Below are 55782 nucleotides of genomic sequence, written 5' to 3'. Positions count from 1 at the left end.
CGTCCGCCGCTAAGATATTTAAAAGCAAGCTTTCAAATATCTCCGCTCGACTTGCATGTGTTAAGCACGCCGCCAGCGTTCATCCTGAGCCAGGATCAAACTCTTATGTTAAAATCCTTTGTCAGTTAACTCTGACTTTTTTGTTTCCATTTATTACTTGGTAGTTTATCTCAATCTCAATAAACTCGTTATTGACTTGGGTTTAATTTTTATACGCTGTTTAATTTTCAAAGTTCACAGTGCATTATTGATTTTATCAAAGGGTATACTATTTGTCAAGCATTTTTTAAAACTTTTTTAAATATTTTATTTCTTCCCTTAATATCATTATAAATCCAGCACTTCTTTAAACACCTGTCCGATATTTTCTCTTATTATCAGATTAGCTCTTCTGTCATATGGTGTTGTACTCTTATTTATAAGAACAAGCTTATTGCCTCTGTAATAATCTATAAGTCCGGCAGCCGGATAAACATTGAGCGATGTTCCTCCGACAATGAGCACATCTGCTTTTCTGATTGCATTTACCGCATTATAAACAGTTGTGTCATCAAGTCCTTCTTCATAAAGAACTACATCAGGTCTTACTATTCCTCCGCATTTATCGCAATGAGGTATTCCTTCGCTGTTCATTATATAATCAATATCAAACTGCTTATGGCACTTTACACAGTAATTTCTGTAAAGTGTTCCGTGAAGCTCATAAACAGTTTTGCTTCCGGCCATCTGATGAAGATTATCTATGTTCTGTGTTACAACAGCCTTAAGCTTTCCCATCTTTTCAAGCTTGGCAAGACCGATATGTGCATTGTTCGGCTTTGCATCAGGATATATCAATGTTTTCCTGAGATAATCAAAAAATATATCAGGATGTATCTTAAAAAATGTATGACTAAGCATTGTTTCCGGTGGGTATCCATACTGATTTACCGCATTATATATACCGTTTTCACTTCTGAAATCCGGTATATTGCTTTCGGTAGAAACGCCGGCTCCTCCGAAGAAAACAATATTATCGCTGTCTTCTATAATTTGTTTCAATTCAGCTATTTCATTATTCATATGAATACCTCCCATCGCAATATATTCTTATTATAATCATCACATTTTATTTTTTCAATCAAATATTATTTTCCTTCCGCAAAAATCTTTTATATGTAAAATCAATGCCTATTGCCCCGAGCGGTGCCGTTATAAGAATGGCAACAACCGCGACCGAAAGAACTATCTGTCCGCATGAAAGTCCCATTGCCATAGGAACAGAACCTATAGCCGCCTGTACGGTTGCTTTAGGAAGATATGCTATCACACAAAAAATTCTTTCCTTAATATTCAGCTTTGTTCCGACAAGGCAAAGCCACACTCCGACAGAGCGGAAAATGAGTGCCAAAAATATCATTCCTACTGCGGCAATACCGGCATTCATTGTATAGCTTATATCAACCGCAGCTCCGACAAGCACAAACAGCATTATTTCAGCCGCAATCCATAGCTTGCCGAATTTTTCGGAAAGTCTTTTGGTAACAACCTCATTGCTTTTCATTTTCAAAACACATGCCATACTTACAACCGCAAGAAGACCCGAAACGGAAATAATATTTTCAAGCCACGTTTCGACCGTTATAAGCAAAAATGAAATTCCGAGTATTATTATCAGCTTAACACTGTTGCGTATGTACTTTTTATTTTTATAGGCTGTTTCAAAGAATATGCTCAGAACCAAACCTACAACCGCTCCCAGTGCAATTCCAAGCACAATAGACACAGGAATATCAATAAGTCCTCTTAAGTCTGCTTTTCCACTCTGTGCCATTCCCGTAAATGTTGAAAACAAAACTATGACAAAAATATCATCGCAGGAAGCGCCGGCCATAATTAACTGGGGAATACTTTTTTCTGTTCCGTATCTGGTTTCCATAAGATGGACCATTCTCGGTACGACAACCGCCGGAGAAACTGCTCCGAGAACAGCGCCCATAACAGCTGCCTCTGTTCGTGTTATGCCAAATACCATTGGTGCAAAAACAATATATCCGAGTATTTCAAAAGCCGCCGGAACACAGGACATCATTATTGCCGGACGCCCTACCTTTTTAAGATCGGCTATATTCAACGAAAGACCGGCTTTAAGCAATATTATTATCAAAGCAATTTTTCTCAGGTCCGACGATATTGATAATATCGAACCATCCAACAAATTAAGCACATAAGGTCCGAGAACTATGCCTGTTATCAGCATACCGATAATGCCGGGGAGTTTAAGCTTTTTAAAAAGCTCAGACATAAGAAGTCCAAAAAGAAAAATGTACGCAAGTGATGCAATCATAAAAAATCCTCCTTGTTTACGCAAAAAAGCTGATGCTTTCTGCGATAATAAATTCAATCACAGAAGTCATCAGCTTAATAAGCGGTTTAGGATAATCCAAGGGAGAACTTCATTCCCTTTTGGTATTATACAACCTGATATTCACTTTGTAAACCATTCTTTAAATTTTTGCCGATAATTTAAAGCCTGCAAAACAGAACTTATGCAATAGCTTCAAGAGATACGTTGCAATATTCTGCACTTCTTGCTGCTAAGCTTGTCATTTCAGCATTAGCGTAGATTGCAAAGATTGTGTCAGGATAGTTATAAACTACCTCTGAGAATAAATTATATGCCTTATCGTAGTTACCCTTCATATTTTCTTCACAAGCTTTGTTAAACATTTTTTCACATTTCATAATTAATCCCCCTCAATTCTTATACTATATTTATATGTTTACTTTTAAAATTATTGATAAATCCGAGGTTTTTATTTTCTTTTACCTCTTTCCTTATCTTGATTATATTGTATATTAATTAACGAAGATTGTCAATAAAAAAACAATACAAATTCAAACAAAAAACCTCTCTGTTTTTTAGAGAGGTTTTACATCATTACATTACAATATTATTTTAATGTCAATGAACTATATTACATATCAATATATATATCTGCATCTGAATACAGCACAGCCTTGCCGCAAACAGTAACATATCCGGGAGTTACATTTTTACAGTACACAAGTCCGCCTCTTTTGGAAACATGCTTTGCCGCAAGAACATTTTTTCCAAGCTTTTCAAACCAGTAAGGTGCCATAAGACAGTATGATGCTCCGCTTATGGGATCTTCCGCAACTTTAAACTTCGGTGCAAAGCATCTTGAAACAAAATCATATTTATCCGAATCTGCTTTAGCCGTTACATTAATAAATGTACCGTCAAGCTGCATCATCTTTTTTACTTTCGGTTTCATCTTTGCTATTGCCTGCTCATTTTCAAACACACAAAGCATGTCCTTGCCCCAATATGCCTCTATCGGTCTTACACCGAATGCCTCTTCCATAAGGTCGGTAACCGGTATACGTTCAAATCCATATACAGGCAGTGCAATTTCATAAACATTATCATTCTTAACTACATTAATAACTCCGCTCAATGTATCGAAGTCAATGCTGTCACGCTTTTTCTCATAAAGATTTAAAACAACATGTGCCGCCGCAAGCGTTGCATGACCGCATATATCCGTTTCACCGCCGGGAGTAAAAAGTCTAAGGCTGTAATGCTCGCCTTTTTTGACCGCAAAGCATGTATTTGTCAGCCTTGTTTCTATTGTTATTTTCTGCATAAGCTCATCGGAAAGCTCCTCCTGTACAACACAGACTGCGGCAGGATTTCCGCTGAAAATTCTGTCTGTAAAGGTGTGCACGATATACTGCTTAAGCTTTCTGTATTTTTTTGCATCTATATTCTTTTTAAGAAGAGTTTCCTCATCAAAATCTTTTCCTGTAATAGCTCTGTATTCATCAGATGTAATCATTCCTTTGGAAACTGCGTCCAAAACCTGATTCGGTGACCAGAGTCCATGCTCAAAATAGCATTTAACCATTGCATATTTGTTAGCCATTTAATTTCTCCTTTAATAAATTTATTCAACAAGCTGAAGTATATTTATCAAAAGTATCCAAACTATTCCGTAATAGGATACAACCGCAACAAGGTCGTTTACCGTTGTGATAAGCGGACCGGAAGCAACCGCCGGGTCGATGTTTATTTTCTTAAAGAACAGCGGTACAACTGTTCCGACAAGGCTTGATACAACCATAGCGAACAAAAGTGAAATTCCTATACAACCCGATACCGAGAACGAGAACGGAACCGATTTTCCCTTGAACACAAGTATATATACTCCTATTGCCACAAAAGCAAGCACGCCTAAAATCATACCGTTTGTAAAGCCGACGCGCATTTCCTTGAATATAAGCTTGCGTTCGTCTTTTTTTGAAAGTGCCTCGTCCATAATAACTCGGATAGTAACAGCCAGCGACTGTGTTCCGACATTACCTGCCATGTCAAGTATAAGTGACTGGAAAGCAACAACGAGAGTTATCTGCTGAACAACACCTTCAAATATACTTACAACCGATGATACCACCAAACCGAGAACAAGCAGAAGCAGCAGCCAAGGCAGACGTTTTTTCACGCTGTCCTTAAAAGGCTCGTTTAAATCTTCCTCTGCGGTCAAGCCGGCTAATTTAGCATAATCGTCGCCCATTTCTTCGTCAACGGCTTCAACGAGATCCTGAGCGGTAATTACACCGAGTATTTTATTATCGTTACTCAATACGGGAATTGAGTCCTCGGAATAGTCCTTCAATTCTTCGATACATTCGCCTGTTTTTTCTTCTGCATATACATAAGGATATGAAGTAGAGATAAGAGTTTCAAAATCCTGATAATCTCTTGCTATAATCAAATCCTTAAGGTCTACCGCACCATAAAACGTATCATCATCGTTTACAACATAAATCGTTGATATATTATCATTTTCGGCCGCCTGATTAATAAGGGATTTCATTGCCTGTCTTACGGTTGAATTCTTTTTGACAGCAATAAAATTCGTTGTCATTCGGCTACCGATCTGGTCATCATCATAAGAAAGGATAAGGTCGATGTCCTGTCTTGCATCCTCATCCATGAGCTTTTTAATCTCATCACTCTTATCGTCTTCCAGTTCGTCAAGTATATCAACAGCATCATCGGCGTCCATTGATTCGATAATATCTGCCGCCTTTTCCGAATCGAGCTCGTTTATATATTTTCCTACCTCGTCCTCAAGGTATGCGAATATTTCCGAAACGCTTTCAACGCCAAGTATTCTGTAAAGCTTTTGTCTTTCTTCCTCTGTAAGATCCTCGAGAACATCGGCAATATCGTTTTCATGGTAATCGCTGAGTTTTTCTCTTATTTCATCATCGGATAAATTGCTTTTGATGATTGCTTCCAGTTCTTTTTCATAATCCGGTCTTTCCGGAATTTCGGAATTCGGATCATTTTTCTTTTTTTCATCCTCCAGCACCTTTATGCACCTCCACTGATAGTTTTTAATTCATATTAAAAAGGGCATAAAAAAACACCACTTTTATTTTATCCCCACAATATGAATATATCCGCTTTCATTGTGAGCAAAGTGATGGGCACATTAAACCGCAGGCCGAAAACAGCCTTAGCTTTTTATCTATAATCCAAACGAAGAAACTACACCAAAAGTGTATGCAGCTTCAATCTCAGAATATGCCTATCACTCTTACATCGCCCGCAACTGCCACAACTTTCCATGTAATTCCTCACCTCTCAAATAACATATTTTAATTTAATTATTTTAGCATTAAAAGCATTAAAATGTCAACGGTAATATGCACCTAAATGTCTTAAATTTGTTTATAAAGCCTTGTTTAAATCAAAATTTGTTATTTTACAGATATAATAATAGGATTTAACTTTATTTAGCTGATTTAATCTCATTTTATCTCGATAATTCTCACTTTTTATAATAAATACGTTTTAGCTACAATAATGTTATGTTTACATAATCAAAAAGTTAAAATATAATGAAATAAACATTCTTTATAAAAGAGGCTAATTATGAAAAAAATTAATTTTGCAATTATTTTTATATTGATTATTGTTTTACTTATTCCAGGTCCGTATAAATATCTTTTACGCAGTATTTCGGTAATGTCTGTATACAGCAATCTTCACGAAAGTCAAAGTAATGCGGCTTTTCATATAAAAATTCCCGGAGGTTTGATAACTCCGGAAAAGGACTGGTATCCGTTCGTTATGACCTTCAATGCCGACAAAAGCTTTCAATACTACACAGGCAGAGAAAACATAAATCTGTCCATAATGTATAACTTTCCGGAATTTTCTCCCGAAGCCGGTTACAGTATGCTTTATGATAAAAGCTCCGAATATTACAACAGCTTTTACGGTGCATATATAGTTGATGATCCGGAAAAAATTTACGGTTTTGAAAAAACGGAAAACGGCTTAAAAATAAATCCCGATGAGGTCGCTGATGTTGCCGCATTTGATTTCAGCCGTCTTGCTTTGGGCGATTTCGGCTTAAAATACAAGGATTTCGTATTTGAAACGGATATAGCCGATATTGAGGAAAACATAACTTATATGGATTCGGAAGGCTGGATAAAATCCGACATAAATCTGACCGTCAGCGGAGCCGAGCACAATCCAAACGGATTTGTTGCGTCATATATTCAATACGGAACCCCGAAAATATCCACAGAAACACCCTTCGAGCCTGTGGATATGTATGGACGGATATATGCAAAATATCTGCCTGAATATAATCAGAGCATATTCATGTATATTGTCGCATCGGATAAAAACGTACTTGAGGAATGTGATAAAAATATATTGTCAAAAAGTATTATGTATTAAAACGGCGGTATTCGATTTATCAAATACCGCCGCTTAGCTTTATCTCATTTCCTGTGTATATATCTGGTATACCTCATCTCTTGCATTTACTTCCTGTATACGCTCCTTATCACCTACAAACGCAAATCCGTAAACCATAAGACCGTTTTTCTCGACATAATCTGCCGCACTTGAATATACATCAGCCTCTTCATCCATAAGCTTAAGGAACTGCTTCTGGTCTGCCATATATCTGAGCAGGCTCACAAAATGTGTTTTCATATATTCCGTATCCTTAATATTTTCATCAACAGAAGAAACATCATTATAGCCTCCGGAATTTTCGTCAAACGGACAATTCCAGACTATCAGATTAGGATATTTTTCTTCGTCCCATACCATACTGCTTGATATAGACAAAGCACAATTAAAGCCAAGATTTTCAACCGTAAAATATTCTGTTCCGTCATTAATGCCGTTTCTTGTGCATACGGCACACCACTGTGCATATGTATATCCATCACTGTCGGTAAAGCTCATAAGCTCATCATAGGTCATCATTTTATCCAATGTAACATACGCCAGATAATTCGTATTTTCAGACAAATTGTTTATTCTCTCATCTGCCGTTTCTTTATCTCCGGCTGAAGAAACCGGTTCCCAGCCTGTTTTCTCAATCTCCGAAAGCGATTTTGTGCTGTCGCAGGTTGCCTGAAACCATGCAAAAACATTTCCCGAAGGTTTTCGCAATGTATTTACATCATAAAGCTTAAGCTTACCCTTTTCCACCTTACCGGAAACATTTGTAAAATTGCCTGTATAGCTCATATTCTGAATTATATTTATGTAATAATCTCCGTAGCCTTCATCTGAAACCATAACATTATTTCTGTAATATCCCGGAATTCTAAGCTCCGTATAAGCCGACATATCAAGGCTCATCCGGTTTGTTTCACTTCCGATGTCCCTGCCCGGATTATAATAGAACTGCGAAACAACATTAGGCAGTGCAAAAACAACAAACAGCATAACCGCAACAGCTATCACCAGAATAGTCATACCCATTTTAACAAAGGCTTTACGTATGGAGCTGTTTATCATTTTCACGAAATCATTTTCACTTTCGGCATCGTCCAAATTCTTATCATCGGAAAAAATATCATTATCCACAGCATCTCTGTCAAAAAGATAATCGCTTATTGCCTCCTGCCTTTCAATGTCACTTTCAACCTCATGCTTTTTATTTTCTTCAAGCTTGCCATGTTTGTAAAGCTCAAGCAATTCTCTGTATGTCATAAATCTTCCTCCTCAAGATACCGTCTAAGCTCATTTTTTGCCCTATGGTTAAGTACACGCACATTTTCTCTCGATAATTTCAATATTCCGGCTATTTCATTGAGCTGTAATCCGCCGAAATAATGCAGACTTATTATTTCTCGTTTTGTATACGACAGTCTGCCGAGTACCTTATACAACGCTGCTTTACGTTCATTTTCAATCAGCGTATGCACAAAATCATTTTCTGTCGTTTTATCATTATCCACAGATGTTTCCCGTCCGACTTTTTTCAAATAATTTATACACAAGTTTCTCGCAACCATATACAGCCATGCACGCATATTGCTGTGCCTTTCGTCCAACGCAAGTATTGCCTTAAGAAATGTTTCCTGTATTATATCCTCGGCAACAGCTCTGTTTCTGCACATTGAAAGGATATAAAGATACAATTCTTTTCCATACTGCTCATATAAACGCTTTAGAATTTCATTGTCCACACTTATCCTCCTTCCAATCTATATATAAAACAAATCCGTTAAGATAATGTTACACCAATATTGAAATTTTTGGTATAAAAAAATCCCGATACAAATGTATCGGGATTGTATAAGCAACTCTGATTATCTCTTTGAGAACTGAGGTGCACGTCTTGCGGCTTTGAGACCGTATTTCTTTCTTTCTTTCATACGAGGGTCTCTTGTAAGGAAACCTGCTTTTTTAAGTACAGGTCTGTAATCGCCTTCAACTTCAAGTAATGCTCTTGAAATACCGTGTCTGATTGCACCTGCCTGACCTGTGAAGCCACCGCCTCTAACATTAACAAGTACATCAAACTTGTCTAATGTTTCAGTTGCTTCAAGGGGCTGACGAACGATTAACTTAAGTGTTTCAAGTCCGAAATACTCGTCGATGTCTCTCTTGTTTATAGTAATTTTTCCGTTACCGGGTACAAGATATACTCTAGCAACTGAAGATTTTCTTCTGCCTGTTCCGTAATATCTGGCTGCTACCATTTTGCGTCCTCCTTCCAAATCTCAATTAAAACTTAAACTCTAATACTTCAGGTTTCTGAGCTGCATGCGGGTGCTCGGGTGAAGCATAAACATAAAGTTTTCTCATCATAGCTCTGCCAAGTGCGTTTTTGGGAAGCATGCCCTTAACAGCGTGTTTGAGTACTTCTTCAGGTTTTGTTTCAAGCATTTTCTTAAGACTTGTCTCTTTTAAGCCGCCAATCCAGCCTGAGTTACGTCTGTAGATTTTCTGATCCATTTTCTTGCCTGTTACTTTGATTTTGTCTGCATTAACTACGATTACGTAATCACCTGTATCTATATGTGGGGTATAGATAGCTTTGTTCTTACCACGTAATACTGATGCTATTTCTGATGCAAGACGTCCCAATGTTTTATCGGTAGCGTCTACAACATACCATTTCTTTTCGATATCGGCGGGTTTTGCCATGTATGTTGTTCTCATTGTTAAACCTCCCTTAAAATTCAAAAAAACAAAAATAAATATATATAGTCAAACTCGGGGCTAACGAGTTTAAAAGTGGCATTGCAACAGTTTTTATTATATTACACAGTCCCACGGGTGTCAAGGAAAACTTAAAAATTGGCATACATAATTTTTACCAATGTTAAACCCGACGGACCGGCTGTTTTTCCGGCTTTTTGCCTATCTCCGCTTTCTATTATTTCTGCCATATCCTCCGGTTTTATCTTTCCGTTTCCGCAGTAAATAAGCGTTCCTGCCAGAATTCTGACCATATTGTACAAAAAGCCGTTTCCCGTAACTCTTATCACAATAAAATCATCTTTTCTCGTTACGGATATGTCATAAATCGTTCTTACAGTCGTTTTGGAGCTATTTCCCGATGAACAGAAGCCTTTAAAATCATGCTCACCGACAAACGCCTCTGCCGCTGTCTGCATTTTTTCCACATCAAGCGGTTCCCTTACATATTCGCTGTAATTTCTGTAAAGCGGATTTCTGAACTTACTGTTATATATTTTATATTCATAAGTTTTTTTTACAGCCTCAAATCTCGGATTAAAGCCGTCCGGAACATCAGCCGCTCCGGTTATTACTATATCCTCCGGCAAAGCTCCGTTCAATGCAAGCGGTATCCTCTCAGTCGGAATAGTTGACTCAATATCTATAACCGCCCTTTGTCCGAGAGCATGAACTCCGGCATCGGTTCTGCTTGCACCTATGCTTTCGGTTTTATTCTTAAAGAAAGCCGTACAAGCCTTGTCAAGCTCACCCTGAACGGTTTTAACATTTTCCTGCGGCTGCTTCTGCCATCCGGAATATGCTGTTCCGTCATATGAAACTGTTAATAAAACTCGTCTTTTCATAAAAATCCTTTATAAAATAATTCTCATGGCAATAATAACAACCCAATACACAACAAACAATATTATTGCCGTATAGTCAATAGAAGTAACCTTCATAACATTCATTCTCGTTCTGTTAGCTCCTCCGTTATAACAGCGTGACTCCATTGCCATAGCCAGCTCATCGGCTCTTCTGAAAGCCGAAATAAAAAGCGGAACAAGTATAGGCACAAGCGCCCTTGCCTTATCTCTGAGCCTTCCTGTGTCGAAATCCGCACCTCTTGCCTGCTGTGCCTTTATTATTTTATCGGTTTCGTCAAGCAGTGTCGGAATAAATCTGAGTGCAATAGTCATCATCATTGCAATATCATGTGCCGGAACTCCTATTTTACTCAATGGCTTAAGCAAAGCCTCTATGCCGTCGGTAAGCTTTATAGGCGTTGTCGTAAGCGTAAGCAAAGACGAGCCTATTATAAGAAGTATAATTCTTAATGCCATTTTTATTGCAAAGAACACGCCTTCCGTAGTTATGGACAGCTTCCAGAAGGTGACCAGTGTTTCTCCGCCTTTAACAGTAAAAACATTGATAAGTGCCGTAAAAATTATGATAAACACAAGGCTTTTAAGACCTTTCACCATAAACTTAAACGGAACCTTGGACACTTTTATAACTATCGCAAGTGCAATAATAACAAAGGCATATCCGATAAAGCTCTTTATCAGAAAAAGGGATACTATATACAATAATGTAATTACCAGCTTGACTCTCGCATCAAGCCTGTGTAAAGGTGAATCGGAAGGAAAATACTGTCCGATTGTTATATCAGTTATCAATTATTTCACCTGCTTCAAAAACTTATACAATTCTTCGGTAGCTTCTGCAACGGTATATATATCCGTTCTGACATCATAGCCTTTTGCCGCAAGTTCGGACAAAACATATGTTATCTGAGGTGCCGCAAGACCAATTTTTTCGAGCTCATTTACCTTCGAGAATACCTCTCTCGGTGTTCCCGTAAGTGCAACCTTGCCATCATTAAGCACAATAATTCTGTCCGCAAGCTTGGCAACGTCCTCCATGCTGTGCGATACAAGAATAACGATTATTTTTCTTTTTTCGTGCATCAGCTTAATGGAATCCAGTATTTCATCTCTGCCCTTTGGATCAAGTCCGGCTGTCGGTTCATCAAGTATAAGCACCTCCGGCTCCATCGCCAATACTCCGGCTATTGCGGCTCGTCTTCTCTGACCACCCGAAAGCTCAAAGGGAGATTTATCATATACCGACTCATCAAGTCCGACCGTTTCCAGTGCATTCTTAACTCTGCTGTCTATCTCCTCCTGCGGAAGTCCGAGATTTCCCGGGCCGTATGCAACGTCCTTATAAACAGTCATTTCAAAAAGCTGATGCTCCGGATACTGAAAAACAAGACCTACTCTCTGTCTTACCGATTTCAGCTTTGATCTGTCCGCATATATATTTTCGCCATTGAGCAGAACCTCACCGGATTCCGGAACAAGCAGTGCATTAAGATGCTGTATAAGCGTAGATTTACCGGAGCCTGTATGGCCTATAATGCAGATAAATTCGTTATCCTCTATCTTTAAATTAATATCGTCAAGTGCTTTATGTTCAAACGGTGTTCCTGGATTATATATGTGTGTTAAATGTTTGATTTCAATCGACATATCGCACCTACCATTTCATCAACAGTCAGTATATCCTTTGGAATATCAATTCCGAGCTTTCTCAAATTATAAGCGGTTTCCGTAACCTGCGGAACATCAAGGCCGAAGCCCTTCATTTTGTCCACCTGTGAAAATACCTCTTTAGGGACTCCGCTTAAAACAATTTTTCCGTCATCAATTACATAGACCTTATCAGCCGTTGCCGCTTCGTCCATGTAATGCGTAATCAAAATAATAGTGATACCGTTTTCTTTATTCAGTCTGTGTGCCGTTTCCATTACGTCCTTACGTCCGGCAGGATCAAGCATTGCGGTAGGCTCATCAAAAACTATACATTTCGGCTGCATAGCAAGTATGCCGGCTATTGCAATTCTCTGCTTCTGTCCGCCGGAAAGCTTTGACGGTTCATTTTTCTGATAACCGTCCATGCCAACCATTTGGAGAGCAGAATCAACCCTTTTTCTTATTTCAGCCGGCTCAACGCCAAGGTTTTCCGGGCCAAATGCAATATCCTCTTCAACAATAGTCGCAACAAGCTGGTTATCCGGATTTTGGAATACCATTCCGGCACTCTGGCGTATATTCCAGACCTGTTCATCGTCCTTTGTGTCATATCCGTCAACCCATACTGTACCCGATGACGGCGTAATAAGTGCATTTATGTGCTTTGCAAAGGTCGATTTTCCTGAACCGTTATGGCCGAGCACCGCAATAAACGAGCCTTCTTCTATATCTATATTAATATTATCAAGTGCCATAAGCTTACGTTCTACATTTTCGCCCTGTATCTCAACGACCTTTGTGTATTCGTAGCTCACATTCTCCGCACGGACAATTTTCATCTGTATCACCATCTTTTTTCGTATATTATAACGCCTAAAAGTATTATACACAACCGGATAATGCTCACAAGCCTTACAATATAAAAATTGGGGATTAAGTAACCACTTAATCCCCTTTGATTCTTAAACAAGCTCAATAATAACTTCAGGAGCACCGTCACCTTTACGGTTGCCAAGTTTGATTATACGAGTATAACCACCCTTACGATCTGAATATTTGGGAGCAATTTCATCAAACATTTTAGCACACATATCAACTTTAACTGTGTTCTTTCTAACTTTCTTGCCGTCTTTGGGAACTTCAGTTACAGGATAGAGAACGCTTAAAATTTTTCTTCTTGCGTTAAGTCTTGAAGGCTTATCTTTTTTGATTGTCTTCTTAACTTCTTCATAAACAGTAACTTTCTTGCCGTCTACTACTTCTTTAACTCTCTTGCCGTCAGCGTCCTTTTTAGGAACCTTAGCTGTTACTTCAACCTCTTCATAGTTATCTTTTTCTTTAACTGCAAGAGTGATAAGAGATTCAGCAATTCTTCTTACTTCCTTAGCTCTTGTTTCAGTTGTTTTGATTTTTCCATGATATAAAAGGTTTGTTACCTGGTTTCTTAAAAGAGCCTTTCTCTGGCTGCTTGTGCGTCCAAGTTTTCTGTTGCCTGATCCTGTCATTATGAATCCTCCTTGTAAATACCGCAAAACTTAACCCAAAGGGCTTGCTCATCGGTCTTACAGCCCTTTGCAGTTCTACGTCAATGATAAGTGAAAAAATTAATCATCACTCGGTTTTAAAGCAAGTCCAAGTTCCTGAAGTTTGTTTAAAACTTCCTCAAGTGACTTCTTACCGAGGTTACGTACCTTCATCATTTCTTCTTCGGTCTTGCAGGCCAAATCTTCAACTGTGTTGATTCCGGCACGTTTGAGGCAGTTATAAGAACGTACTGAAAGGTCGAGTTCTTCGATGCTCATTTCAAGTACCTTTTCCTTCTTGCCTTCTTCCTTCTCTACAAGGATCTCTGTGTTCTTTGCATTGTCCGAAAGGTCAATGAAAAGAGCGAGATGCTCATTAAGAAGCTTTGCACCATAACTTACTGCGTCGTCAGGTGTAATAGTTCCATTTGTCCATACTTCAAGTGTAAGCTTATCGTAATCGGTAATCTGTCCGACACGAGTATTTTCAACAAGGAAGTTAACTCTTGTAACAGGAGTGAAGATGCTGTCCACCGGAAGCATTCCGATGGGCTGGTCATCCTTCTTATTCTTATCTGCTCCGACATAACCTCTGCCGTTGCTGATTGTTATTTCCATATAAAGCTTACTGTTAGAGCCGCCGCTTAAAGTTGCAATATGAAGATCCGGATTAAGGATTTCAATATCGCTGTCAGCCTTTATATCTCTGGCTGTTACTTCGCCTTCACCTTCGACGTCTATGTAAGCCACCTTAGGTTCGTTTCCTTCGCTTGTATTTTTAATTGCAAGACACTTTAAGTTTAATATAATTTCAGTAACATCCTCTTTTACTCCGGGAATTACACTGAATTCATGCAGAACGCCATCAATTTTAACATTGCTTACTGCTGATCCGGGTAATGAAGAAAGTAAAATTCTTCTTAAAGAGTTACCGAGTGTTGTACCATATCCTCTTTCAAGGGGTTCAACCACAAAACGACCATATGTGCCGTCCTGTGCCATTTCAGCTATTTCTATACGAGGTTTCTCAAATTCAAACACTCACTTAAACCTCCCCTGCAGATATAAAAAAATCGTTCTGTAATAACATTCAAATTACTTAGAATACAACTCGACGATAAGTGTTTCTTCAACGGGAACATCGATCATCGCTCTTGTAGGCTTGCAAACTACTGTACCCTTAAGGTTTTCGTGATCTGCACTTAACCATTCGGGAACAACTCTTGTGTCTGTCACATCAAGAATGTCTTTATATCTCTGCATGTCAGCATATTTGTCTTTAATTGAGATAACATCGCCAACCTTAAGCTGGTATGAAGGGATGTCAACAGCCTTGCCGTTAACAAGTACGTGTTTGTGACGTACAATCTGTCTTGCTTCTTTTCTTGTTCTGCCATATCCAAGTCTGAACATAACATTGTCAAGTCTGAGCTCAAGTAAGATAAGGAGGTTTTCACCGGGGATACCGTCTCTCATCTTTTCAGCTCTTGCAAAATAGCCTCTGAACTGTTTTTCAAGAACGCCATAGATAAATTTAGCTTTCTGTTTTTCTCTTAACTGAAGTCCGTACTCGCTCATTTTCTTTCCGGCTTTAGCGTTTTCTTTCTTTGATTTCTTTTCAATTCCTAAATAGATAGGATCAAGACCAAGTGATCTACATCTTTTAAGAACCGGAACTCTATCTCTTGCCATTTAACTTAGCACCTCCTATTATACTCTTCTGCGTTTGGGCGGTCTGCATCCGTTATGGGGTACAGGTGTAACGTCCTTGATCATTGTTACATCAAGTCCTGCTGCCTGAAGTGCACGGATAGCTGCTTCACGTCCTGAACCGGGACCCTTTACAAATACTTCAACCGTCTTTAAGCCATAATCTGAAGCTGCTTTTGCTGCTGTTTCAGCAGCCATCTGAGCTGCGTAAGGAGTAGATTTTCTTGAACCTCTGAATCCAAGTTCTCCTGCACTTGCCCATGAAAGTGTATTACCAACTGTGTCAGTAATAGTTACAATAGTATTGTTAAATGTTGACTGGATATGTGCCTGGCCACGTTCAACATGTTTTCTGTCACGACGTCTACGTGTAGTCGATTTTTTAACAGCTTTCTTTGCCATTAGTCGTTACCCTCCCTTTCAATTATTTCTTCTTGTTAGCTACAGTCTTTCTCGGACCTTTTCTTGTACGAGCGTTTGTCTTTGTCTTCTGTCCTCTAACAGGAAGGCCTCTTCTGTGACGGATACCTCTGTAGCATCCGATTTCCATAAGGCGTTTGATGTTAAGAGCAACTTCTCTTCTTAAATCACCTTCAACTGTCTGTGATTCATCTATTACGTCACGGATTCTTGCAACTTCTTCATCCGTTAAATCTCTACATCTGACATCAGGGCTAACGCCTGCTTCAGCTAAGATTCTTAATGCACTGGCATGGCCGATTCCATATACATAAGTAAGGCCAATTTCAACGCGTTTTTCTCTTGGTAAGTCTACACCAGCAATACGTGCCATGTATTATTTGCACCTCCTAAAATATCGTTTACAACAATAATGTTCCTGCGATTTTATGCTTATCTTTATACGCAAACCACATCATATTATTATATCAAAGTTTTCGTAATTTTCAAAGCATATTTTATATATTAATCAAAAAAATGATAGAATTTAACTCATCGGTGCAGTAAAAGTTTAAATTCTTTACTGCCAGCCGCCCGACGGCTAAAACTTAAACAAAAATACATTCTGGTCTGAAGGATTCATGCCCCTTCACAACCCATAACTTTATAAAGAACTCAGCCCTGTCTCTGTTTATGTTTGGGATTTTCACAAATGACCATAACATGACCTTTTCTCTTAATTACTTTGCATTTTTCACACATCGGTTTTACAGATGGTCTTACTTTCATTGTGATCGCTCCTTCCTTATTTAGCTCGCCAGATTATTCTGCCTTTTGCAAGGTCATACGGCGACATTTCAACCAATACTTTGTCTCCCGGAAGAATTCTGATAAAATTCATACGAAGCTTTCCGGAAATATGTGCTAATATCTTATGTCCGTTCTCAAGCTCAACCTGAAACATAGCATTTGGTAATTTTTCCAATACGGTTCCTTCTACTTCAATAACATCGTCTTTTGACAATTTAAGAACCTCCTTAACTCACTTTGCTCTGTTTGTTAACTATATTTTTAAGTGCTTTTGAAAAGTCAGCATCGAGAAGCATTTCGCCTTTTTCGATTTTGTTCTTTATTTCGCCTTCAATATAGTTAGTTATCTGGACATGTTTATTTTTTTTCTTTTTAGGTTTATCAATAGTGCGGCACTTTCCATCTACAAGGTAAAGATATTCGCCTTCGATTTCGGTCACAATAAAAGCCTTTCCTTTATCATGCCCGCTTTTAGAATAAACCACCTGTCCTACGGTATATTCCATTCTGTTCACCCCAAATCAATTATTTAAAGGTAAGCAGCTCAGGTTCGCCATCCGTTATAAGAACAGTATTCTCATAATGTGCTGCATTTGAACCATCTCTGGTTACTGCTGTCCATCCATCTTTCAGTACCCTGCATTTATATGTTCCGGCTGTTATCATCGGCTCAACCGCAATTACCATACCTCTCTGAAGTCTGGGTCCTCTTCCTACCTGTCTGTAATTCGGTATTGAAGGATCTTCGTGCATATTTCTGCCGATACCGTGTCCAACGTAGTCCCTTACAACGCCAAAGCCGAACTGCTCTGCGTAATCCTGAACTGCCGCTGAAATCTCATATAAATGATTGCCTGCTTTTGCAAATTTAATTCCTTCAAAGAAGCTTTGCTTCGTAACATCGATAAGCTTCTGGTCAGCCTCGCTTATTGTTCCGACGCCATATGTTCTTGCGCAGTCGCCATGATAGCCGCCTATATATGAGCCCATGTCTATGCTTATTATGTCGCCGTTCTTAAGCTTTCTGTTGCTCGGAATGCCATGAACGATTTCATCGTTTACCGATGTACATATTGATTTAGGATAACCGCCATATCCAAGAAATGATGGTTCCGCACCTCTGCTTCTTATAAAATCCTCAGCAACCCTATCCAATTCATTTGTGGTTACACCGGGCTTAACCATATCTCTTAATATTTCATCAAGATCAGCAAGTATTGCACCGGCAACTCTCATTCTCTGAATCTGATCCTGAGTCTTTATTGTAATTGCCATTATTCCTCACCTAAGCCTTCAATAATAGCTTTTGTGATATAATCTATCGCAGCCGTTCCGTCAACCTCAAAGAGGATACCCTTCTTTGTGTAATAATCAACAAGAGGTTCGCTCTGAGTATGGAATGTCTCTAAACGTGCTTTACCAGCTTCTAATGTGTCATCCTTACGCTGTGTAAGCTTTTCACCGCATACGTCACAAACGCCTGCTACCTTTGAAGGAAGGAAAAGCTTGTTGTAAGTTGCTCCACATTTAGGGCAGGTTTCTCTCGCAGTAAGTCTTTCAAGCATAACATCATCGGGTGCATTGATATATACAACCTTGTCAAGCTTAACCATTTCGTCAAGCTTTTCTGCCTGAACTACTGTACGGGGAAATCCATCGAGAATAAATCCTTTTGCACAATCATCTTTTTTAATACGTTCCTTAACCATTGCAATTATGATTTCGTCAGAAACAAGTCCGCCCGAAGCCATGATAGCCTTTGCTTCCTTGCCAAGCTCTGTTTCCTTTGCAACTTCTTCACGGAGCATATCTCCTGTTGAAATATGTGCAATCGAATAGTGCTCAACTAATCTTGCTGCCTGTGTACCTTTACCGGCTGCCGGAGCACCAATGAGTACTAATTTCATAAATTTATCCCTCTTTCCTGGCTCATCGCCTTCACACCTCCGGAGAATGCTTTTGCATTCCCCGAACAGCATGAATTAATCTAAGAAACCTTTGTAATGTCTCATAAGAAGCTGAGACTCAAGTGCTTTTACAATATCGAGGCAAACACCAACAACGATGATAAGTGTTGTACCTCCGAATCCTACATTCATTTTAAATATCCACTGCATAACGATAGGCACAAGCGCAAGTCCTGCGAAGCAAACAGCACCAACCCATGTGATTCTGTTTACTACTCTTGTGATGTAGTTAGCTGTGGGCATACCCGGTCTGATACCGGGAATGAAACCGCCGTTCTTTTTCATGTTCTCGGCAATTTCGTTTGGATTGATAACGATTGATGTATAAAAGAATGAAAATGCAAAAATTAAAATTACATATATTATAGCACCAACCGGGTGTGTCATAGAAAGTATTCCAATCACTTTTTCAAGCCAACCGGGAACGCTGGATATAAATCCGCTGATTGTTTCCGGGAACTGAATAAGTGATATCGCAAAGATTATTGAAATAACTCCGGCTGTATTAACCTTAATAGGGAAAACACTGCTGTTTCCGCCACTACCCATTCTTCTTCCTGTCATCTTATTTGCATACTGTACAGGAAGTCTTCTTTCACCATCATTTACCTTAACAATAAGAACAATTACGATGAAAAGAAGTACTAATATTCCAACAGTCTTAAGTATTCCTGTTTTACCTTCTTTGCAATATCCTACAAGTGCAGTAATTGCATTAGGAAGGCTCGAAATGATATTTACGAAGATTATCATTGATGAACCATTTGAAATACCCTTCTGTGTAATCTGCTCAGCAAGCCACATAATAAACATTGATCCTGCAATAAGTGTTATTATTGCAATCACAACCTTTAAAGTAGAAGGATTAGTCATCATAGTTTTGTAATTCAATGCTATACCGGTACCCTGAAGTGCAGCAAGCACAACAGTTATATAACGGGTATATTTGTTGATTTTCTGACGTCCATCTTCTCCTTCTTTGGACAGCTGTTCCAAAGTCGGAATAGCTACGCACAAAAGCTGCATGATAATTGACGATGTAATGTAAGGTCCGATACCTAATGCAAATATTGAGTAATTCGAACCGGCACCACCGGCAATTATATTGTACAGAGTGCCTGTTGAGTTAAGATCTGTATAAGCTTTTATCGTCGCAGCACTTATTCCAGGAAGATAAATATGCGCTCCCAATCTTACGATAGCAAGAATAAGAAGTGTGTAGAGCATCTTATCTCTTATTTCTTTTACCTTCCATGAGTTGACGAGTATCTTAAACAAATCAGATCACCTCTGCTTTTCCGCCGGCAGCTTCAATCTTTTCTGCTGCGGATTTGCTGTACTGGTTAACTTTTACTGTAAGCTTCTTTTCAAGTTCACCAACACCTAAAATTTTCACTCCGTCTCTAGGATTACTTACAAGGCCTACTGATTTTAAAGCCTCAATATCTACTACTGTATCATTATCGAATACATTTAATAAGTCAACGTTGATAGCAACGATTTCCTTAGAATTAATGCATTTGAAGCCTCTTTTAGGAAGTCTTCTGTAAAGTGGCATCTGTCCGCCTTCGAATCCGGCCTTTCCGCCTGATCCTGAACGAGCGCCCTGACCTTTGTGTCCTCTTCCGGCTGTCTTACCGTTGCCTGAAGCATGACCTCTTCCTCTTCTCCAGCTCTTCTGAGTTGAGCCGTATGCAGGTTTTAATTCACCTAACTTCATTTTGGCACCTCCTCTGAATTATATCTCTTCTACCTTTACAAGATGCTTAACCTGGTTAACCATACCAAGTGTAGCTGCATTGTTAGGTCTAACAACAGAGCTGTTAAGCTTCTTTAAGCCTAAAGCCTGTACAGTTTTCTTGTGCTTCGGAATTGCACCGATTGTTGATTTCACTAATGTGATTTTAAGTTCTGCCATTGTTTTTCCTCCTTAACCTAAGAGTTCTTCAACTGACTTGCCACGTAATTTGGCAACTTTTTCAGGTGAAGTAGCCTGGCTTAACCCCTGAATTGTAGCGCTGACTACATTTCTCTTATTATTTGAACCCTGTGACTTTGTTCTGATGTTACGGATGCCGGCAAGCTCAAGTACGGCACGGGCAGGGCCACCTGCGATAAGTCCTGTACCTTCGGGAGCAGGCATAAGCATTACGCTTGCGCTTCCGAACTTACCAATAATTCCGTGATAGAGGCTGTCTACATCGTTTCTTTCAACATAAACGATATTCTTCATAGCATCCTCTTTACCTTTGCGGATAGCATCAGGAATTTCTGCTGCTTTACCAAGTCCGCAACCAACATGGCCGTTTTCATCGCCTACTACAACGAGTGCTGCGAATCTGAAAGTACGACCACCCTTAACAACCTTAGTTACACGGTTGATTGTTACTACTTTATCTTTAAGATCAAGTGTACTGGGATCGATTTTCTTCAACTTGTTTTCCTCCTTGTCTTAGAACTGTAATCCGGCTTCTCTTGCTGCATCAGCTAATGCCTGGATTTTTCCATGATAGATATATCCGCCACGGTCAAAAACAACCTCTGTGATGCCTTTGTCCATAGCCTTTTTAGCGATAGCTTCGCCTACAGCCTTAGCAGCTTCAACAGTTGAAGTATGTTCTACTTTGCTTGCAATGTCTGCCTCAAGTGTAGAAGCGGCAACTAATGTATTGCCTGCTACGTCATCGATTATCTGTGCATAAATGTGTTTGTTTGATCTAAACACAGCCAGTCTCGGCTGCTGTGCTGTTCCGTTTACTTTATTACGAATTCTGTAATGACGTTTAATACGGGCAGCTGCACGTGATGGCTTACTTATCATACGGATCTCACTCCTTTATTATTTCTTACCTGTTTTACCAACTTTACGTCTGATATGCTCATCGGCATATTTAATACCCTTACCTTTGTAAGGTTCAGGAGGACGTTTTGTTCTGATTTCAGCTGCAAACTGTCCAACCTTTTCTTTATCGATACCCTTAACGATGATTTTTGTTGTTCCATCAACAACTGTTTCAATGCCTTCGGGATCTGTCATTTCAACAGGATGTGAATATCCTAAAGAAAGAGTAAGTTTCTTGCCCGATTTAGCTGCTCTGTAACCAACACCGTTGATTTCAAGAACCTTTTCGTAACCGTTTGTTACACCGATTACCATGTTGTTGATTAAAGTTCTTGTTAAACCATGTAATGCTTTGCTTCTTTTTAAATCGTTAGGTCTTGTAACAACTACCTGACCGTCCTCAACTGCGATGTTCATGTCATCTGCTAATTTTCTTGTAAGAGTTCCCTTAGGTCCCTTTACAGTGATCACATTACCAGCCTCAAGCTTAACTTCAACGCCTGCAGGGATAGCAACGGGATGCTTACCAATTCGTGACATGTTCTGCACCTCCTGTATTATTATATGTTAAATAATGATTACCAAATAAATGCGATAACCTCTCCGCCGATACCTTCTTTTCTTGCTTCTTTATCTGTCATAAGGCCTCTGCTTGTAGAGATGATTGCTGTACCAAGTCCGCCGAGAACCTTGGGAAGTTCCTCTTTGCCTGCGTAAACACGAAGACCGGGCTTAGAAATTCTTTTAATACCTGTAATAACCTTTTCGTTTTTATCTGCACCATATTTAAGGCTGATACGAAGAGTAGCTTTAACTCCGTCTTCGATAAGCTCATAACCTTTGATATAGCCTTCATTTGTTAATATATCAGCGATAGCTTTTTTCATGTTTGATGACGGAACATCAACTGTATCATGTTTTGCTGTGTTACCGTTTCTGATTCTTGTGAGCATATCTGCGATAGGATCACTCATTGACATGTTGTATATCCTCCTTTCCCTAATTACCAGCTGGCTTTTTTAACTCCCGGGATCTGGCCTTTGTAAGCTAATTCACGGAAGCAAACACGGCAAATTCCGTACTTTCTGAGAACAGAATGAGGTCTGCCGCAAATTCTGCAACGTGTGTATGCTCTCGTTGAGAACTTGGGAGCTCTCTGCTGCTTTATAATCATTGACTTCTTAGCCATTAGTGTCCCTCCCTTATTTGCTGTATGGCATTCCGAATAATCTTAATAACTCTCTTGCTTCTTCATCAGTGTGTGCACTTGTAACGAATACAATGTCCATACCTCTGATTTTATCAACCTTATCGTATTCGATTTCGGGGAAGATAAGCTGTTCCTTGATACCCATTGTGTAGTTACCACGTCCGTCGAAAGAGTTAGCCTTTACACCACGGAAGTCACGTACACGGGGAAGAGCGATGTTGATTAATCTGTCAGCAAATTCGTACATTCTGTCACCACGAAGAGTAACCTTGCATCCGATGGGCATTCCTTCACGGAGCTTGAAAGCAGCAACTGATTTCTTTGCTCTTGTGATTACGGGCTTCTGACCAGCGATAATTGTAAGGTCTTTAACAGCACCGTCAAGTACCTTTGCGTTGTCCTTAGCTTCACCTACGCCCATGTTGATAACGATCTTCTCAAGCTTAGGTACAGCCATTTTATTTTTATATGAAAACTTCTTAGTCATTGCATCAACTATTTCAGCTTCATAGAACTCTTTAAGTCTGTTCATTAGTTATTTAACCTCCTTTCGCAGATTAGTCGATAACTGCGCCAGTTTTCTTAGCAATTCTCTGTTTTACAGTAACTTCTTTACCGTCTTTTGTTACTGTTGTGAATTTGTAACCGATCTTTGTGGGTTTTCCATCAATAGCGTACATTACGTTTGAAGCGTGAATGTAGTTTTCTTTCTTGATGATACCGCCCTGCTGGTTAGCGGGACTGGGCTTAGTATGCTTAGATACCATGTTAACGCCCTCAACGATTACTCTGTTTTTCTTTCTGTCTACAACAAGGATTTTACCAGCCTTGCCTTTATCCTTACCGGCAATAACGATTACGTTGTCGCCTTTCTTTAATTTCATATTAGCCACTGTTCCTGCACCTCCTTAAAGTACTTCCGGTGCAAGTGAGAGAATCTTCATGAACTGTTTTTCTCTTAATTCTCTTGCAACTGGTCCAAAAATACGTGTACCTCTGGGGTTTTTGTCGTCCTTGATGATAACTGCTGCGTTTTCATCAAATCTGATGTATGAACCGTCAGGTCTGCCTACTCTTGATACTGTTCTAACTACAACTGCCTTAACTACATCACCCTTCTTAACAACTCCGCCGGGTGTTGCATCTTTAACGGCAGCAACTATAATATCGCCAACTCCTGCATATCTTCTGGTTGAACCACCGAGAACTCTGATGCAAAGAAGCTCTTTTGCGCCTGAATTATCTGCTACTTTTAATCTGGTTTCTTGCTGAACCATATTATATGCCTCCTCTCATAACAGGATTATTTTGCTTTTTCTACGATTGAAACAAGTCTCCATCTCTTATCCTTTGATAAAGGTCTTGTCTCCATAACTTTTACACGGTCGCCTACTTTACACTCATTGTTCTCATCATGAGCTTTGAGCTTGTAAGTCTTCTTAACGATTTTTCCGTATAAAGGATGTTTTACATTATCCTGAACAGCAACAACGATTGTTTTGTCCATCTTGTCGCTGATTACTTTGCCCACTCTTGTTTTACGAAGATTTCTTTCTTCCACGAGATGTGCCTCCTTTCGCTAATTAGTTAGCAGCTCTTTGTTTCTGTGTAATTATTGTCTGAATTCTTGCAATATTTTTACGAACCTCTTTGATTCTTGCAGTATTGTCTAACTGATTAGTTGCGTTCTGAAATCTGAGGTTAAATAATTCTTTCTTTGCAGCAACAAGCTCGTTGTTTAACTCAGCTGCTGATTTGTTTTTTAAATCTATAACGTAGCCTTTAGTTTTCACTGCTTATCACCTTCCATTTCCTGCTCTGCACGAGAAACGATCTTGCATTTGATAGGTAACTTGTGTGTTGCAAGACGTAAAGCTTCTCTTGCTGTTTCTTCCGGTACTCCACCAAGCTCGAACATTACTCTGCCGGGTTTAACAACAGCTACCCAATATTCGGGTGAACCTTTACCGGAACCCATTCGAGTTTCAGCAGGTTTAGCTGTAATAGGTTTGTCAGGGAAAATCTTAATCCATACCTGACCACCACGTTTGATATATCTTGTCATAGCGATACGGGCTGCCTCGATCTGGTTTGATGTAATCCAGCTGGGTTCCATAGCTACAATACCGTAATCACCATAAGTAATTTTATTGCCTCTGAGTGCACGACCTTTAAGTCTGCCTCTCATCTGTTTACGTCTTTTGACTCTTTTGGGCATTAACATTACTCAGCGCCTCCTTCCTTTTTCACTGCCTTAACAGGAAGAACCTCTCCCTTATAAATCCAAACTTTAACACCAAGTTTGCCATAAGTTGTATTAGCTTCAGCAAAACCATAGTCGATGTTAGCTCTTAAAGTCTGAAGAGGAATTGTACCATCATGGTAGCTTTCGCTTCTTGCCATTTCAGCTCCGCCAAGACGGCCGCTTACTGTTGTTTTGATACCTTTAGCACCGAATTTCATTGTTCTGCCCATTGCCTGTTTCATGGCACGACGGAATGTAACACGGTTTTCAAGCTGAAGTGCGATGTTTTCAGCAACAAGCTGTGCATCGAGTTCAGGTCTCTTGATTTCTACAATGTTGATGCTTACGTTCTGCTTTGACATCTTCTGAACTTCGTTCTTAAGTTCTTCGATAGCCTGGCCGTTCTTACCGATAACAACACCGGGTTTAGCAGTACTGATGATTATTTTAACTCTGTCGTTTGTTCTTTCGATAGCGATTTTTGAAACGCCTGAACTGTAGAGTTTATTTTTGATGAATTTTCTGATTTTAACGTCTTCAACTAAATAGTTAGCAAACTCTTTCTCAGCATACCATTTTGTATCCCAATCTTTAATTACACCAACTCTTAAGCCGTGTGGATTAACTTTCTGTCCCACTCTCTTTTACCTCCTTATCTCTCATTAAGGATTATGGATATATGACTTGATCTTTTTAAAATTCTATATGCTCTGCCCTGTGCACGAGGACGAATTCTCTTCATTACGGGAGCCTGACCCGCAATAGCATCTTCAACATATAATTTGCTGACATCCATACCCAAGTTATTTTCTGCATTTGCAACTGCCGATTTTAATACTTTAGCGATTACAGCTGAAGCGTATCTGGGTGAATACTCAAGGATAGCTGCTGCTGTTCTAACATCTTTGCCTTTAATCTGGTCTAAAACAATTTTAGCCTTAGAAGCGGGAATGCCTGTATATTTAACCGACGCATGAGGTCTTTTTTCCTGAGTTGCAATGTTTCTTTCTTTTTTTATCTGGCTTCTGTGTCCTTTTGCCATGAACGAAACCCTCCTTCCAAAAACCGATTAACGTACTTTAGATTTCTTTTCAGCGTCCTTACCGTGACCTCTGTATGTTCTTGTTAAAGCGAACTCACCGAGTTTGTGACCAACCATGTCTTCTGTGATGTATACAGGAACATGTTTTCTTCCGTCATGAACTGCGATTGTATGTCCGATCATTTCAGGGAATATAGTAGAACGACGAGACCAAGTTTTAATAACTGTTTTTTCGCCTGCTGCGTTTAATGCATCAACTTTCTTTAAGAGATGCTCATCAGCGAATGGACCTTTTTTAAGTGATCTGGCCATGTGTTTGTCCTCCTTCTTAAACGTTTGCGACAGTTGTTATGCTGCCGCCGATGAATGTTTCCACAGTCTTATGCGGAAATTAAGCATTTCTTCTACGAATGATAAGCTTGTTAGAAGCTTTATGTTTCTTTCTTGTCTTGTAGCCCATTGCAGGTTTACCCCAAGGTGTCATAGGACTGGGACGACCAACAGGTGCTCTACCTTCACCACCACCATGAGGATGGTCATTAGGGTTCATAACAGAACCACGAACTGTAGGTCTGATACCCATGTGGCGTTTTCTACCTGCTTTACCGATTGTTACAAGTTCGTTATCAAGGTTACCTACCTGACCGATTGTAGCTTTGCAATCGATAGGAAGAAGTCTCATTTCGCCTGAAGGAAGTTTAACTGTTGCATATTTGCCTTCCTTAGCCATAAGCTGAGCTACGTTACCTGCTGCACGAACAAGCTGTGCTCCCTTACCGGGTTTCATTTCGATGTTGTGGATGTTAGCACCTACGGGGATAAATCTCATAGGAAGTGCATTACCAACACGAACTTCTGCGTTTTCACCGCTCATTACTGTATCGCCTACTTTAAGGCCAACAGGAGCAATGATATATGATTTAACACCATCAGCATAAACGATGAGTGCGATATTAGCTGTTCTGTTAGGATCGTATTCGATAGCTGTTACCTTTGCAGGGATGCCATCTTTGTTACGTTTGAAATCAACTAATCTGTATTTGATTTTAGCGCCGCCGCCTTTGTGACGAACTGTTATTTTACCCTGAGCGTTTCTTCCTGAGTTTTTCTTAAGATGAACAACTAAGGATTTTTCGGGTGTTGTTTTTGTAATCTCATCAAAAGTTGACACTGTCATGTGTCTTCTGGATGGTGTATAAGGCTTATATCTCTTAATGCCCATTTTTTACACTCCTTTCAATCCGTTCAAAATCTTACACGTTTCCGTGTGTATCTTCTTTATGGTTGCCAATTACATGCCCTGGAAAATTTCAATATCTTTGCTGTCAGCTGTGAGCTTAACGATTGCTTTCTTTCTCTTAGCTGTTTTTCCGTAGATCATGCCTCTTCTTTTATTTTTGCCGTTGTAGTTCATTGTGTGAACTGATTCAACCTTTGTTCCTTCGAACATTTTTTCAACAGCCTGTTTGATCTGAATTTTGTTTGCTTCAGGGTGAACAAGGAATGTGTATTTCTTGTCATCCATGATAGCCATACTGTTTTCTGTAATAACGGGTTTGAGTATAACGTCATAATACTTTAAATCTGCCATTATGCGTACACCTCCTCAATCTTTGCAACAGCCTCTTTTGTAACAACAAGTGTGTTGTACTTAAGAACGTCGTATGTGTTGATTGTATTAACGGAAGCTGTCTTTACCTCCGGGATATTTCTTGCTGAAAGAATGGCGTTTTTGTTGCTGCCTTCCATAACGATAAGAGCTTTTCCGGCATTGATGTTTCCTAAAACCTTAGCCATTTCTTTTGTCTTTACTTCTGCAAGATCAAGGTTTTCGAGAACGATAATCTTGTTTTCAGCAACCTTAGATGTAAGAGCTGACTGTAAAGCAAGTTTCTTAACCTTTTTGTTAAGCTTGAATGAGTAATCTCTGGGCTTGGGAGCAAATACAACGCCGCCGCCTTTCCACTGGGGAGCACGGATTGAACCCTGTCTTGCACGGCCTGTTCCTTTCTGTCTGAAAGGCTTTCTTCCGCCGCCGCTTACTTCAGAACGTGTTTTTGCGCTCTGTGTGCCCTGTCTCTGGTTAGCAAGATACTGTTTAACAGCAAGATGCATAACATGTTCATTTATTTCAACACCGAATACTGCATCGTTGAGTTCGATTTCTCCAACTTCAGCACCACTCATGTTGTATACTTTAACATTTGCCATGTCTATTTCCTCCTTTCGTAAAGTTTATCAAGCCTTTACGCTTTCCTTTATTACGAGTATTGCACCCTTAGCTCCGGGTACAGCGCCTTTGATGAGAATAAGATTCTTATCTGCATCTGCACGAACGATTTCAACATTCTGTAATGTTACATTTACAGCACCCATATGTCCGGGCATTCTCTTACCCTTCTTAACATTGCTGGGAGTAGCTGATGAACCCATAGAACCTGTTACTCTGTGTGATTTTGAACCGTGGCCCATAGGTCCTCTCTGTGCATTGTATCTCTTGATTGTACTTGCGTATCCTTTACCTTTTGATACACCGCTTACATCTACTTTATCGCCTGCTGCGAAGATGTCAGCTTTGATTTCTGCACCGATTTCGTATTCTGCTGAATTCTCAAATCTGAATTCCTTAACAAATTTCTTTAATGATACACCTGCTTTTGCAAAGTGTCCTTTTTTAGGCTTGTTAGCAAGCTTTTCTCTCTGATCAGCAAAGCCGACCTGAACTGCTTCGTAGCCATCATTTTCGACTGTTTTCTTCTGAATTACTGCACAAGGACCTGCTTCAAGAACTGTTACAGGAACAAGGCGGCCGTCTTCAGCGAAAACCTGTGTCATACCGATTTTCTTAGCTATAATAGCCTTTTTCATTTCTTGCACCTCCTGAAATCTACAGCGGATTGCCCTTCTCATCGTAAAGATTTACGGGTAATCATTCTAGTTTAATATAAGTTACTGCTTGTTACTTATATAAAACCATTCGGGTCATTACATGATTTTTAATGTGATATCAACACCAGCCGGTAAGTCAAGACGTGATAAAGCATCAACTGTCTTAGCTGAAGGGCTGAGAATATCAATCAGTCTTTTATGTGTTCTCATTTCGAACTGCTCTCTGGAATCTTTGTACTTATGAACAGCTCTAAGGATTGTAACTACTTCCTTCTTAGTAGGAAGCGGAATAGGTCCGCTGATCTGAGCACCTGTTTTCTTTGCAGTTTCAATAATCTGAGCTGCACTCTGATCGATTAACTTATGATCGTAAGCTTTAAGACTGATTCTGATTTTCTGGTTTGCCATAAAAAAAGTCCCCTCCTTTTCGTACTTTTAGTTTCAGCACGACAAGTGGTGACTGCACACTTATCCGGGTGTATCTCGCAATACGAGACACCAATTTGAAGCATAGCTTCTCCCTTATTAATAGTACAGTGACCTTGTCGCCCGGTTTCATGAACTGGACATCGCTCCTCGGAAAAACCCGCCCGCTTATGTGGTGGCAACCTTCCGTATCAACACTCTATGTCACAACGATTAGATTATATACTATTGGACACCTTTTTGCAAGCTTTTTTTTGTATTTTTTCTTTGAATTTTAACGAATATTTAAAGCGTTTTACCTATATAATTATATATTTTCACCATAAATATACATTTAAAGCTTTTATATGCAGTTTAACGCAATAAAGTTTTAATACATATTAAACAATATGCTATTTGATTTTTTGTAGTTTTTTAAACCGTATATAGACATCTGAAAAATTTGCAAAATAAATCCGCCTGTAAAGACGGATTTAAAATAGATTTTACCGATTTCGATTTAAAACAATGAAAACATCTTCGCCGCCTCGGCTCTTGTTGCCGGTGATGCAGGGTGTAATGTTTCACCGTTGTTCATCTTCTTACTTACTGTCCATGCCATGCCTGTTTTTGCATATTCGGAAATTGCAGCCACATCACTGTATCCTGTTATCTCGGCAGCTACCTCCGGTGAACCGGCATATCTGTAAAGTATGCTTGCGAGCTGTTCAACAGTTACGTAATCATTAGGACCGCATAAGCCGTTTCCGTATCCGGAAATTACTTTATTATTATATGCCCAGATTATGCCCTTTGTATACCACTGTCCATCGGGTACATCTGTGAATATAGCTGAATAGCTTACGTCGGGACTTCCTGCCATTCTGTATATTATTGAAGCGACCATTGCTCTCGTAAGCGGAGTATCGGGAGAGAATGTGTCCTCAGATGTTCCAAGAATAAGCTTCTTATTATATACATCCAATACATAATCATAGCACCACATATTTGCGGTTATATCTTTGAAGGGATTTACCGTAACTACTGTATCCGGTAACGTACTTTCGTCTGACGGTTTCGTTGTTGTACTTGACGAACTGCTTGACGAACCTTCGGATGGTCTTGACGGTTTATTATCTTCGTAGTTATCTCCGGCCTCTTCCCCGTTGTCAAGATTTGTGCCATCGCTTACAACAAAGTCTGTATCTGACGCAAACGCCGGCACTGATGATACTGCCATAATCGACGCTGCCAAAATACATAAAAATCCTTTTTTCATATAAACACCTCCTTTATGTCAAAACGGCCAAAAGCTTGACGCTTTTGGCCGCCCGAAAAATTATTATTCAGCTGCTTTGATGTCTAAAATCTTAGCAAACATTTTAGCTGCTTCTGCACGAAGTGCAACTGAAGTAGGATGAAGCATTGTTCCGACGAGCATATCGTTTTCGCAAGCCCATTCCATAGCATCAACAGCGTAAGGTGTAATGCTGTTAACATCATCATATTCAGCAATCTTGTTTCCGCTTACTTCGGGAGAACCTACATAGCGGTATACAATTGCTGCAAGCTGTTCGATTGTTACATAGTCTTCAGGACCGCACAAGCCGTTTCCGTAACCATATAATACTTCATTATCTGTTGCCCAGATAACTGCATCTGTATACCAAAGACCATCTTCAAGATCATCATATACATTTCTATATGTTACCTCAGGTGAACCGGCATGGCGATAAAGAATAGTAGCAACCATACCTCTTGTCAATCTTGCATACGGAGAAAATTCAGTATCTGATGTTCCTTCCATCAGCTTAGCCTTATAAACCTTTACAACATCGTCATAGAACCAGTCGTTCTCGTCAACATCTATAAAGGGTTCTTCATCAGGCTTTACATATACAGATGAACCTGATCCACCTGCACCGCCTTTAACAGTGATATTTGTGTGCTGCTCAGCAAATGCCGCAACGCCCATAGAAAGTGTTAAAGATGCTGCAATCACAGCTGAAAAAACTCTTTTTGCGTTCTTTTTCATTTCTTATCCACCTTCCTTAGTTCTGTTCGTTGAGAAGAGCTACCTTAGATTCATTTCGGTATGTTACAATGTAATTTCCTTTCTTAAGGTTTTTGATTGTATATTTACCGTGCTTATCTGTCTTTGTTGTTCTTACAACTTCATTTCCTAAATAGTCTGTTCCTGTAAGAGTTACCTTAGCATACTTGATAACACGACCGCTATTGAATCTTACAACACCTGTTACATAGTAGTATTTGTTTAAGAGTGTGTACTTAACCTGAACACTGCCTGTGTAGTTGCCAGCACCGTTTACTGTTGCTGTTGCTGTTCCGGGTTTTAAGTTATCAGCATATTCGATTACGAACTCAGGAATTGAGTAATCAAGGATCTTCTTTGTTACTTTATCGTATACGACAACTTTGTAGCCTTCTTTTTCGGAACCGTCAAGAAGAACCGGTGAACCTGTACAATCAATTTCTACAAGCTTTTCAGGATTATAATCTGTCTGGTTACCGTTTGCATCCTCTAATACTACTACAAATCTGTTAGTGTCGGAAATGTCAGCTGCCTTGATTTCGAATTCAAGCTCAACGGGCTCTGCCTTACAATATTTGTAGCTGCTATATGTAGGATAAGCATATTTCTGTGAAACTGTTACTTTGTATGTTCCGGCATTTAAAGGTAAACCTGCATCGTCAAGCTTAGCATTTTCGCTTACTGCTGTGTATGTTATATCAACAGGGTTAGCTTCTAAATCAACAGCTTCTTTTGTTGCATTGTCTGTTATTGTAATTTCGGGTTTAATTCCCTGACCGTTGTATACATATTCTCCTGTGATAGCTGCCTCAAACTGGTTAAGGTGCCATGCAGCGTCAAGAGTGATGTTTTCTGTTACAGGTGTTGTTGCAACATCGAATGCTGTACCGTCAAGATACCAACCGTCGAATGTGTAACCAACAACTTCTGTATGTGTTGCATCGGGTACTGCATCTGCAGGGATTACATCGCCGTAGTAAATATTGATGGGAACTGTTTCGTTTGTTCCGCCACCAACCATCCAATCCTTAACAATATTGAATGTAATTGTTACGATTGCTCTGTCCCACTTAGCATATACTGTTGTATCTGCTGTTATAGGTGTATTGAAGTCGAAAGGTGTTGTAAGTGCTTCATCAGCAAACCAATTTACGAATACATAACCTACCCTTGTAGGATCTACCTCAGGTCTTGTTGCAAGTCCTTTGTATACAACGTCCTGAGCAGCGATTTCTGAACCGCCGTTTGTATTGAATGTTACGATATAGTGTCTGAGAACCTTAGCGCAGTATGTTACTTCTCCTGTTGCTATTACGCCCTCGATTGTTACAGCTTCCTGACCTGCCTGAACCTTACCGAATTCTTCTACTGTGTACCAGCCAAAGAACTCATCAGTATCTCTAAGCACTACGCCAAGATCTTCTGCTGTAGGTAATTCAACCTTACCATATTCGTCTACTTCGATAGTCTTTGCTCCGATTGTTGCAGCATAGTTATCATTCTCGTAGATCTGGAATGTAATTTCTGCATAATACTTAGCATAGAGTGTTACGCTTTCTTTGATAGGTGAATTGTCATATGGTACTGTAAGGTCTTCGTCAAGGTACCAGCCTCTGAACTTAAGACCGTCTTTAACTGCTTTTCTAACATCATTAACTGCTGTGCCGTAAGGAAGTTTTTCGTGTGTTATTTCGTTACCCTTTGAATCAACAACTAAAGTATCACTGAGATCTGCTACCTTACCGCCGTTTGTAACGTAAGTTACTGTTACACCTGTTATCTCCCAAAGAGCATAAAGTGTAGAGTCTGATTCCATTAAATACTTGTCACGAGGTTTAACAAGTGTATCGGGGTTATCTTTTTCTGTTGTCCAGCCGATTAACTTAGCACCGTCTCTTGAAACCTGTGAATTTGTAAGAAGCTCGCCGTATTCAGCGCCGTAAGCAATACTTCTTGTTTCCTTTGCACCGTCAACAAATACTCCGCCGTTAGGGTCGTAGTTGATTATGTAAGTATTTAATGTCCATTTAGCTGTGATGATTGTATCGTGATATACAGGTGACTCAAAGTCATATGCCCAACCGTCAAATGTATATCCTGTTCTTGTAGGGATTTCAGCAGGCTCTGCTACCTTCTTGCCATAGTTTACGATTACTGTTGAAGGTTCGGGCATATTTTCAGCCTTAACGCCTTCGCCTGCACTGAATGTTACTTTGTAGCCTTCAGAAAGCTTACCATAGAATTCTACCGGTTCTGTTACAGAATATGCGACGATTATATCATCCGGATTAGTATTATCAAATGTATAATCTACAACCTTCTGGATGTTTGCCCATGTTTCTGCATTATACCAGCCATAGAATGCTTTACCGTCGTTTTCATATGTAGCCTTAATTGCCTGAAGATCAATCTCTCCCCCGATAGGTACGAATACTTCGGATACCATAGGTTTGATTGCTAAATCTGTGTATACGTTTAATGTTACTTTTGTAAGAACCTTGCCGTAAAGTGTTGTTTCATCAGCTGTGAATGTCTGTTTTGCAAAATCAACCTTATCTGTGCACTCTTCATCATTGTACCAACCGTCAACTCTGTATTCCTCGCCGTTGATTGTTACTGTAGGTGCAACTGTAGTTTCGCCATATTTAATTATCTGTCTTTCGATTTCTGCAATTACTTCTTTGCTGAGGTCATTTGCGTTTACAAGTTTATAGTTGATTACTATGTCTCTTGCTTCCCATTTAGCAACAAATTCTGTGTCCTCAGTAATAGTGAATGTATCAAGATCGATATCCTCGCCATTTACTGTCCAGCAAACGAACTGATATTTATCTCTTGTTGGAACGCTTAATTCGCCAAGCTTGCTGCCTGAAGCATATAATGTATCGGCAGGCATATTTTCAGCCTTAACGCCAACACCAGCTGAGAATTTAGCTTTAAGCATTTCTGTCTGCATACCGTAGTATGTTGCAGGTGCTGTTACCACATCGCTAACTTCTTTACCTGCAATGTCGTCGAATGTCATATCTTCGCCGGCTGCAACCTGTTCCCAATCAGCCAGTGTATACCAACCGTATGTAGGTGCTTTTGTTGCTAACTTGCCTTCGCCGGTAGAAATCTTAAGAGTTACCCACTCATCAATAACTTCCGGTGTTGTAAAGTCGCCGTTCTTAAAGAGATTTAATGTTACAAGAACATTCCATTTTGCTTTAAGAGTAGTGTCCTTATCAAATGTAGTATCAGCAGATACCTTTGTTGTTCCGTCGTACCAGCCTTCAAGCTGATAGCCTTCTGCTACGTTTTCAACTGCAACATCACCGAAAGGTGTGTCCTTTGTGATTTTCATAGGCTCAAGCTTATCGCCGTGAAGCACGTTTTCAAATGTAAGAGTTACCGCATTTGCATCTGTTACCTTCATAGCAAATAATCTATATGTGCCGTTTGAATATTCAACAGAATCGATATCGTTGAAATCAACTGTAGGTGCTCCGTTTTCAAAAGCAGCTATTCTTGTAGCAAAGTCTTCTGTATAGTTTGCAACCCAAACGGGTCTTGAATACCATTTGTAAACCTTGTCGAATTCTGTTGCAGTAACAGTTCCGTCGAATATAGTATTAAGGTAATCTTCAATATCTTCTCCCTCAGGAATTTCTACTACATCCTTAGCTGTTATTTTGCTGCCTTCAAATGTATCAACGTAGATATTGTATTCAACAGAAATAGTGTAGCATGCCTTGAGAGTGATATCCTCTGTTATAGGTGTACCAAAATCAAATGCTTCATCTGCAACATTGCCCTGTTCGTCTACAACATACCAACCTATGAAATTACGATGTCCCTTATCCGGATCGAGCGGTTTTCCTACTGTTTCGCCATCTTTAACTTCTTTGGTTTTTAATTCATTACCGTTATTTGCATCAAATGTGACTGTGTGTACTTCAGCCCATTTTGCAACGAACTTAAGATTGCTTGTTATTTCTATTCTTGTATCATCATCTATAACTGCTTCACCATGGGCGTTAACAAGTAAGCCTGAAGATGTTGCCGGAAGTGTGGTAAAAAGGTCGCCGCCTGAAGTGTAAATATCCCAACCGTCAAATTTATAGCCTTCTTTTTTCATATTGCTACCGGAAGGAGTATCAATTTGATAACCTGCTACAATATCTTCAGGATCTTTACCGTCTTTGTTGCCCCATTTTCCACCGTCAAAGTCGAATGTTGCCACATAATTAGTCTTTTTGTAGCCTGCATAAAGCTCAAGCTCGCTGTTAACAACGATACTATTGATGTCAGCGATTTCAGTTAAACCGCCTGCAGAATAATCTTCGTACCATTTATCAAATTCATAGCCTTCGATTTCGGGAGCTTCGGGTACTGAACCGCCTTTTTCTACATACTCCTCAAAGTCTGCACCTATAGTTGTGAATGTACCATCTGTATTATATACGCCGGGCTTAATTGTTACTTTATAGGAATCCTTTTCCCATCTTGCAACAAGGTTTGTGTCCTCTGTAAATGCCTGTTTTCCACCGTCAACCTTTGTGTCTGTTCCGTCGATATACCATCCTAAGAAAGTATGGTCCACATACTGCATATAGCTATCTTCAGGAATCCAAACAGTCTTTTCTCCGGGTGTAGCCGTTTTGTTGGGCCATGTAGTATACTCAGTTAAAGCACCTGTTTCATCATTAGTCCAAACAGAACCACCGTTAAGATCGAATGTTACTGTTATAGGGCCGCCGACTTTCCATATTGCTGTGAATGTAGTATCTTCTTCTAAATTATTGTACCAACCGGTATCAACCACAACACCTTTGTCTGTTTCCCAATAGTCAAAAACCATTCCATCGGTACGTTTCATCTGTTCAGCTGTAGGAAGCCAAACTCTTTCGCCCTTAGTTACGGTTGTGGGAATCCATTCATCAAATGTATTACCCGTTTCAAGATCGGTAACTGTACCGCCGTTAAGGTCGAATGTAGCTGTTACCTCTTCATCCTCAACTTCTTCATAAGTCATAGCAATGTAGCCAAGTCTGAGTTTAGCTTTAGTGAACTTATACTCTGTTCCTCTTCCTTTAAGCATCTTTTTAACGTTGCCGTCGTCACCGTTGAAGTACTTGAGTACAAGCTCATCCTCTGCAACATCTGAGTCAATAAGACCCTTATCCTTTAATTCATTATAAATTGCTTCTTCGTCCGGCTTTGTTTTTCCGTCAGGAAATGTAACGTCAAGCTCTTCGTAATCCGATATACCTGTAGCAGTTGTACTATATGCACGGATTTTGTAATTAGCATCAGCCGCAAAAGCAACGCTCGGTACCATTGCCAGAACCATAATCACTGACATTATGATACTGAGAACTCTTTTTCTACTCATCTTAATTCCCCTTTCACAATATATTTTCTAAATTACAGTTATTTTTTAGTATCATCCCACCTTTACCTTATTTCTGTTTGCTAACTATCTGTAAATCAGCTTACTCCAAAGCGTCTTATATTTAAACAAAAGTCTAAATTCATATGCTTTATGATTTGCCAAATATGCACTATAATATTATCATTTTATATCAGTAAAATAAATGTATTCTGCCTAATCGGAAGTTAATCGGCGTAAGTAGGAACTACAATCAGCCTTCTCCTGTCATCATCAAAGCACCTGTTGTTTCTAAGCATTTGTAGTATCCTTATCAGTTATGTATTCTATGTACTTATCTGTATAAGGTCTGTAATTATTTTTACTGATTCTGACCTTTATACCGTTGTCAAGCTCAAATTCATATCTTTTAAAGCTTACTATGCAGTCCATGTTTACGATATAGCTGCTGTGGCATCTCAAAAATCTTGAATCAAGCTGTTTTTCGAGCTTAGACAAATTTCCACGGCAATTAAACACATTGTTGTCGGAAAGATGCAATGTCATATCCTTGTTTATAATGTCTATATACTTTATATCCGAATATGATATGTTATACCTTTTACCCTCATTGTTTTTTATCACAATTCCATGCTTCATATCATCGTTCTTGGATATAAATACAGATAATGTGCGTTCTATTTCGCCTTTACTGTATGGCTTTACAATATACGAAAGTGCCGAGCATTCATATCCCGACTGCCAGTTTTCGGAACTGTCGGCAAGAAAAACAACATCTGTGTCATATTTATCCGCACGCAGTCTTTTTATAAAGGCTATTCCGCTTTGTTCGTCAATTTCTGTCTTAATGAATATTAAGCCATACTTTTTAACAAACAGCTTTCTGTACAAGCTCTTATATGAGTCGGCAATATCAATAACACATTGCCTTTTTTTGCTCTTAACAAAGGCTTTAATAAGTGCACATAATCTGGCAGACATTTCCTTGTCCTTGTCACAGATTATTATATTGTACAATGTGCTTCACCTCCCCCAAAAATCATTCCCCAAAATGTACAAGTTATATATTAATGTACCCTATATTTTACAATAAGCAAAATTTATCTTCAATAATTTCAATGTAAGCGGTCATTTTTTGACGTAAGTGGTCATCTGTTCGATTTTTTCTTGAAAAAGTCAGTAAATCAATTATACTAATATATAAATAGTGATATTTTTGTAGTTATTGGAGGAATTACTTTGAATATAGCTATAATTGACGATCTAAGAGAAGACATTATGCTGACAGAAAAATATATCAGAAATTATTTCACAAATTATCACTCATCAATTAAACCGGATATTGATTTGTATAGTTCCGGAGAAGATTTTCTTGACAGCTTCAAGCCTAATAAATATGAAATAGTATTTATCGATATTTATATGAACGGCATTACCGGAATACAGACGGCAAAGGAGATTTTTAAAGAAGACAAATCCGCATGTATCATATTTCTGACAACAAGCAATGAGCATTATGCCGAAAGCTTTTCCGTACAGGCGGTTTATTATATATTGAAGCCTGTTTCCAAAAACGAGACTGTCTTTAAAGAAGCTCTTGATTTCTGTATGACCCGTCTTGCTTTGGACGATAAGGCACTTGAAATAAAAAACGGTAACTTTTCCGCAAATATATTATTCAAGAACATAATATATATTGAAAGTGAAATTGGGGAAACTTTCTTGCATATCAATAATCATGGGCCGGTTCCTGTTCCGGGAAAGTTCACGGAATATGCTAATAAGCTAAAAAATGATGAGCGTTTTATAGAAATATACAGAAATCTCTATATAAATCTTGACTATGTAAAGAAATTTAAGGACGACACCGTAATACTCAAAAACGATGAGGTTCTGCCGGTTGCCCGAAGAAGAAAAACAGCCGCACTTAACAGCTTTACAGATTACTGTATCTGGAAAGGAGCATCTTCAAAATGAGTTTCTTCCTTTATATAGTTGCGGTTATACTTGTTCATGTTCCCGGCGTTGTTATAAGGCTCGTTCCTTTTTATAACCGTACCGACCATAGGCTGAGAGTAAAGCTTTACGGCTTTTATGCACTATACATACTCATTGAAATAATCGCCTGCATGATAATATATCCTCATCTGAATATGACGCTTACGGAGTTTAAGCTCATATTGATGGTCGGAAATATGGCATTGTTCCTAATCAATGTCTTTTGTATTCACAACGGCTCACAGCAATTATTTATCGGTTGGGTAGCGGCAAGTATTATACAATGTATGTTCAGCATACCTGCGGTTGTCGTTGACCGTTTGTTTCCGACTTCCGCCATGGCAATTCAATGCTTTATATTTGCAGTAGCTCTCGTTATTGAATTTTTGATAATAGCCTATCCGCTGTATAAGAATTTCTGTCCGATGATCAGAACTATGCTCCGGTCATCTGAAAGCTACAACTGGTCACATTCATGGTTGCTGCCATTTTTCATTTATGCATCGTCCTTTGCATACACGCTTTTTTCCGATTGGTCTACATTGGAGCTTGTTGTCGGAAGAATACTCTGTATGATAGCATCAATTCTTTCATTCAAAACGCTGACAGACAGAATAAATGAGTATGAGGAGCGTAATGAATTGCAGCATAACACACACCTTCTCAAGGTTCAGGTTTCTTCAATGAACCAAAATATTGCCAATATTCAGGACAGCCAGAACAGAATAAGAATTCTCAGACACGATATGCGTCACAGAATACAGCTTATGAATACGCTTTTGGCAAATGAAAATTATGAAGAAATAAAAACAATTCTCAGTGAATTAAATACAGAGCTTGATGAAACAGTGATAACCACCTATTGTGTAAATCCTGTGCTTAATGCGGCTATCTCGGCATATGTTGAGCGTGCCAAGGAGGAAGGCTTTTCTGTCAATGTGCATATTTCATTGCCGGATAAGCTTCCGGTCGATGCAACCCAGCTTGCCGTTGCAATATCAAACGCTTTAGATAATGCAATACATGCCGGTATGGCTGAAAACGAGAAAAAGCTTGAATTAATATCAAGCTATAACAGCACCTGCATTACGGTAATCATTAAAAACACATTCAACGGAAATGTAGAAATCGGAGATGACGGTCTTCCCGTTCCAACCAAAAATTCAGACGGAGAGCATGGTATAGGCATACGTTCGATAATTGCCTTTGCCAATGCAAATAATGCCGACTTTACATATTCGGTTGAAAACAATCAATTTATTGTAAGACTTATAATTTGGAATGAATAAAACAAAACCCTATGAGATTTCTCCCATAGGGTTAAATTTTTTAAACAAATCAAATTTGCAAATTTCGGCTTATATCTTAGAGTTCTGCGTTATTCTTAGGGCCGGGTGTTGCAACAATAACCTTTTCGGGTGTCACGATAAGTGCGCCCTTAGCCGTTACCTGTCCCTTGAACATTTCATCAGCCATAGCCTTGAATTTGTCAACGATAGGGCCTTCTGTTATGTACTCGCCTTTACCTTTAACCTGGAATGCTGTCATTCCCTTTGAGCCGCCTGTTGCGATTGTAACATTGCCGTTTGCAGCTACGTTTTTAAGTGTATGGTCAAGGAATACTGCACCAACTGCAAGCTTTCCGTCCTCTGTAACTGCCTTGAAGCCTACAGGAACAACATTTACATCTGCGCCGCTTGTGCCGACCCACCATAAAGGCTCATTGTTTAAAAGTTCTACTACCTTTGCATCAAGTTCTTTCATAATTTATTCCTCCTTAATATTATTGTTTTATCATTTTTATCTATTGCTTCCTTACGTAACTAATAATAATAAATATAATAAATATTTTCAATATATTAAGAAATCTATTAGGTACTAATATTTTTATTAGTTGGTTTTCGTTATTTAATCTTTCGTTATTTAATCTTTCGTTAATCGTTTTTTATTAATTATCTTTCCTTTTAATTATTTCTCTGCTAACGCCATATCACTGTCCCTTTTGTAATCACATTTACAGCACATCGAGTCATAATCCAGCTCATCATGGTATACATAATCCGACCATTCACATATTTTGTACAATATCGGTAATATACTTCTGCCGTTCTTTGTCAGATTATATTCAACTCTCGGTGGCATTTCATTATACTGGATTCTATCAACAATGCCGTCATTTACAAGTTCCTTCAGCGTTGCCGCAAGAACCGTATCAGTTATATTGGTCATTTGTTTTTTTATTTCGCCGTAACGTATATTTTCATTTCTGCTTACCACGCAGATAATTCTTGTTTTCCACTTTCCGCCGAAAACATTCATTGCATATTCCAGCGGACATCGTATATCCTTATCGAGCTTCGGTTTATACATAGCGCCTACCTCCGGTTAAAATCCTTATTTTTATATAATTATAGCACAAAAAAGGCAGTCCGCAAGGACTGCCTTAGAATAAACTATATTATATTCAAAAGTTAAAATTACTCAAGAATTTCAACAACTGAACCAGCGCCTACTGTACGTCCGCCTTCACGGATAGCGAAACGAAGACCCTTTGACATAGCTACATGTGTGATAAGTTCAACTGTCATTTCAACGTTGTCACCAGGCATGCACATTTCTGTTCCTTCAGGAAGTGTGATAACACCTGTAACGTCTGTTGTTCTGAAGTAGAACTGAGGTCTGTAGTTGTTGAAGAAAGGTGTATGACGGCCACCTTCATCTTTGCTTAATACGTAAACCTGAGCTGTGAATTTTGTATGAGGTGTGATTGAACCGGGTTTAGCGAGAACCTGTCCTCTTTCGATTTCGTTTCTCTGGATACCACGAAGAAGGCAACCGATGTTGTCACCAGCCTGAGCCTGATCAAGAAGCTTTCTGAACATTTCAACACCTGTTACAACAACCTTACGGATTTCGTCTGAAAGACCAACGATTTCAACTTCGTCAGATACTTTAACAACGCCGCTTTCAACTCTACCTGTAGCAACTGTACCACGGCCTGTGATTGAGAATACGTCCTCAACAGGCATAAGGAAAGGTTTATCAACGTCACGTTCAGGTACAGGGATATATTCTTCAATAGCGTTGAAGAGGTCGATGATTGTATCTCCCCATTTGCCGTTAGGATCCTGAAGAGCCTGGTAAGCTGAACCTCTGATGATGGGAATATCATCTCCGGGGAATTCATACTCGTTAAGAAGCTCTCTGATTTCCATTTCAACAAGGTCAAGAAGTTCTTCGTCGTCAACCATATCACATTTGTTCATGTATACAACGATGTAAGGAACACCAACCTGACGAGCAAGAAGGATATGCTCTCTTGTCTGAGCCATAGGACCATCTGTTGCAGCAACAACGAGGATAGCACCGTCCATCTGAGCAGCACCTGTGATCATGTTCTTTACATAGTCAGCATGGCCAGGGCAGTCAACGTGAGCGTAATGTCTGTTGGGTGTTTCATACTCAACGTGAGCTGTTGAAATTGTGATACCTCTTTCTCTTTCTTCGGGAGCCTTGTCGATGTTATCGAATGCAACGTCCTCGCCTAAGCCATATCTAGCATGAAGTACGCTTGTGATAGCAGCTGTTAAAGTTGTCTTACCATGGTCAACGTGACCAATAGTACCAATATTCATATGGGGTTTGGTTCTTTCAAATTTCTGCTTTGCCATTTAAAAATTTCCTCCTTATATTTGTTTGTCGAAGAGTTATTAGCAATATTGCCAATCTAAGAAATATTATATTAAAAAACTCTTGTATTTGCAATAACAATTTGTAATCTACTTACAATTAGTTTGCTTTTCTGCCTTCAAGAACTTTTTCCTGAACGCTCTTAGGGCACTGTTCATAATGGTCAACTTCCATTACGTAGTTACCACGACCCTGTGTCTTAGAACGAAGGTCTGTTGAATATCCGAACATCTCTGCAAGAGGAACGAATGAATGAATGATCTGAACGCCGTTTCTTGCTTCCATACCTTCAATACGTCCACGTCTTGAGTTGATATCACCGATAACATCGCCCATGTATTCTTCGGGAACTGTTACAGTAACCTTCATAACGGGCTCGAGAAGTACAGCGTCACCCTTCTTCATAGCTTCCTTGAATGCAAGTGAACCGGCAATCTGGTAAGCCATTTCTGATGAGTCGACATCATGGTATGAACCATCATATACTTCAGCCTTAACACCAACTACGGGGTAACCGCCGAGGATACCGCTCTGCATAGCGTCCTGGATACCTTTATCAATAGCAGGGATGTATTCCTTGGGAATAGCACCGCCGACTACGCTGTTTACGAATTCATAGCAATGTTCGGGATCAGTACCAATAGGATAGAATCTAACCTTACAATGACCGTACTGTCCACGACCGCCTGACTGACGAACAAACTTACCTTCAACGTCTACGTCCTTAAGGAAAGTTTCTCTGTAAGCAACCTGAGGTTTACCTACGTTAGCTTCTACCTTGAATTCACGGAGAAGACGGTCAACGATAATTTCAAGATGAAGCTCGCCCATACCTGAAATGATTGTATCGCCTGTTTCAGGGTTTGTATATGTCTTGAATGTAGGGTCTTCCTCTGCAAGCTTAGCAAGCGCAATACCCATCTTATCTCTGCCTGCCTTTGTTTTAGGCTCGATAGCAACTGAGATAACGGGTTCGGGGAATACCATAGATTCAAGGATAACTTCGTGATCTTCATCACAAAGAGTATCACCTGTTGTAGTGAATTTTAAACCAACAGCAGCAGCGATATCTCCTGAGTAAACTCTTTCGATTTCCTCTCTGTGGTTAGCGTGCATCTGAAGGATACGTCCGATACGCTCTTTCTTAGCCTTAACTGAGTTATATACATAAGAACCTGAATCAAGAGTACCTGAATAAACTCTGAAGAAAGCAAGCTTTCCTACGAAGGGGTCATTCATGATCTTGAATGCAAGTGCTGAGAAAGGCTCTGTATCTGATGAATGTCTTTCAGTTTCTTCGCCTGTTACGGGGTCAACACCCTTGATTGAAGGAATGTCAGTAGGTGCGGGCATGTATTCAACAACACCGTCGAGCATCTTCTGAACACCCTTGTTTCTGTAAGCTGAACCGCAGAATACGGGAACAAGCTCACAAGCGATACAAGCCTTACGAAGTGCAGCCTTAAGCTCTTCTTCTGTAATTTCTTCACCGCCGAGATATTTTTCAAGAAGCTCTTCATCTGTTTCAGAGATAGCTTCAATCATCTTTTCTCTGTATTCTTCTGATACGTCTTTATATTCATCGGGAATTTCTTCCTCGTCAATATCTGTACCTGTCTGGTTTTCGTAGATGTAAGCTTTCATCTTCATAAGGTCGATGATACCTACGAAATCATTTTCAGCACCGATAGGAAGTGTAACAGCTACGGGATTGCAACCAAGTCTGTCAACGATTGACTTCATTGAGCCGAAGAAGTTAGCACCCATAATGTCCATCTTGTTGACAAAGATCATACGAGGTACGTTGTAGTTATCAGCCTGTCTCCAAACAGTTTCTGTCTGGGGCTCAACGCCGCCCTTAGCATCAAGAACACATACTGAACCGTCGAGAACACGGAGTGAACGCTCAACTTCTACAGTGAAGTCAACGTGTCCCGGTGTGTCGATGATGTTGATTCTATGATCTTTCCAGTGGCATGTTGTTGCAGCTGAAGTAATTGTGATACCTCTTTCTTTCTCCTGATCCATCCAGTCCATTGTTGCTGTACCTTCATGGGTATCACCAATTTTGTAGTTACGGCCTGTGTAGAACAAGATACGTTCTGTCAGAGTAGTTTTACCAGCATCGATATGTGCCATAATACCAATATTTCTGGTTCTGGCAAGTGGATACTCTCTCTCTGCCACGTTTATTCCTCCTTTATTTTGTCATGCAGCCATGTGCATGTTCTGCACACAGCTGCCTAATATACTTAATGTCAAATTACCACTTGAAATGTGAGAAAGCTTTGTTTGCTTCTGCCATCTTGTGTGTTTCTTCTTTCTTTTTGCAAGCTCCGCCGGCGTTGTTGATAGCGTCGAGGATTTCGCCCGCAAGACGTTCTTCCATAGTCTTTTCGCCACGTTTTCTGCTGTAAAGTGTGAGCCATCTAAGACCTAATGTACGTCTTCTTTCAGGTCTGATTTCCATAGGTACCTGATATGTTGCACCACCAACACGGCGAGCCTTTACTTCGAGAACAGGCATAATGTTGTTAAGTGCCTCTTCAAAAGCCTCAAGGGGCTCTTTTCCTGTCTTTTCTGCTACTCTGTCAAACGCACCATAAACTATCTTTTCAGCTACACCCTTCTTACCGTCAAGCATGATGCTGTTGATAAGCTTTGTTACAAGTGTGCTTTTGTACATAGGATCAGGTAAAACTTCTCTTTTTGCTACATGTCCTTTTCTTGGCACGATTCTTCCCTCCTTAATAAATATATTCTCTCATCGGTACTCGCACACCCCGAAGGTGTACGTCCATGCCTAATACTCAATATATAAATGCAATACGCAGAATGTATTGTCGTATAAGGCATTACTTAATAAATCAAATTAATTACTTCTTACCAGCCTTGGGACGCTTAGCGCCGTATTTTGAACGAGACTGCATTCTGTTAGCAACACCTGCTGTATCAAGTGTACCTCTAACGATATGGTAACGAACACCGGGTAAGTCTTTTACTCTACCGCCTCTGATAAGAACAACGCTATGTTCCTGAAGGTTGTGACCTTCACCGGGGATATAAGCTGTAACTTCGATACCGTTTGTAAGACGAACTCTGGCAATCTTTCTTAAAGCTGAGTTAGGCTTTTTAGGTGTAGATGTTTTAACAGCTGTACAAACACCACGACGCTGGGGGCAAGAAATGTCTGTTGCCTTCTTCTGAAGAGAGTTAAGACCTTTCTGGAGAGCAGGAGCAGTTGATTTCTTCTCTACTGTCTGTCTGCCTTTTCTAACTAACTGATTAAATGTTGGCATTATAGTGCACCTCCTTATAAAATTAATACTTTTCTGCCATTGCAAATCTTTTTGCATTTAATATCCGAAAGCACGCACTTCACCTGTTTTCAGACACCGTATTAGTCTATCATTTAAGTAATTAAATGTCAATACAATTTCGACTTTTTTTGAAAACCTCTTTATTTCTTAATAAATTAGTGTTTCCGGACTTCTTTTTTCTTTTTTTACATTATATATACCGGTTCTTTCCGTCACCCGTTTACAAACGGTTATTATTGTCAGTTGAAATCAAATTTATTCATACTGCATTTTTATATATAACCTATTGGTTTGATAGATTTTGTAATTTCAAACTTTTGGGCATATTATACGTAAAAAATTCAAGTTAAGTCAAAATCACAACGGAAATTGACCTTCTTTCGCTCAAAAACATAATATGTACACTGTTTTGCTACGGAGGACACGGTATAGCTTTAAGTCCGAAAATATACAAATTGACCACATAAATGGCCCTACAAATTGCAATGTATTGTGTTAATTTGTATACTTTTTTATGATAATCAAGCATTATTTTACATTTTCCCCCATATCCAATACTCATTTGGTAATAAAGCATAAAAATAGGTTGTATTTTTTGCAGTACCTATGATTAATTTTTATACCGATTGTTTATATTAAGAAACATTGTCCATGATATAAAGACAATATAGCTTTTTACTCTGTTTTTAGTGCGTGAGTGAAAAACTTTCGGTAATTTAGTTTATTTACTAAAAAAATTTAATTAAGTATAATATAGACAAATAAAACGATAACTTAATAAACGGAGGTATTAATAATGATTTCACTTGAAATGCTTTACGACGCCAAAAATGTTTTAAAAGACATCGTAAGACTCACACCACTCTCACCCGCACCCGGAATCGGTGACGGTATCTACATTAAATCAGAAAATCTTCAGCTTACAGGTTCTTTCAAATTAAGAGGTGCTTCTTACAAAATCCACTCTCTTACTGAAGAAGAAAAAGCTAAAGGTGTTATTGCATGCTCAGCAGGAAACCATGCTCAGGGCGTTGCTCTTTCAGCAACAATGAGCGGTATCAAATCAATCATCTGTATGCCAGCAGGCGCTCCCCTTGCTAAGGTAGAGGCTACAAAGAACTACGGCGCAGAGGTTGTTCTTGTTCCCGGCGTATATGATGACGCATATGCAAAGGCTGTTGAACTCACAAACGAGCATGGCTATACATTCGCTCATCCCTTCAATGACGAAAGAGTAATCGCAGGACAGGGTACTATCGGTCTTGAAATTCTTGAACAGCTTCCCGATGTTGACCAGATCGTTGTTCCCATCGGTGGCGGCGGACTTATCAGCGGTATTTCATTCGCAGTTAAGTCAATCAAGCCCAGCTGCAAGATCATCGGTGTTCAGGCAGCAGGTGCTCCCAGTATGTATGTTTCTCGTCAGAACGGCGAGCCTACAGAGCTTGAATCAGTATCAACTATCGCTGACGGTATCGCTGTTAAGAAACCCGGCGATCTTACATATGAGCTTTGCAGCAAATATGTTGATGAAATCGTAACAGTTTCAGAGGACGAAATCGCTTCTGCTATCCTTAAGCTTATGGAAGCTCAGAAGACTGTTGCAGAAGGCGCAGGTGCTGTTCCCGTTGCTGCTGTTATGTTCGGAAAGGTTAAGACAGAAGGCAAGAAGACAGTTTGTGTTGTATCAGGCGGTAACGTAGACGTAACAACACTTTCAAGAATTATCACAAAGGGTCTTTCAAAATCAGGTAGAATGTGCGAAATCACAACTAAGGTTCTTGATAAACCCGGTCAGCTCATCAACCTTCTTGACATTGTATCAAAGACAGGTGCTAACATCATCAGAGTTAACCATTCAAGAGAAGCTAAGCTTTCAGACGTTACACACTGCGTAGTAACAATGGCTCTTGAAACAAGAAATCCCGAGCACGTTGAAGAAATCAGAAAAGCTCTCGTAGCCGGTGGATATGAAATCATTGAATAAAAACATTAACTAAAAACATACATTATATTATTAAGGAGGAAAGGCTGTAATTGGTATACAGTTACAGCCATATAAATATGGGAAACGAAAATAAGAAAAAACTTGGCTTACTGCCTAAACTAATTATTGCTATCGTATTAGGTATCGTAGTCGGTAACATTGCTAAAGCAGTAAACTTACCTATTATCATTGAACTTGGTGCAACATACAACAGTATCTTCGGTAACTTCATAAGCTTCTGTATTCCGCTTATCATTATCGGCTTTGTTGTTCCCGGTATCGCAGACCTCGGAGAAGGCGCCGGAAAAACTCTTGCTATCACAGCTCTTGTAGCTTATGTTTCAACAATCATTGCAGGTTCATTTGCATTCTGCGTTGACAAGGCTGTATTTCCTTCATTCCTTAAGGTTGGTTCAATCGTTCTTGACAATGCTGCTAACGCAGAAGAAACAATGCTTTCAGGACTTTTCACAATCGAAATGCCTCCTGTCATGGGCGTTATGACAGCTCTTCTTATGGCTTTCATCTTAGGTCTTGGTATTTCAATAACACAGAGCAACAACCTTAAGACAGTATTCCACGAGTTCGCTAACATCGTTGAAAAGCTCGTAGGCAGCATCATTATTCCTCTCTTACCTATCCATGTTTACGGTATCTTCGCTAACATGACATACACAGGTACAGTAGTAGAAATTATGTCAGTATTCATCAAGGTATTTGCACTTATCATTGTAATGCATATTATCATTATCTTATTCCAGTACTTCATCGCCGGTACAGTTTCAAAGAAGAATCCTTTAAAACTTGTAAAGAACATGATTCCTGCTTATGTAACAGCTATCGGTACACAGTCATCAGCTGCAACAATCCCCGTAACAGTTGAGCAGACAAAGAAAAACGGTGTTAGTGCTAAAATTGCTGAATTCGTTTGCCCTCTTTGTGCAACAATTCATCTTTCAGGTTCAACAATCACACTTACAAGCTGTGCAATCGCTATCATGATGCTTAACGGCTGGGAAGTAAGCTTCATGCAGATGCTTCCTTTCATCCTTATGCTTGGTATAACAATGGTTGCAGCTCCCGGTGTTCCCGGTGGTGCTGTTATGGCAGCTCTCGGTATTCTTGAATCAATGCTTGGCTTCAACGAGCCTATGCTTACACTTATGATTGCTCTTTACATCGCACAGGACAGCTTCGGAACAGCTTGTAACGTAACAGGCGACGGTGCTATTGCAGTATTCATGGATGCAATCACAGGCAAAAAAGAAAAACAGGCTAACTAATTAATACAACAATAATCTCTTAAAAAGGCAATCCGAAAAATCGGATTGCCTTTCTCCTTTTTTGCAAAACACCTAATGGCTTTGCCCTTAAACCCACAAGCCTTTAAAATTGTCAGAACTTTGCTATGCAAAGCTGCCTGTGGCAGCCGCATCATATTCAGAACTTTGCTTCGCAAAGCGGTCTGCGACCGCCGCATCATGGTCAAAGCATTTTGCTACGCAAAACGGTCTGCGACCGCCCCGTTTTCTTCGGGGTGCATACTTTGCGGTTCATTAGCGTCAGCGGTCTTCGCTGTTTTTGACTGCCCCGTTTTTCTTCGGGGTGCATACTTTGCGGTTCATTGCTTGACCTAAATTTTATTGAAAATCATTTTAACAAATGATTTTCGGACACTGACTATTTATTTTTCCAAAACTACATTCAAAGAATGTAGTTAATCAAAGTTTGGATTGAACCTTTTCAAAGGTTCATAGGGTTTGGGGCAAAGCCCCAAGGTTTGTTCCTTTATACTTACGCTCTCTCCCATTTGCCGTCTGCGTTCTTCTCCAGCACCGGCTCATAGCAGTTGGTGTTTCGGTATACCGCTATCATTTCCGTGTCCTCATCAAGCTGAATTGTGTACTCGTCCTTAGCCCCTATAGTACCGTTAAAGCCTCCGAAGGCATAATATCCGTCCAGATAAAGATGACCACCATGCTGCTGACATTCAGCCACTTTTCTTATATGTCCGGAAGATGTCTCAACCTTGATCGTCATTTCCGTTCCGTCAGTCGAAACCGAATAATCGGTAATATCCGCATTCCCGTTTTTAAAATATCCCGGTGCGATAATGCACACTCCTGCCAGTATTATAATAACCGCCGATATGGTCAATTTACGTCTTTTCATATAATCATCTCCCGTAATATAGTCTTTTTTCAATCATAGCATATTACCTTTCTAAACGCAAACAGACATAAAAATAAGCTGCCTGCATAGCAGACAGCCCTATAATGTAAACATAATTATTTTGTACAGCGGAAGGTATTAGGAAACAAAGAGTTTCCTAAGTGGAATCCATACTGTCATGACTTTTGCTTTGAAAAAGCAAAAGCGGCTTTGCCGCCGCACTGTCTTGTGCGGTCAATAGACGGGATTCACTCCCGTCGAGGAGAATAGCGAGTTTCAAGGCTTTTTTAGCCGATGGAATGAGCTATTCATGCTTCTGTTTAAACAAGTCGAAATCCTGATTTCGACTTAGGTGTCGATACGACACCTTTAAGCTTATTCTTCTGTTGTTGTAACAGGTTCTTCATTAGGTTCGGCATTTTCTTCAACGTCAATGTCGTCCTCGGCATAGATGTCGTCTTCCTCACCGGAATCAATTTCAACATTTCTGTATCTTGCCATACCTGTACCGGCAGGAATAGGCTGACCGATGATAACGTTTTCTTTAAGACCGTTAAGAGGATCGACCTTGCCCTTGATAGCAGCTTCTGTAAGAACTCTTGTTGTTTCCTGGAATGAAGCGGCTGAAAGGAAGGAATCTGTAGCAAGTGATGCCTTTGTGATACCGAGAAGAACTCTTGTGCCTTTTGCAGGCTCTTTGCCTTCTGCCTCAAGTGCTTCATTTGTGTTTTCAAATGTAAGCCAGTCTACAAGGCTTCCGGGAAGGAAATCTGTATCACCGATTTCTTCAATCTTAACTCTCTTAAGCATCTGACGAACGATAACCTCGATATGCTTATCGTTGATTTCAACACCCTGTAATCTGTAAACTCGCTGAACCTCCTGGATCATGTAATCCTGAACGCCTCTGAGTCCCTTAATCTTAAGAATGTCATGAGGATTTACAGAACCTTCTGTAATCTCGTCACCGGCTTCGATTACGTCGCCGTCATATACCTTGATTCTTGAGCCGTAAGGTATAAGGTAATCCTTAACCTCGCCTGTTTCGTTGTTTGTGATTGTAACCTCACGTTTTTTCTTATTATCTGTAACTGATACAGTACCGCCGAATTCTGAGATGATGGCAAGTCCCTTAGGCTTTCTTGCCTCGAAAAGCTCCTCAACTCGAGGAAGACCCTGTGTGATGTCGTCTCCGGCAATACCACCGGTATGGAATGTACGCATTGTAAGCTGTGTACCGGGCTCACCGATTGACTGAGCGGCAATGATACCAACCGATTCACCGATTCTTACCGAACGGCCGCTTGCCATGTTTGCGCCGTAGCACTTAGCACAAATACCGATGTTTGAACGGCATGTAAGAACTGTTCTTATAAGAACGCTCTTAATTCCGGCCTTCTCAACCTTTTCTGCCATATCGGGAGTAATCATTGTGTCGGCAGGAACAATAATCTCGCCTGTTTCGGGATCTACAATATCTTTGACTGACCAACGGCCTCTTAATCTGTCCTGAAGACTTTCGATAACTTCGTTTCCGTCAACGAAAGCACTTACCCAAAGACCGGGTGCTTCCTTGCCTTCCGGTGTACAATCCCATTCACGGATAATAATATCCTGTGAAACGTCAACAAGACGTCTTGTAAGATAACCTGAGTCGGCTGTACGGAGAGCTGTATCTGTAAGACCTTTACGAGCACCATGAGCGGAAATGAAGTACTCAAGAACCGAAAGACCTTCACGGAAGTTAGACTTGATAGGGAGCTCGATGATACCACCCGAAGGGTTAGCCATAAGTCCTCGCATACCTGCAAGCTGTTTAATCTGGCTGTTAGAACCACGGGCACCAGAGTTAGCCATCATGAAGATGTTGTTGTATTTACCAAGACCTGCAAGAAGTGCATCTGTAATCTTGTCGTTGGCAATGTTCCATGTTTCGATAACCTTGTTATGACGTTCATCGTCTGTCATGAAACCACGTTTATATTTCTTTGTAATCTTTTCAACCATTTCCTCGGCTTCGGCAAGGTATTCCTTCTTCTGCTTAGGAATTTCCATATCGGAAATTGAAACTGTAAGTGCTGCCTTTGTTGAATACTTGTAACCGAGTGATTTAATCTTGTCAAGCATATCGGCTGTTTCGGTAGCACCACGCTTATTGATACATTTGTTGATAATCTTTCCGATACCCTTCTTATCAACAAGGAAATCTATTTCATATCTGAACTTATCCTCGTCCTTTGTTCTGTCTACATAGCCAAGGCACTGGGGAATAGCTTCGTTGAATATAATTCTTCCGACTGTCGTTACAACTACTCTTGTTTCTTCAACACCGTCAAATGTAAGTGTTCTTCTTACCTTAACAGGCTCATGGAGAGAAACCTCATGGTTTTCGTATGCAAGAATAGCCTCTCTTTCATCTCTGTAAAGCTTATACTGAAGGTATTTAACGGGATTGCCGTCACCGTCAAGTATAGGGTTGCCGTCTGCATCTGTTTCGATAACCTCTTTAACAAGCTCCTCCTTGCAGAGTGTAAGATAGTACATACCGAGGATCATATCCTGTGTAGGTACTGTTACGGGAGCACCGTCCGAAGGCTTGAGAAGGTTATTGGGTGAAAGAAGAAGGAAACGGCATTCTGCCTGTGCCTCAACAGAAAGAGGAACATGGACAGCCATCTGGTCACCGTCGAAGTCAGCGTTGTATGCTGTACATACGAGCGGATGAAGCTTAATTGCACGGCCTTCAACAAGTACAGGCTCAAATGCCTGGATACCAAGTCTATGAAGTGTCGGTGCACGGTTAAGCATAACCGGATGCTCTTTGATAACGTCTTCAAGGACGTCCCAGACCTCTGTCTGGAGTCTTTCAATCATTCTCTTTGCAGACTTAACATTGTGTGCAAGTCCCTTTTCAACAAGCTGCTTCATAACGAAGGGCTTGAAAAGCTCGATAGCCATTTCCTTAGGAAGACCGCACTGGAAAATCTTAAGCTCAGGGCCTACAACGATAACCGAACGTCCCGAATAGTCAACACGTTTACCGAGAAGGTTCTGACGGAAACGTCCCTGTTTACCCTTAAGCATATCGGAAAGTGACTTAAGGGGTCTGTTTCCGGGGCCTGTTACAGGTCTGCCTCTACGGCCGTTGTCGATAAGTGCGTCAACTGCCTCCTGAAGCATTCTCTTTTCGTTTCTTACGATAATATCGGGAGCACCGAGCTCGAGAAGTCTTTTAAGACGGTTATTTCTGTTTATAACTCTTCTGTAAAGGTCGTTAAGGTCGCTTGTTGCAAAACGTCCGCCGTCGAGCTGGACCATAGGTCTGATGTCGGGAGGAATAACCGGTACTGCATCAAGAATCATCCATTCGGGCTTGTTGCCTGAAAGTCTGAATGACTCAACAACCTCAAGTCTTTTGATTATTCTGATTTTTTTCTGGCCTGTTGTGTTGGCAAGCTGCTTCTTAAGCTCTTCTGAGTCTTTTTCAAGGTCGATAGCGCAGAGAAGCTCCTTGATAGCCTCGGCACCCATTCCTACACGGAATGTGTCGCCGTACTTTTCAAGCATATCTTTATATTCTCTCTCTGAAAGAAGGTCCTTTTCGTGAAGACCTGTGTCGCCCGGATCAAGAACAACATAGCTTCCGAAATAGAGTACCTTTTCAAGAGCCTTTGGTGACATTGAAAGGATAAGTCCCATACGGCTGGGAATACCTTTGAAATACCATATATGTGATACAGGTGCGGCAAGCTCAATGTGTCCCATACGTTCACGTCTTACCTTTGATTTTGTAACCTCAACGCCGCATCGGTCACAAACAACACCTTTGTATCTTATTCTTTTATATTTACCGCAGTGGCACTCCCAGTCCTTTGTAGGTCCAAATATTCTTTCGCAGAAAAGACCGTCTCTTTCGGGCTTAAGAGTTCTGTAATTTATTGTTTCGGGTTTCTTTACTTCACCATGACTCCATTCACGAATCTTTTCCGGAGAAGCCAAGCCGATTTTAATTGAATCAAATACTATGTCATGCTCTGTATTCTGCTGCATTTAACATTCTCCCTTCTTAGTTCTCGTCATCAAGTCCGTCGAAATCTCCTTCTAAATCATCTTCATAGTCGAAATCATCTTCATGGTCGGAACTGTTTCCGAAAATCATATCAATGGCGTCATTAAGGTTGCCTTCTTCCTCTGTATAACCGTCGGAATTTTTGTTAATATCGTTTACAACCTGCATATCAAGGTTTTCGCCTATTTCGTCATCATCAATGGATTCCTTAATTTCAACCTCTGTTGAGTCGGCTCTGAGAACTTTAATATCAAGGGCAAGTGACTGAAGCTCCTTAAGGAGAACCTTGAATGATTCGGGAACTCCGGGTTCAGGAATATTTTCACCCTTAACTATTGATTCGTATGTCTTAACACGTCCTACAACATCGTCCGATTTAACCGTAAGGATTTCCTGAAGTGTGTATGCTGCACCGTAAGCCTCGAGTGCCCAAACCTCCATCTCACCGAAACGCTGGCCGCCGAACTGTGCTTTACCGCCGAGAGGCTGCTGTGTAACAAGTGAGTAAGGACCTGTTGAACGTGCATGGATTTTATCATCAACAAGATGATGGAGCTTCAAGTAGTGCATGAAGCCGATTGTAACTCTGTTGTCGAAGGGCTCGCCCGTACGTCCGTCACGAAGCTGAACCTTACCGTCACGACTGAGCTTAACTCCCTTCCACTCTGCTCTGTGATCTCTGTTTTCATAGAGCTCATCATATATATCACCCTGAAGGAGAGGCTTCCATTTTTCGGAGAATTCCTCCCATTCGGTATTAACGTAATCGTTTGCCATTTCAAGTGTATCCATGATGTCAACCTCGTCAGCACCGTCGAATACAGGTGTAGAAATCTTCCAGCCGAGAGCCTTAGCCGCAAGTGAAAGATGTGTTTCAAGGACCTGACCGATATTCATACGAGAAGGAATACCAAGGGGATTAAGAACTATATCGAGAGGACGGCCGTTTTCAAGGAAAGGCATATCCTCAACGGGAAGAACTCTCGAAACAACACCCTTGTTACCATGACGTCCGGCCATCTTGTCACCAACGGAAATCTTACGTTTCTGTGCAATATATACACGGACAAGCTGATTTACGCCGGGGCCGATGTCGTCGCCGTTTTCTCTTGTAAATATCTTAACGTCAACAATGATACCGGATTCACCGTGAGGAACTCTGAGTGATGTATCTCTGACCTCTCTTGCCTTCTCGCCGAAGATTGCACGGAGAAGTCTTTCCTCTGCCGTAAGCTCTGTTTCACCCTTAGGTGTAACCTTACCTACAAGTATATCGTTCGAACGAACCTCTGCACCTACACGGATAATACCTCTTTCGTCAAGGTCACGGAGTGCGTCCTCGCCTACGTTAGGAATATCTCTTGTAATTTCTTCGGGTCCGAGCTTTGTATCTCTTGCTTCTGCTTCAAATTCTTCAATATGAACAGATGTGTAAACGTCCTCCTGAACGAGCTTTTCGCTGAGAAGAACGGCGTCCTCGTAGTTATAACCTTCCCATGTCATGAAACCGATAAGAGGATTTTTACCGAGAGCAAGCTCTCCGTTGCTTGTTGATGCACCGTCCGCAATAATACGTCCTGCTTCAACTCTTTCACCCTTATTTACAATAGGTCTCTGGTTAAGACATGTTCCCTGGTTACTTCTCTGGAACTTGATAAGATGATATACATCTCTCTGTCCTTCGTCGTTTTTGATAACAATTTCGTTTGCGCTGAGCTTTTCAACAACGCCGCCTTTTTTAGCAACAATGGCGATACCTGAGTCCTTTGCTGCCTTGTATTCCATACCTGTTCCTACGATAGGAGAATCCGTTGTAAGAAGAGGCACAGCCTGACGCTGCATGTTAGATCCCATGAGCGCACGGTTAGCATCGTCGTTTTCAAGGAAAGGAATAAGCGCAGTAGCAACGGAAACCATCTGCTTGGGCGAAACGTCCATAAGCTGAACTTCCGTTCTGTCTACTTCGATAATATCGTCACGATGACGTCCTGTAACCTTCTTATGTGCAAAATGTCCATCGGGA

63 protein-coding genes, 1 rRNA gene and 1 riboswitch (1 of these 65 cut by a window edge) are annotated in these 55782 nt (G+C 40.0%); of the genes, 5 read left to right on the top strand and 59 right to left on the bottom strand.

The features are described 5' to 3' along the window. The 6 genes from KQI66_RS11170 to mgtE form a co-directional block, all read right to left on the bottom strand. Positions 1 to 111 (bottom strand): 16S ribosomal RNA (locus KQI66_RS11170); the annotation flags it as partial. A 216-nt stretch (positions 112 to 327) separates the two neighbouring features. Further along, positions 328 to 1062 (bottom strand): NAD-dependent protein deacylase, encoded by a 735-nt coding sequence (locus tag KQI66_RS11165; RefSeq protein WP_253287759.1) that lies wholly within the window; start codon positions 1060 to 1062, stop codon positions 328 to 330. Between the two features lie 58 nt (positions 1063 to 1120). Beyond that, on the bottom strand, positions 1121 to 2326 hold the full coding sequence (locus KQI66_RS11160; protein ID WP_216429508.1) for a cation:proton antiporter: 1206 nt from the start codon (positions 2324 to 2326) through the stop codon (positions 1121 to 1123). A gap of 53 nt (positions 2327 to 2379) precedes the next feature. Continuing rightward, a riboswitch (Fluoride riboswitch) is annotated at positions 2380 to 2452 on the bottom strand. A 74-nt stretch (positions 2453 to 2526) separates the two neighbouring features. Next, positions 2527 to 2724, bottom strand: a complete 198-nt coding sequence (locus KQI66_RS11155) for a hypothetical protein (RefSeq protein WP_216429505.1) — start codon at positions 2722 to 2724, stop codon at positions 2527 to 2529. A gap of 233 nt (positions 2725 to 2957) precedes the next feature. Then, positions 2958 to 3929: a PhzF family phenazine biosynthesis isomerase gene (locus tag KQI66_RS11150; RefSeq protein WP_253287758.1), complete on the bottom strand. Its 972-nt coding sequence runs from the start codon at positions 3927 to 3929 to the stop codon at positions 2958 to 2960. A gap of 21 nt (positions 3930 to 3950) precedes the next feature. Beyond that, entirely contained in the window at positions 3951 to 5381 is a 1431-nt protein-coding gene (gene mgtE / locus KQI66_RS11145) for a magnesium transporter (RefSeq protein ID WP_330655132.1), read from the bottom strand. A gap of 566 nt (positions 5382 to 5947) precedes the next feature. Here mgtE and KQI66_RS11140 point away from each other — a divergent pair. Continuing rightward, positions 5948 to 6766 carry a hypothetical protein gene (locus KQI66_RS11140; protein WP_216429503.1) on the top strand — a complete coding sequence of 273 codons (819 nt, stop codon included), beginning with the start codon at positions 5948 to 5950 and terminating at the stop codon, positions 6764 to 6766. Positions 6767 to 6805: 39 nt separating this feature from the next. On the opposite strand, the gene KQI66_RS11135 is transcribed toward KQI66_RS11140, so the two are convergent. The 44 genes from KQI66_RS11135 to KQI66_RS10920 all read right to left on the bottom strand — a co-directional run bounded on the left by KQI66_RS11135 (position 6806) and on the right by KQI66_RS10920 (position 37540). Next, positions 6806 to 8041, bottom strand: coding sequence for an anti sigma factor C-terminal domain-containing protein (locus KQI66_RS11135; RefSeq protein ID WP_216429501.1), 1236 nt, complete (start codon positions 8039 to 8041; stop codon positions 6806 to 6808). Further along, entirely contained in the window at positions 8038 to 8520 is a 483-nt protein-coding gene (locus KQI66_RS11130; RefSeq protein ID WP_330655131.1) for an RNA polymerase sigma factor, read from the bottom strand. The genes KQI66_RS11135 and KQI66_RS11130 overlap by 4 nt, the downstream gene beginning before the upstream one ends. A 123-nt stretch (positions 8521 to 8643) precedes the next feature. Next, positions 8644 to 9036 (bottom strand): 30S ribosomal protein S9, encoded by a 393-nt coding sequence (gene rpsI, locus KQI66_RS11125; RefSeq protein ID WP_216429499.1) that lies wholly within the window; start codon positions 9034 to 9036, stop codon positions 8644 to 8646. A 25-nt stretch (positions 9037 to 9061) separates the two neighbouring features. After that, the gene (gene rplM / locus KQI66_RS11120; RefSeq protein ID WP_216429498.1) at positions 9062 to 9499 is read right to left on the bottom strand and encodes a 50S ribosomal protein L13; all 438 of its coding nucleotides are present in this window, start codon (positions 9497 to 9499) and stop codon (positions 9062 to 9064) included. A gap of 131 nt (positions 9500 to 9630) precedes the next feature. Further along, a complete protein-coding gene (gene truA, locus KQI66_RS11115) occupies positions 9631 to 10383 on the bottom strand; it encodes a tRNA pseudouridine(38-40) synthase TruA (RefSeq protein ID WP_216429495.1) in 753 nt (250 codons plus the stop codon). 9 nt (positions 10384 to 10392) lie between these two features. Continuing rightward, positions 10393 to 11196 (bottom strand): energy-coupling factor transporter transmembrane component T family protein, encoded by an 804-nt coding sequence (locus tag KQI66_RS11110; RefSeq protein ID WP_216429494.1) that lies wholly within the window; start codon positions 11194 to 11196, stop codon positions 10393 to 10395. Then, positions 11197 to 12051: an energy-coupling factor transporter ATPase gene (locus KQI66_RS11105; protein WP_216429492.1), complete on the bottom strand. Its 855-nt coding sequence runs from the start codon at positions 12049 to 12051 to the stop codon at positions 11197 to 11199. Then, complete coding sequence (locus tag KQI66_RS11100; protein WP_216429532.1) at positions 12027 to 12893, bottom strand: energy-coupling factor transporter ATPase; 867 nt, start codon at positions 12891 to 12893, stop codon at positions 12027 to 12029. Before KQI66_RS11100 ends, KQI66_RS11105 begins: the two co-directional genes overlap by 25 nt. A gap of 123 nt (positions 12894 to 13016) precedes the next feature. Continuing rightward, positions 13017 to 13559, bottom strand: coding sequence for a bL17 family ribosomal protein (locus tag KQI66_RS11095; RefSeq protein WP_216429490.1), 543 nt, complete (start codon positions 13557 to 13559; stop codon positions 13017 to 13019). Positions 13560 to 13658: 99 nt separating this feature from the next. Continuing rightward, positions 13659 to 14618: a DNA-directed RNA polymerase subunit alpha gene (locus tag KQI66_RS11090; RefSeq protein WP_216429488.1), complete on the bottom strand. Its 960-nt coding sequence runs from the start codon at positions 14616 to 14618 to the stop codon at positions 13659 to 13661. A 54-nt stretch (positions 14619 to 14672) separates the two neighbouring features. Further along, positions 14673 to 15269 carry a 30S ribosomal protein S4 gene (gene rpsD / locus KQI66_RS11085; protein ID WP_216429486.1) on the bottom strand — a complete coding sequence of 199 codons (597 nt, stop codon included), beginning with the start codon at positions 15267 to 15269 and terminating at the stop codon, positions 14673 to 14675. A gap of 18 nt (positions 15270 to 15287) precedes the next feature. Continuing rightward, on the bottom strand, positions 15288 to 15689 hold the full coding sequence (rpsK, locus tag KQI66_RS11080; RefSeq protein ID WP_177936831.1) for a 30S ribosomal protein S11: 402 nt from the start codon (positions 15687 to 15689) through the stop codon (positions 15288 to 15290). A gap of 22 nt (positions 15690 to 15711) precedes the next feature. Beyond that, a complete protein-coding gene (rpsM, locus tag KQI66_RS11075) occupies positions 15712 to 16080 on the bottom strand; it encodes a 30S ribosomal protein S13 (protein WP_216429484.1) in 369 nt (122 codons plus the stop codon). Between the two features lie 281 nt (positions 16081 to 16361). Next, complete coding sequence (rpmJ, locus tag KQI66_RS11070) at positions 16362 to 16475, bottom strand: 50S ribosomal protein L36 (protein WP_172466594.1); 114 nt, start codon at positions 16473 to 16475, stop codon at positions 16362 to 16364. Positions 16476 to 16491: 16 nt separating this feature from the next. Then, entirely contained in the window at positions 16492 to 16710 is a 219-nt protein-coding gene (gene infA / locus KQI66_RS11065) for a translation initiation factor IF-1 (RefSeq protein WP_172466593.1), read from the bottom strand. Between the two features lie 13 nt (positions 16711 to 16723). Then, positions 16724 to 17002: a KOW domain-containing RNA-binding protein gene (locus tag KQI66_RS11060; protein ID WP_216429482.1), complete on the bottom strand. Its 279-nt coding sequence runs from the start codon at positions 17000 to 17002 to the stop codon at positions 16724 to 16726. 19 nt (positions 17003 to 17021) lie between these two features. Beyond that, the gene (gene map / locus KQI66_RS11055; protein WP_216429480.1) at positions 17022 to 17771 is read right to left on the bottom strand and encodes a type I methionyl aminopeptidase; all 750 of its coding nucleotides are present in this window, start codon (positions 17769 to 17771) and stop codon (positions 17022 to 17024) included. Continuing rightward, positions 17771 to 18403, bottom strand: a complete 633-nt coding sequence (locus tag KQI66_RS11050; RefSeq protein ID WP_216429478.1) for an adenylate kinase — start codon at positions 18401 to 18403, stop codon at positions 17771 to 17773. Before KQI66_RS11050 ends, map begins: the two co-directional genes overlap by 1 nt. Before the next feature lie 75 nt (positions 18404 to 18478). Next, positions 18479 to 19741, bottom strand: coding sequence for a preprotein translocase subunit SecY (gene secY / locus KQI66_RS11045; RefSeq protein WP_216429477.1), 1263 nt, complete (start codon positions 19739 to 19741; stop codon positions 18479 to 18481). A gap of 1 nt (position 19742) precedes the next feature. Next, on the bottom strand, positions 19743 to 20183 hold the full coding sequence (gene rplO / locus KQI66_RS11040; protein ID WP_216429475.1) for a 50S ribosomal protein L15: 441 nt from the start codon (positions 20181 to 20183) through the stop codon (positions 19743 to 19745). An 18-nt stretch (positions 20184 to 20201) separates the two neighbouring features. Then, positions 20202 to 20381 (bottom strand): 50S ribosomal protein L30, encoded by a 180-nt coding sequence (gene rpmD / locus KQI66_RS11035; protein WP_216429473.1) that lies wholly within the window; start codon positions 20379 to 20381, stop codon positions 20202 to 20204. 12 nt (positions 20382 to 20393) lie between these two features. Continuing rightward, positions 20394 to 20897 carry a 30S ribosomal protein S5 gene (gene rpsE, locus KQI66_RS11030; RefSeq protein ID WP_216429471.1) on the bottom strand — a complete coding sequence of 168 codons (504 nt, stop codon included), beginning with the start codon at positions 20895 to 20897 and terminating at the stop codon, positions 20394 to 20396. Between the two features lie 18 nt (positions 20898 to 20915). Next, positions 20916 to 21284, bottom strand: a complete 369-nt coding sequence (rplR, locus tag KQI66_RS11025; protein WP_216429469.1) for a 50S ribosomal protein L18 — start codon at positions 21282 to 21284, stop codon at positions 20916 to 20918. Between the two features lie 18 nt (positions 21285 to 21302). After that, on the bottom strand, positions 21303 to 21845 hold the full coding sequence (gene rplF, locus KQI66_RS11020) for a 50S ribosomal protein L6 (protein ID WP_216429467.1): 543 nt from the start codon (positions 21843 to 21845) through the stop codon (positions 21303 to 21305). Between the two features lie 38 nt (positions 21846 to 21883). Beyond that, the gene (gene rpsH, locus KQI66_RS11015; RefSeq protein WP_216429465.1) at positions 21884 to 22285 is read right to left on the bottom strand and encodes a 30S ribosomal protein S8; all 402 of its coding nucleotides are present in this window, start codon (positions 22283 to 22285) and stop codon (positions 21884 to 21886) included. A gap of 23 nt (positions 22286 to 22308) precedes the next feature. Continuing rightward, a complete protein-coding gene (locus KQI66_RS11010) occupies positions 22309 to 22494 on the bottom strand; it encodes a type Z 30S ribosomal protein S14 (RefSeq protein WP_177936257.1) in 186 nt (61 codons plus the stop codon). Between the two features lie 13 nt (positions 22495 to 22507). Next, entirely contained in the window at positions 22508 to 23047 is a 540-nt protein-coding gene (gene rplE / locus KQI66_RS11005) for a 50S ribosomal protein L5 (protein ID WP_216429463.1), read from the bottom strand. 25 nt (positions 23048 to 23072) lie between these two features. Beyond that, the gene (gene rplX / locus KQI66_RS11000) at positions 23073 to 23399 is read right to left on the bottom strand and encodes a 50S ribosomal protein L24 (RefSeq protein WP_216429530.1); all 327 of its coding nucleotides are present in this window, start codon (positions 23397 to 23399) and stop codon (positions 23073 to 23075) included. Between the two features lie 24 nt (positions 23400 to 23423). Then, complete coding sequence (gene rplN / locus KQI66_RS10995; protein WP_216429461.1) at positions 23424 to 23792, bottom strand: 50S ribosomal protein L14; 369 nt, start codon at positions 23790 to 23792, stop codon at positions 23424 to 23426. Between the two features lie 26 nt (positions 23793 to 23818). Continuing rightward, a complete protein-coding gene (gene rpsQ, locus KQI66_RS10990; protein WP_216429459.1) occupies positions 23819 to 24076 on the bottom strand; it encodes a 30S ribosomal protein S17 in 258 nt (85 codons plus the stop codon). Between the two features lie 22 nt (positions 24077 to 24098). After that, a complete protein-coding gene (gene rpmC, locus KQI66_RS10985; protein ID WP_216429457.1) occupies positions 24099 to 24308 on the bottom strand; it encodes a 50S ribosomal protein L29 in 210 nt (69 codons plus the stop codon). Continuing rightward, positions 24305 to 24739 carry a 50S ribosomal protein L16 gene (gene rplP, locus KQI66_RS10980; protein ID WP_216429454.1) on the bottom strand — a complete coding sequence of 145 codons (435 nt, stop codon included), beginning with the start codon at positions 24737 to 24739 and terminating at the stop codon, positions 24305 to 24307. Before rplP ends, rpmC begins: the two co-directional genes overlap by 4 nt. Next, positions 24739 to 25398, bottom strand: coding sequence for a 30S ribosomal protein S3 (gene rpsC, locus KQI66_RS10975; protein ID WP_216429451.1), 660 nt, complete (start codon positions 25396 to 25398; stop codon positions 24739 to 24741). Before rpsC ends, rplP begins: the two co-directional genes overlap by 1 nt. Positions 25399 to 25412: 14 nt before the next feature. Then, the gene (gene rplV / locus KQI66_RS10970) at positions 25413 to 25802 is read right to left on the bottom strand and encodes a 50S ribosomal protein L22 (protein WP_216429450.1); all 390 of its coding nucleotides are present in this window, start codon (positions 25800 to 25802) and stop codon (positions 25413 to 25415) included. Between the two features lie 27 nt (positions 25803 to 25829). After that, entirely contained in the window at positions 25830 to 26114 is a 285-nt protein-coding gene (rpsS, locus tag KQI66_RS10965) for a 30S ribosomal protein S19 (protein ID WP_172466574.1), read from the bottom strand. Positions 26115 to 26193: 79 nt separating this feature from the next. Then, positions 26194 to 27024 (bottom strand): 50S ribosomal protein L2, encoded by an 831-nt coding sequence (gene rplB, locus KQI66_RS10960; protein WP_216429447.1) that lies wholly within the window; start codon positions 27022 to 27024, stop codon positions 26194 to 26196. A 69-nt stretch (positions 27025 to 27093) separates the two neighbouring features. After that, complete coding sequence (rplW, locus tag KQI66_RS10955; protein ID WP_216429445.1) at positions 27094 to 27393, bottom strand: 50S ribosomal protein L23; 300 nt, start codon at positions 27391 to 27393, stop codon at positions 27094 to 27096. Further along, positions 27393 to 28013 (bottom strand): 50S ribosomal protein L4, encoded by a 621-nt coding sequence (gene rplD / locus KQI66_RS10950; protein ID WP_216429443.1) that lies wholly within the window; start codon positions 28011 to 28013, stop codon positions 27393 to 27395. Before rplD ends, rplW begins: the two co-directional genes overlap by 1 nt. A 27-nt stretch (positions 28014 to 28040) precedes the next feature. Then, a complete protein-coding gene (gene rplC / locus KQI66_RS10945; RefSeq protein ID WP_216429441.1) occupies positions 28041 to 28670 on the bottom strand; it encodes a 50S ribosomal protein L3 in 630 nt (209 codons plus the stop codon). 117 nt (positions 28671 to 28787) lie between these two features. After that, the gene (gene rpsJ, locus KQI66_RS10940) at positions 28788 to 29099 is read right to left on the bottom strand and encodes a 30S ribosomal protein S10 (RefSeq protein WP_216429439.1); all 312 of its coding nucleotides are present in this window, start codon (positions 29097 to 29099) and stop codon (positions 28788 to 28790) included. 517 nt (positions 29100 to 29616) lie between these two features. Next, the gene (locus KQI66_RS10935; RefSeq protein ID WP_216429437.1) at positions 29617 to 30375 is read right to left on the bottom strand and encodes an S-layer homology domain-containing protein; all 759 of its coding nucleotides are present in this window, start codon (positions 30373 to 30375) and stop codon (positions 29617 to 29619) included. Between the two features lie 63 nt (positions 30376 to 30438). Then, complete coding sequence (locus KQI66_RS10930; RefSeq protein WP_216429435.1) at positions 30439 to 31131, bottom strand: S-layer homology domain-containing protein; 693 nt, start codon at positions 31129 to 31131, stop codon at positions 30439 to 30441. A 16-nt stretch (positions 31132 to 31147) separates the two neighbouring features. Beyond that, positions 31148 to 36526, bottom strand: coding sequence for an InlB B-repeat-containing protein (locus KQI66_RS10925; RefSeq protein WP_216429433.1), 5379 nt, complete (start codon positions 36524 to 36526; stop codon positions 31148 to 31150). 288 nt (positions 36527 to 36814) lie between these two features. Further along, the gene (locus KQI66_RS10920) at positions 36815 to 37540 is read right to left on the bottom strand and encodes a LytR/AlgR family response regulator transcription factor (RefSeq protein ID WP_216429432.1); all 726 of its coding nucleotides are present in this window, start codon (positions 37538 to 37540) and stop codon (positions 36815 to 36817) included. 222 nt (positions 37541 to 37762) lie between these two features. On the opposite strand from KQI66_RS10920, the gene KQI66_RS10915 reads away from it, so the two are divergent. Beyond that, the gene (locus KQI66_RS10915; protein WP_216429431.1) at positions 37763 to 38500 is read left to right on the top strand and encodes a LytR/AlgR family response regulator transcription factor; all 738 of its coding nucleotides are present in this window, start codon (positions 37763 to 37765) and stop codon (positions 38498 to 38500) included. After that, a complete protein-coding gene (locus tag KQI66_RS10910; protein WP_216429430.1) occupies positions 38497 to 39810 on the top strand; it encodes a sensor histidine kinase in 1314 nt (437 codons plus the stop codon). The genes KQI66_RS10915 and KQI66_RS10910 overlap by 4 nt, the downstream gene beginning before the upstream one ends. Positions 39811 to 39886: 76 nt before the next feature. Here the strand turns inward: KQI66_RS10910 and KQI66_RS10905 are convergent, their stop codons facing one another. The 6 genes from KQI66_RS10905 to rpsL all read right to left on the bottom strand — a co-directional run bounded on the left by KQI66_RS10905 (position 39887) and on the right by rpsL (position 45510). Continuing rightward, on the bottom strand, positions 39887 to 40285 hold the full coding sequence (locus tag KQI66_RS10905; RefSeq protein ID WP_216429429.1) for a pyridoxamine 5'-phosphate oxidase family protein: 399 nt from the start codon (positions 40283 to 40285) through the stop codon (positions 39887 to 39889). 204 nt (positions 40286 to 40489) lie between these two features. Continuing rightward, complete coding sequence (locus tag KQI66_RS10900) at positions 40490 to 40891, bottom strand: winged helix-turn-helix transcriptional regulator (RefSeq protein WP_216429427.1); 402 nt, start codon at positions 40889 to 40891, stop codon at positions 40490 to 40492. 107 nt (positions 40892 to 40998) lie between these two features. After that, a complete protein-coding gene (tuf, locus tag KQI66_RS10895) occupies positions 40999 to 42192 on the bottom strand; it encodes an elongation factor Tu (protein WP_216429425.1) in 1194 nt (397 codons plus the stop codon). Between the two features lie 118 nt (positions 42193 to 42310). Further along, a complete protein-coding gene (fusA, locus tag KQI66_RS10890) occupies positions 42311 to 44398 on the bottom strand; it encodes an elongation factor G (protein WP_216429423.1) in 2088 nt (695 codons plus the stop codon). A gap of 76 nt (positions 44399 to 44474) precedes the next feature. Then, entirely contained in the window at positions 44475 to 44945 is a 471-nt protein-coding gene (rpsG, locus tag KQI66_RS10885; protein ID WP_216429421.1) for a 30S ribosomal protein S7, read from the bottom strand. A 142-nt stretch (positions 44946 to 45087) separates the two neighbouring features. After that, a complete protein-coding gene (gene rpsL / locus KQI66_RS10880; protein ID WP_216429419.1) occupies positions 45088 to 45510 on the bottom strand; it encodes a 30S ribosomal protein S12 in 423 nt (140 codons plus the stop codon). Positions 45511 to 46327: 817 nt separating this feature from the next. Between rpsL and ilvA the strand changes: the two genes are divergently transcribed. Together ilvA and KQI66_RS10870 are read left to right on the top strand one after the other, a co-directional pair. Next, entirely contained in the window at positions 46328 to 47518 is a 1191-nt protein-coding gene (ilvA, locus tag KQI66_RS10875; RefSeq protein WP_216429411.1) for a threonine ammonia-lyase, read from the top strand. A 50-nt stretch (positions 47519 to 47568) separates the two neighbouring features. Further along, the gene (locus KQI66_RS10870) at positions 47569 to 48801 is read left to right on the top strand and encodes a dicarboxylate/amino acid:cation symporter (protein WP_330655129.1); all 1233 of its coding nucleotides are present in this window, start codon (positions 47569 to 47571) and stop codon (positions 48799 to 48801) included. A 511-nt stretch (positions 48802 to 49312) separates the two neighbouring features. Here the strand turns inward: KQI66_RS10870 and KQI66_RS10865 are convergent. The 3 genes from KQI66_RS10865 to rpoB form a co-directional block, all read right to left on the bottom strand. Then, positions 49313 to 49690, bottom strand: coding sequence for a hypothetical protein (locus tag KQI66_RS10865; RefSeq protein ID WP_216429409.1), 378 nt, complete (start codon positions 49688 to 49690; stop codon positions 49313 to 49315). 375 nt (positions 49691 to 50065) lie between these two features. Beyond that, on the bottom strand, positions 50066 to 53740 hold the full coding sequence (gene rpoC / locus KQI66_RS10860) for a DNA-directed RNA polymerase subunit beta' (RefSeq protein WP_216429408.1): 3675 nt from the start codon (positions 53738 to 53740) through the stop codon (positions 50066 to 50068). A gap of 16 nt (positions 53741 to 53756) precedes the next feature. Continuing rightward, positions 53757 to 55782, bottom strand: the 3' portion of a protein-coding gene (gene rpoB, locus KQI66_RS10855) for a DNA-directed RNA polymerase subunit beta (RefSeq protein WP_216429405.1). Its footprint extends 1835 nt past the window's final position; 2026 of the gene's 3861 nt are visible here — the last part of the coding sequence; the start codon falls outside the window, past its right edge; it ends in the stop codon at positions 53757 to 53759.

The sequence above is a fragment of the Anaerotignum sp. MSJ-24 genome, assembly GCF_018918145.1.
In the GTDB taxonomy this organism is placed as follows: domain Bacteria; phylum Bacillota; class Clostridia; order Lachnospirales; family Anaerotignaceae; genus Metalachnospira.
This window is presented reverse-complemented; position numbering and strand designations above follow the sequence as displayed.

What these genes read in the sequence shown, in the direction of transcription:
- KQI66_RS11165 (WP_253287759.1), bottom strand. Translation starts at nt 1,062, where the DNA reads ATGAATAATGAAATAGCTGAATTGAAACAAATTATAGAAGACAGCGAT.
- KQI66_RS11160 (WP_216429508.1), bottom strand. Translation starts at nt 2,326, where the DNA reads ATGATTGCATCACTTGCGTACATTTTTCTTTTTGGACTTCTTATGTCT.
- KQI66_RS11155 (WP_216429505.1), bottom strand. Translation starts at nt 2,724, where the DNA reads ATGAAATGTGAAAAAATGTTTAACAAAGCTTGTGAAGAAAATATGAAG.
- KQI66_RS11150 (WP_253287758.1), bottom strand. Translation starts at nt 3,929, where the DNA reads ATGGCTAACAAATATGCAATGGTTAAATGCTATTTTGAGCATGGACTC.
- KQI66_RS11140 (WP_216429503.1), top strand. Translation starts at nt 5,948, where the DNA reads ATGAAAAAAATTAATTTTGCAATTATTTTTATATTGATTATTGTTTTA.
- KQI66_RS11135 (WP_216429501.1), bottom strand. Translation starts at nt 8,041, where the DNA reads ATGACATACAGAGAATTGCTTGAGCTTTACAAACATGGCAAGCTTGAA.
- rpsI (WP_216429499.1), bottom strand. Translation starts at nt 9,036, where the DNA reads ATGGTAGCAGCCAGATATTACGGAACAGGCAGAAGAAAATCTTCAGTT.
- rplM (WP_216429498.1), bottom strand. Translation starts at nt 9,499, where the DNA reads ATGAGAACAACATACATGGCAAAACCCGCCGATATCGAAAAGAAATGG.
- truA (WP_216429495.1), bottom strand. Translation starts at nt 10,383, where the DNA reads ATGAAAAGACGAGTTTTATTAACAGTTTCATATGACGGAACAGCATAT.
- KQI66_RS11105 (WP_216429492.1), bottom strand. Translation starts at nt 12,051, where the DNA reads ATGTCGATTGAAATCAAACATTTAACACACATATATAATCCAGGAACA.
- KQI66_RS11100 (WP_216429532.1), bottom strand. Translation starts at nt 12,893, where the DNA reads ATGAAAATTGTCCGTGCGGAGAATGTGAGCTACGAATACACAAAGGTC.
- KQI66_RS11095 (WP_216429490.1), bottom strand. Translation starts at nt 13,559, where the DNA reads ATGACAGGATCAGGCAACAGAAAACTTGGACGCACAAGCAGCCAGAGA.
- rpsD (WP_216429486.1), bottom strand. Translation starts at nt 15,269, where the DNA reads ATGGCAAGAGATAGAGTTCCGGTTCTTAAAAGATGTAGATCACTTGGT.
- rpsK (WP_177936831.1), bottom strand. Translation starts at nt 15,689, where the DNA reads ATGGCAAAGAAAGCTGTTAAAAAATCGACTACACGTAGACGTCGTGAC.
- rpsM (WP_216429484.1), bottom strand. Translation starts at nt 16,080, where the DNA reads ATGGCACGTATTGCTGGTGTAGACTTACCAAGAGAAAAACGCGTTGAA.
- rpmJ (WP_172466594.1), bottom strand. Translation starts at nt 16,475, where the DNA reads ATGAAAGTAAGACCATCTGTAAAACCGATGTGTGAAAAATGCAAAGTA.
- KQI66_RS11060 (WP_216429482.1), bottom strand. Translation starts at nt 17,002, where the DNA reads ATGGAATATACCGTAGGACAGGTGGTTTATTCTAAAAGCGGGCATGAT.
- map (WP_216429480.1), bottom strand. Translation starts at nt 17,771, where the DNA reads ATGGCAATTACAATAAAGACTCAGGATCAGATTCAGAGAATGAGAGTT.
- KQI66_RS11050 (WP_216429478.1), bottom strand. Translation starts at nt 18,403, where the DNA reads ATGAAATTAGTACTCATTGGTGCTCCGGCAGCCGGTAAAGGTACACAG.
- rplO (WP_216429475.1), bottom strand. Translation starts at nt 20,183, where the DNA reads ATGAAGTTAGGTGAATTAAAACCTGCATACGGCTCAACTCAGAAGAGC.
- rpmD (WP_216429473.1), bottom strand. Translation starts at nt 20,381, where the DNA reads ATGGCAGAACTTAAAATCACATTAGTGAAATCAACAATCGGTGCAATT.
- rplR (WP_216429469.1), bottom strand. Translation starts at nt 21,284, where the DNA reads ATGATAAGTAAGCCATCACGTGCAGCTGCCCGTATTAAACGTCATTAC.
- rplF (WP_216429467.1), bottom strand. Translation starts at nt 21,845, where the DNA reads ATGTCACGAATTGGTAAGCATCCCGTTGCTATCCCTGCAGGCGTTGAA.
- rpsH (WP_216429465.1), bottom strand. Translation starts at nt 22,285, where the DNA reads ATGTCAATGAGTGATCCTATCGCAGATATGCTCACAAGAATCAGAAAC.
- KQI66_RS11010 (WP_177936257.1), bottom strand. Translation starts at nt 22,494, where the DNA reads ATGGCTAAGAAGTCAATGATTATAAAGCAGCAGAGAGCTCCCAAGTTC.
- rplE (WP_216429463.1), bottom strand. Translation starts at nt 23,047, where the DNA reads ATGAACAGACTTAAAGAGTTCTATGAAGCTGAAATAGTTGATGCAATG.
- rplX (WP_216429530.1), bottom strand. Translation starts at nt 23,399, where the DNA reads ATGAAATTAAAGAAAGGCGACAACGTAATCGTTATTGCCGGTAAGGAT.
- rplN (WP_216429461.1), bottom strand. Translation starts at nt 23,792, where the DNA reads ATGGTTCAGCAAGAAACCAGATTAAAAGTAGCAGATAATTCAGGCGCA.
- rplP (WP_216429454.1), bottom strand. Translation starts at nt 24,739, where the DNA reads ATGTTAATGCCCAAAAGAGTCAAAAGACGTAAACAGATGAGAGGCAGA.
- rplV (WP_216429450.1), bottom strand. Translation starts at nt 25,802, where the DNA reads ATGGCAAAAGGACACAGAAGCCAGATAAAAAAAGAAAGAAACATTGCA.
- rpsS (WP_172466574.1), bottom strand. Translation starts at nt 26,114, where the DNA reads ATGGCCAGATCACTTAAAAAAGGTCCATTCGCTGATGAGCATCTCTTA.
- rplB (WP_216429447.1), bottom strand. Translation starts at nt 27,024, where the DNA reads ATGGGCATTAAGAGATATAAGCCTTATACACCATCCAGAAGACACATG.
- rplW (WP_216429445.1), bottom strand. Translation starts at nt 27,393, where the DNA reads ATGGCAGATTTAAAGTATTATGACGTTATACTCAAACCCGTTATTACA.
- rplD (WP_216429443.1), bottom strand. Translation starts at nt 28,013, where the DNA reads ATGGCAAATGTTAAAGTATACAACATGAGTGGTGCTGAAGTTGGAGAA.
- rplC (WP_216429441.1), bottom strand. Translation starts at nt 28,670, where the DNA reads ATGAAAAAGGCTATTATAGCTAAGAAAATCGGTATGACACAGGTTTTC.
- rpsJ (WP_216429439.1), bottom strand. Translation starts at nt 29,099, where the DNA reads ATGGCAAACCAGAAAATCAGAATCAGTCTTAAAGCTTACGATCATAAG.
- KQI66_RS10935 (WP_216429437.1), bottom strand. Translation starts at nt 30,375, where the DNA reads ATGAAAAAAGGATTTTTATGTATTTTGGCAGCGTCGATTATGGCAGTA.
- KQI66_RS10930 (WP_216429435.1), bottom strand. Translation starts at nt 31,131, where the DNA reads ATGAAAAAGAACGCAAAAAGAGTTTTTTCAGCTGTGATTGCAGCATCT.
- KQI66_RS10925 (WP_216429433.1), bottom strand. Translation starts at nt 36,526, where the DNA reads ATGAGTAGAAAAAGAGTTCTCAGTATCATAATGTCAGTGATTATGGTT.
- KQI66_RS10910 (WP_216429430.1), top strand. Translation starts at nt 38,497, where the DNA reads ATGAGTTTCTTCCTTTATATAGTTGCGGTTATACTTGTTCATGTTCCC.
- KQI66_RS10905 (WP_216429429.1), bottom strand. Translation starts at nt 40,285, where the DNA reads ATGAAAGAACTTGATGCAAAGGTAGTAGAACTTTTAAACAATGAGCCT.
- KQI66_RS10900 (WP_216429427.1), bottom strand. Translation starts at nt 40,891, where the DNA reads ATGTATAAACCGAAGCTCGATAAGGATATACGATGTCCGCTGGAATAT.
- tuf (WP_216429425.1), bottom strand. Translation starts at nt 42,192, where the DNA reads ATGGCAAAGCAGAAATTTGAAAGAACCAAACCCCATATGAATATTGGT.
- rpsL (WP_216429419.1), bottom strand. Translation starts at nt 45,510, where the DNA reads ATGCCAACATTTAATCAGTTAGTTAGAAAAGGCAGACAGACAGTAGAG.
- ilvA (WP_216429411.1), top strand. Translation starts at nt 46,328, where the DNA reads ATGATTTCACTTGAAATGCTTTACGACGCCAAAAATGTTTTAAAAGAC.
- KQI66_RS10865 (WP_216429409.1), bottom strand. Translation starts at nt 49,690, where the DNA reads ATGAAAAGACGTAAATTGACCATATCGGCGGTTATTATAATACTGGCA.
- rpoC (WP_216429408.1), bottom strand. Translation starts at nt 53,740, where the DNA reads ATGCAGCAGAATACAGAGCATGACATAGTATTTGATTCAATTAAAATC.